The organism is Micromonospora sp. C97 (assembly GCF_018070385.1).
In the GTDB taxonomy this organism is placed as follows: Bacteria; Actinomycetota; Actinomycetes; order Mycobacteriales; family Micromonosporaceae; genus Micromonospora; species Micromonospora parva.
Window position 1 is genome coordinate 1 of the sequence record NZ_JAGPXU010000010.1, and the last position, 56,861, is coordinate 56,861.

55 protein-coding genes and 3 tRNA genes (1 of these 58 running past the window's edge) are annotated in these 56,861 nt (G+C 72.8%); 40 read left to right on the forward strand and 18 right to left on the reverse strand.

Annotated elements, in window-relative coordinates; all coding sequences use genetic code 11:
- Nucleotides 1-39: 39 nt before the first annotated feature.
- Nucleotides 40-1,041, reverse strand: a complete 1,002-nt coding sequence (locus KBX26_RS15605) for an endonuclease/exonuclease/phosphatase family protein (RefSeq protein WP_210865805.1) — start codon at nt 1,039-1,041, stop codon at nt 40-42.
- Between the two features lie 385 nt (nt 1,042-1,426).
- Here KBX26_RS15605 and KBX26_RS15610 point away from each other — a divergent pair, with 385 nt between their 5' ends.
- From KBX26_RS15610 to KBX26_RS15650, 9 genes are all read left to right on the forward strand, one after another.
- Nucleotides 1,427-1,936, forward strand: coding sequence for a hypothetical protein (locus KBX26_RS15610; RefSeq protein WP_030335359.1), 510 nt, complete (start codon nt 1,427-1,429; stop codon nt 1,934-1,936).
- A 454-nt stretch (nt 1,937-2,390) separates the two neighbouring features.
- Nucleotides 2,391-3,440 carry a MoxR family ATPase gene (locus KBX26_RS15615; RefSeq protein ID WP_030335357.1) on the forward strand — a complete coding sequence of 350 codons (1,050 nt, stop codon included), beginning with the start codon at nt 2,391-2,393 and terminating at the stop codon, nt 3,438-3,440.
- Nucleotides 3,437-4,450: a DUF58 domain-containing protein gene (locus KBX26_RS15620; protein WP_210865747.1), complete on the forward strand. Its 1,014-nt coding sequence runs from the start codon at nt 3,437-3,439 to the stop codon at nt 4,448-4,450. Before KBX26_RS15615 ends, KBX26_RS15620 begins: the two co-directional genes overlap by 4 nt.
- A complete protein-coding gene (locus tag KBX26_RS15625; RefSeq protein ID WP_030335353.1) occupies nt 4,447-5,406 on the forward strand; it encodes a VWA domain-containing protein in 960 nt (319 codons plus the stop codon). Before KBX26_RS15620 ends, KBX26_RS15625 begins: the two co-directional genes overlap by 4 nt.
- Before the next feature lie 38 nt (nt 5,407-5,444).
- Nucleotides 5,445-6,299, forward strand: a complete 855-nt coding sequence (locus KBX26_RS15630; protein ID WP_030335352.1) for a S1C family serine protease — start codon at nt 5,445-5,447, stop codon at nt 6,297-6,299.
- 99 nt (nt 6,300-6,398) lie between these two features.
- The gene (locus KBX26_RS15635) at nt 6,399-6,695 is read left to right on the forward strand and encodes a hypothetical protein (protein WP_030335350.1); all 297 of its coding nucleotides are present in this window, start codon (nt 6,399-6,401) and stop codon (nt 6,693-6,695) included.
- Nucleotides 6,696-6,729: 34 nt separating this feature from the next.
- Complete coding sequence (gene arfB / locus KBX26_RS15640) at nt 6,730-7,155, forward strand: alternative ribosome rescue aminoacyl-tRNA hydrolase ArfB (RefSeq protein ID WP_030335348.1); 426 nt, start codon at nt 6,730-6,732, stop codon at nt 7,153-7,155.
- Nucleotides 7,156-7,274: 119 nt separating this feature from the next.
- Complete coding sequence (locus tag KBX26_RS15645; RefSeq protein WP_210865748.1) at nt 7,275-8,273, forward strand: aldo/keto reductase; 999 nt, start codon at nt 7,275-7,277, stop codon at nt 8,271-8,273.
- Nucleotides 8,274-8,346: 73 nt separating this feature from the next.
- Nucleotides 8,347-8,943, forward strand: coding sequence for a TetR family transcriptional regulator (locus KBX26_RS15650; RefSeq protein ID WP_210865749.1), 597 nt, complete (start codon nt 8,347-8,349; stop codon nt 8,941-8,943).
- Nucleotides 8,944-8,959: 16 nt separating this feature from the next.
- On the opposite strand, the gene KBX26_RS15655 is transcribed toward KBX26_RS15650, so the two are convergent.
- Complete coding sequence (locus KBX26_RS15655) at nt 8,960-9,826, reverse strand: 3-methyladenine DNA glycosylase (RefSeq protein WP_210865750.1); 867 nt, start codon at nt 9,824-9,826, stop codon at nt 8,960-8,962.
- 34 nt (nt 9,827-9,860) lie between these two features.
- Entirely contained in the window at nt 9,861-11,345 is a 1,485-nt protein-coding gene (locus KBX26_RS15660; RefSeq protein WP_210865751.1) for a hypothetical protein, read from the reverse strand.
- A gap of 174 nt (nt 11,346-11,519) precedes the next feature.
- Between KBX26_RS15660 and KBX26_RS15665 the strand changes: the two genes are divergently transcribed.
- From KBX26_RS15665 to KBX26_RS15680, 4 genes are all read left to right on the forward strand, one after another.
- Nucleotides 11,520-12,323 carry a fumarylacetoacetate hydrolase family protein gene (locus tag KBX26_RS15665; protein WP_081883971.1) on the forward strand — a complete coding sequence of 268 codons (804 nt, stop codon included), beginning with the start codon at nt 11,520-11,522 and terminating at the stop codon, nt 12,321-12,323.
- A 108-nt stretch (nt 12,324-12,431) separates the two neighbouring features.
- A tRNA-Gln gene (locus tag KBX26_RS15670) sits at nt 12,432-12,503 on the forward strand.
- Between the two features lie 134 nt (nt 12,504-12,637).
- A tRNA-Glu gene (locus KBX26_RS15675) sits at nt 12,638-12,710 on the forward strand.
- A gap of 164 nt (nt 12,711-12,874) precedes the next feature.
- Nucleotides 12,875-12,947: transfer RNA gene (locus tag KBX26_RS15680), tRNA-Glu, on the forward strand.
- Nucleotides 12,948-13,162: 215 nt separating this feature from the next.
- On the opposite strand, the gene KBX26_RS15685 is transcribed toward KBX26_RS15680, so the two are convergent.
- Nucleotides 13,163-13,849, reverse strand: a complete 687-nt coding sequence (locus KBX26_RS15685) for an IclR family transcriptional regulator (RefSeq protein WP_007456408.1) — start codon at nt 13,847-13,849, stop codon at nt 13,163-13,165.
- 49 nt (nt 13,850-13,898) lie between these two features.
- Between KBX26_RS15685 and leuC the strand changes: the two genes are divergently transcribed.
- The 4 genes from leuC to KBX26_RS15705 all read left to right on the forward strand — a co-directional run bounded on the left by leuC (nt 13,899) and on the right by KBX26_RS15705 (nt 18,911).
- Entirely contained in the window at nt 13,899-15,344 is a 1,446-nt protein-coding gene (gene leuC / locus KBX26_RS15690; RefSeq protein WP_030335336.1) for a 3-isopropylmalate dehydratase large subunit, read from the forward strand.
- 14 nt (nt 15,345-15,358) lie between these two features.
- Nucleotides 15,359-15,946 carry a 3-isopropylmalate dehydratase small subunit gene (leuD, locus tag KBX26_RS15695; protein ID WP_030335334.1) on the forward strand — a complete coding sequence of 196 codons (588 nt, stop codon included), beginning with the start codon at nt 15,359-15,361 and terminating at the stop codon, nt 15,944-15,946.
- A 172-nt stretch (nt 15,947-16,118) separates the two neighbouring features.
- Nucleotides 16,119-16,787, forward strand: a complete 669-nt coding sequence (locus KBX26_RS15700) for an HU family DNA-binding protein (protein ID WP_210861677.1) — start codon at nt 16,119-16,121, stop codon at nt 16,785-16,787.
- A 180-nt stretch (nt 16,788-16,967) separates the two neighbouring features.
- Nucleotides 16,968-18,911, forward strand: coding sequence for an endonuclease/exonuclease/phosphatase family protein (locus KBX26_RS15705; RefSeq protein WP_210861679.1), 1,944 nt, complete (start codon nt 16,968-16,970; stop codon nt 18,909-18,911).
- 29 nt (nt 18,912-18,940) lie between these two features.
- On the opposite strand, the gene KBX26_RS15710 is transcribed toward KBX26_RS15705, so the two are convergent.
- The 5 genes from KBX26_RS15710 to cofC form a co-directional block, all read right to left on the reverse strand.
- Nucleotides 18,941-19,819 carry an NUDIX hydrolase gene (locus tag KBX26_RS15710; protein WP_210865752.1) on the reverse strand — a complete coding sequence of 293 codons (879 nt, stop codon included), beginning with the start codon at nt 19,817-19,819 and terminating at the stop codon, nt 18,941-18,943.
- Nucleotides 19,807-21,327: a CYTH and CHAD domain-containing protein gene (locus KBX26_RS15715; RefSeq protein ID WP_210865753.1), complete on the reverse strand. Its 1,521-nt coding sequence runs from the start codon at nt 21,325-21,327 to the stop codon at nt 19,807-19,809. The genes KBX26_RS15710 and KBX26_RS15715 overlap by 13 nt, the downstream gene beginning before the upstream one ends.
- A gap of 24 nt (nt 21,328-21,351) precedes the next feature.
- On the reverse strand, nt 21,352-23,700 hold the full coding sequence (locus KBX26_RS15720; protein WP_210865754.1) for an RNA degradosome polyphosphate kinase: 2,349 nt from the start codon (nt 23,698-23,700) through the stop codon (nt 21,352-21,354).
- A 54-nt stretch (nt 23,701-23,754) separates the two neighbouring features.
- Nucleotides 23,755-23,952 (reverse strand): cold-shock protein, encoded by a 198-nt coding sequence (locus KBX26_RS15725; RefSeq protein WP_030335323.1) that lies wholly within the window; start codon nt 23,950-23,952, stop codon nt 23,755-23,757.
- 131 nt (nt 23,953-24,083) lie between these two features.
- Nucleotides 24,084-24,728, reverse strand: coding sequence for a 2-phospho-L-lactate guanylyltransferase (cofC, locus tag KBX26_RS15730; RefSeq protein WP_210865755.1), 645 nt, complete (start codon nt 24,726-24,728; stop codon nt 24,084-24,086).
- Between the two features lie 128 nt (nt 24,729-24,856).
- Here cofC and KBX26_RS15735 point away from each other — a divergent pair, with 128 nt between their 5' ends.
- From KBX26_RS15735 to KBX26_RS15755, 5 genes are all read left to right on the forward strand, one after another.
- Complete coding sequence (locus tag KBX26_RS15735) at nt 24,857-25,594, forward strand: 1-acyl-sn-glycerol-3-phosphate acyltransferase (RefSeq protein ID WP_210865756.1); 738 nt, start codon at nt 24,857-24,859, stop codon at nt 25,592-25,594.
- On the forward strand, nt 25,591-26,598 hold the full coding sequence (locus tag KBX26_RS15740) for an NAD(P)H-dependent glycerol-3-phosphate dehydrogenase (protein WP_210860954.1): 1,008 nt from the start codon (nt 25,591-25,593) through the stop codon (nt 26,596-26,598). The genes KBX26_RS15735 and KBX26_RS15740 overlap by 4 nt, the downstream gene beginning before the upstream one ends.
- 8 nt (nt 26,599-26,606) lie before the next feature.
- Nucleotides 26,607-27,725: a cystathionine gamma-lyase gene (locus KBX26_RS15745; RefSeq protein ID WP_210865757.1), complete on the forward strand. Its 1,119-nt coding sequence runs from the start codon at nt 26,607-26,609 to the stop codon at nt 27,723-27,725.
- A gap of 144 nt (nt 27,726-27,869) precedes the next feature.
- Nucleotides 27,870-28,655, forward strand: coding sequence for a putative protein N(5)-glutamine methyltransferase (locus KBX26_RS15750; RefSeq protein WP_210865758.1), 786 nt, complete (start codon nt 27,870-27,872; stop codon nt 28,653-28,655).
- Between the two features lie 174 nt (nt 28,656-28,829).
- Entirely contained in the window at nt 28,830-29,879 is a 1,050-nt protein-coding gene (locus tag KBX26_RS15755; RefSeq protein ID WP_210865759.1) for an ROK family protein, read from the forward strand.
- Nucleotides 29,880-29,923: 44 nt separating this feature from the next.
- Here the strand turns inward: KBX26_RS15755 and KBX26_RS15760 are convergent, their stop codons facing one another.
- Together KBX26_RS15760 and KBX26_RS15765 are read right to left on the reverse strand one after the other, a co-directional pair.
- Nucleotides 29,924-30,124: a DUF397 domain-containing protein gene (locus KBX26_RS15760; RefSeq protein WP_030335312.1), complete on the reverse strand. Its 201-nt coding sequence runs from the start codon at nt 30,122-30,124 to the stop codon at nt 29,924-29,926.
- 5 nt (nt 30,125-30,129) lie between these two features.
- Nucleotides 30,130-30,975 carry a helix-turn-helix transcriptional regulator gene (locus tag KBX26_RS15765; RefSeq protein WP_030335311.1) on the reverse strand — a complete coding sequence of 282 codons (846 nt, stop codon included), beginning with the start codon at nt 30,973-30,975 and terminating at the stop codon, nt 30,130-30,132.
- A gap of 278 nt (nt 30,976-31,253) precedes the next feature.
- Here KBX26_RS15765 and KBX26_RS15770 point away from each other — a divergent pair, with 278 nt between their 5' ends.
- Nucleotides 31,254-31,472: a hypothetical protein gene (locus tag KBX26_RS15770; protein WP_030335309.1), complete on the forward strand. Its 219-nt coding sequence runs from the start codon at nt 31,254-31,256 to the stop codon at nt 31,470-31,472.
- A 197-nt stretch (nt 31,473-31,669) separates the two neighbouring features.
- Nucleotides 31,670-32,770 (forward strand): D-alanine--D-alanine ligase family protein, encoded by a 1,101-nt coding sequence (locus tag KBX26_RS15775; RefSeq protein WP_030335307.1) that lies wholly within the window; start codon nt 31,670-31,672, stop codon nt 32,768-32,770.
- Nucleotides 32,771-32,824: 54 nt separating this feature from the next.
- On the opposite strand, the gene KBX26_RS15780 is transcribed toward KBX26_RS15775, so the two are convergent.
- Nucleotides 32,825-33,487 carry a DUF3515 family protein gene (locus tag KBX26_RS15780; protein WP_307857823.1) on the reverse strand — a complete coding sequence of 221 codons (663 nt, stop codon included), beginning with the start codon at nt 33,485-33,487 and terminating at the stop codon, nt 32,825-32,827.
- 30 nt (nt 33,488-33,517) lie between these two features.
- Nucleotides 33,518-33,751 carry an Lrp/AsnC ligand binding domain-containing protein gene (locus tag KBX26_RS15785; RefSeq protein ID WP_030335303.1) on the reverse strand — a complete coding sequence of 78 codons (234 nt, stop codon included), beginning with the start codon at nt 33,749-33,751 and terminating at the stop codon, nt 33,518-33,520.
- Between the two features lie 96 nt (nt 33,752-33,847).
- On the opposite strand from KBX26_RS15785, the gene KBX26_RS15790 reads away from it, so the two are divergent.
- Complete coding sequence (locus KBX26_RS15790; RefSeq protein WP_210865760.1) at nt 33,848-34,837, forward strand: thiamine-phosphate kinase; 990 nt, start codon at nt 33,848-33,850, stop codon at nt 34,835-34,837.
- Between the two features lie 29 nt (nt 34,838-34,866).
- Complete coding sequence (locus tag KBX26_RS15795) at nt 34,867-35,328, forward strand: GNAT family N-acetyltransferase (protein ID WP_210862029.1); 462 nt, start codon at nt 34,867-34,869, stop codon at nt 35,326-35,328.
- A gap of 129 nt (nt 35,329-35,457) precedes the next feature.
- Here the strand turns inward: KBX26_RS15795 and rpmB are convergent, their stop codons facing one another.
- Complete coding sequence (rpmB, locus tag KBX26_RS15800) at nt 35,458-35,649, reverse strand: 50S ribosomal protein L28 (RefSeq protein ID WP_007456456.1); 192 nt, start codon at nt 35,647-35,649, stop codon at nt 35,458-35,460.
- A gap of 287 nt (nt 35,650-35,936) precedes the next feature.
- Between rpmB and KBX26_RS15805 the strand changes: the two genes are divergently transcribed.
- Together KBX26_RS15805 and recG are read left to right on the forward strand one after the other, a co-directional pair.
- The gene (locus KBX26_RS15805; RefSeq protein ID WP_210865761.1) at nt 35,937-37,550 is read left to right on the forward strand and encodes a DAK2 domain-containing protein; all 1,614 of its coding nucleotides are present in this window, start codon (nt 35,937-35,939) and stop codon (nt 37,548-37,550) included.
- Nucleotides 37,547-39,745, forward strand: coding sequence for an ATP-dependent DNA helicase RecG (gene recG, locus KBX26_RS15810; RefSeq protein WP_210865762.1), 2,199 nt, complete (start codon nt 37,547-37,549; stop codon nt 39,743-39,745). Before KBX26_RS15805 ends, recG begins: the two co-directional genes overlap by 4 nt.
- A gap of 163 nt (nt 39,746-39,908) precedes the next feature.
- On the opposite strand, the gene KBX26_RS15815 is transcribed toward recG, so the two are convergent.
- The gene (locus tag KBX26_RS15815; RefSeq protein ID WP_030335292.1) at nt 39,909-40,874 is read right to left on the reverse strand and encodes an LPXTG cell wall anchor domain-containing protein; all 966 of its coding nucleotides are present in this window, start codon (nt 40,872-40,874) and stop codon (nt 39,909-39,911) included.
- Between the two features lie 395 nt (nt 40,875-41,269).
- On the opposite strand from KBX26_RS15815, the gene rsmD reads away from it, so the two are divergent.
- From rsmD to KBX26_RS15860, 9 genes are all read left to right on the forward strand, one after another.
- A complete protein-coding gene (gene rsmD, locus KBX26_RS15820; RefSeq protein WP_030335291.1) occupies nt 41,270-41,833 on the forward strand; it encodes a 16S rRNA (guanine(966)-N(2))-methyltransferase RsmD in 564 nt (187 codons plus the stop codon).
- Nucleotides 41,830-42,312, forward strand: coding sequence for a pantetheine-phosphate adenylyltransferase (coaD, locus tag KBX26_RS15825; protein ID WP_030335289.1), 483 nt, complete (start codon nt 41,830-41,832; stop codon nt 42,310-42,312). The genes rsmD and coaD overlap by 4 nt, the downstream gene beginning before the upstream one ends.
- A 275-nt stretch (nt 42,313-42,587) precedes the next feature.
- Nucleotides 42,588-43,085 carry a hypothetical protein gene (locus KBX26_RS15830; protein WP_030335287.1) on the forward strand — a complete coding sequence of 166 codons (498 nt, stop codon included), beginning with the start codon at nt 42,588-42,590 and terminating at the stop codon, nt 43,083-43,085.
- A 109-nt stretch (nt 43,086-43,194) separates the two neighbouring features.
- Nucleotides 43,195-43,758 (forward strand): DUF177 domain-containing protein, encoded by a 564-nt coding sequence (locus KBX26_RS15835; RefSeq protein ID WP_030335285.1) that lies wholly within the window; start codon nt 43,195-43,197, stop codon nt 43,756-43,758.
- 5 nt (nt 43,759-43,763) lie between these two features.
- Nucleotides 43,764-43,937 (forward strand): 50S ribosomal protein L32, encoded by a 174-nt coding sequence (rpmF, locus tag KBX26_RS15840; protein ID WP_030335284.1) that lies wholly within the window; start codon nt 43,764-43,766, stop codon nt 43,935-43,937.
- Nucleotides 43,938-44,051: 114 nt separating this feature from the next.
- A complete protein-coding gene (locus tag KBX26_RS15845; RefSeq protein WP_210865763.1) occupies nt 44,052-45,035 on the forward strand; it encodes a phosphate acyltransferase PlsX in 984 nt (327 codons plus the stop codon).
- Nucleotides 45,032-45,952: a ribonuclease III gene (gene rnc, locus KBX26_RS15850; RefSeq protein ID WP_030335280.1), complete on the forward strand. Its 921-nt coding sequence runs from the start codon at nt 45,032-45,034 to the stop codon at nt 45,950-45,952. The genes KBX26_RS15845 and rnc overlap by 4 nt, the downstream gene beginning before the upstream one ends.
- Nucleotides 45,945-46,802, forward strand: coding sequence for a bifunctional DNA-formamidopyrimidine glycosylase/DNA-(apurinic or apyrimidinic site) lyase (mutM, locus tag KBX26_RS15855; RefSeq protein WP_030335278.1), 858 nt, complete (start codon nt 45,945-45,947; stop codon nt 46,800-46,802). The genes rnc and mutM overlap by 8 nt, the downstream gene beginning before the upstream one ends.
- 220 nt (nt 46,803-47,022) lie before the next feature.
- On the forward strand, nt 47,023-49,242 hold the full coding sequence (locus tag KBX26_RS15860; protein WP_210865764.1) for an MMPL family transporter: 2,220 nt from the start codon (nt 47,023-47,025) through the stop codon (nt 49,240-49,242).
- A gap of 177 nt (nt 49,243-49,419) precedes the next feature.
- Here the strand turns inward: KBX26_RS15860 and KBX26_RS15865 are convergent, their stop codons facing one another.
- Both KBX26_RS15865 and KBX26_RS15870 read right to left on the reverse strand, forming a co-directional pair.
- The gene (locus tag KBX26_RS15865) at nt 49,420-50,262 is read right to left on the reverse strand and encodes an endo alpha-1,4 polygalactosaminidase (protein ID WP_210865765.1); all 843 of its coding nucleotides are present in this window, start codon (nt 50,260-50,262) and stop codon (nt 49,420-49,422) included.
- A gap of 117 nt (nt 50,263-50,379) precedes the next feature.
- On the reverse strand, nt 50,380-51,540 hold the full coding sequence (locus KBX26_RS15870; protein WP_030335272.1) for a CAP domain-containing protein: 1,161 nt from the start codon (nt 51,538-51,540) through the stop codon (nt 50,380-50,382).
- A gap of 371 nt (nt 51,541-51,911) precedes the next feature.
- Between KBX26_RS15870 and KBX26_RS15875 the strand changes: the two genes are divergently transcribed.
- From KBX26_RS15875 to KBX26_RS15885, 3 genes are all read left to right on the forward strand, one after another.
- Entirely contained in the window at nt 51,912-52,106 is a 195-nt protein-coding gene (locus KBX26_RS15875) for a hypothetical protein (protein ID WP_007456482.1), read from the forward strand.
- Nucleotides 52,107-52,452: 346 nt separating this feature from the next.
- Nucleotides 52,453-56,067 carry a chromosome segregation protein SMC gene (smc, locus tag KBX26_RS15880; RefSeq protein ID WP_210865766.1) on the forward strand — a complete coding sequence of 1,205 codons (3,615 nt, stop codon included), beginning with the start codon at nt 52,453-52,455 and terminating at the stop codon, nt 56,065-56,067.
- Nucleotides 56,067-56,687 (forward strand): HAD family hydrolase, encoded by a 621-nt coding sequence (locus KBX26_RS15885; RefSeq protein WP_210865767.1) that lies wholly within the window; start codon nt 56,067-56,069, stop codon nt 56,685-56,687. The genes smc and KBX26_RS15885 overlap by 1 nt, the downstream gene beginning before the upstream one ends.
- A gap of 72 nt (nt 56,688-56,759) precedes the next feature.
- On the opposite strand, the gene KBX26_RS15890 is transcribed toward KBX26_RS15885, so the two are convergent.
- Nucleotides 56,760-56,861, reverse strand: partial view of an SMP-30/gluconolactonase/LRE family protein gene (locus tag KBX26_RS15890; protein ID WP_030335265.1) — the final stretch only. Its footprint extends 849 nt past the window's final position; only the last 102 of its 951 coding nucleotides appear in the window; its start codon lies off the right edge, out of view — the gene reads right to left on this strand; the stop codon is at nt 56,760-56,762.

Genomic DNA, 56,861 nt, shown 5'->3' on the forward strand with positions numbered 1-56,861 from the left:
ATCTTGCACTTTGTGTCGTCGATACAAGGCTTTTGCTCGTTATGACGGGACAGAAAGCGCAAGATCGCGGGCGGGCGGGCGGGGGAGGGGCAGGCGCGGGGGGTAGGGGGTGGGGAGGGTGAGGGTGGCTTGGACGGGGCGGTGGTCGCTGCCGGGTAGGGCGAGCACCCGCACCGAGCGGACCGCTATCCGGTGGTCGACCAGGATGTGGTCGATGGCGACGGGTGGGATGAGGTCGCCGTCGTACGGGCCCCAGGTGCCGGTCAGGCCCTGTCCGGTGGCGTCGGCGGCGTCGACGTAACCGGTGCGCAGCAGGGCCCGCAGTGGGCTGTGGTCGAGGGTGGCGTTGAAATCCCCGGCGAGGATCCGCAGGCCGCCGTCCGGAGTGGCCGGTGGTTGGGCGGTCAGGTCGGCCCGCCAGGCGCCCACCTGGTCCAGGGCGTACGGCGCCGAGGGGTGGGCGGACTCGACGCGGACCGGGGGCCCACCGGGGACGGACACCGTCGCGTACGCCTGGCTGAAGCCCCAACCTTCGAGGTTGCGCCGGACGCCGACGTCGCTGATCGGCCACCGCGAGTAGAGCCCCGACCCGGCGGTGCCGATCTCCGGGTTGAGCTGCCGGTGCGGCAGCAGCGTGTCGAGGCCGAGCTGGTCCAGGGCGGCCTGCGCGTCCGGGGTGAACTCCTGCACGGTGAGCACGTCGACCTGGTGTCGCCGGACCAGCTCCACGAGCGTCCGCGCGTCACCGGTGCCGGCGAGCAGGTTGGCGGTGAGCAGCCGCACGGTCGGCCCGGCCGCCGCCGGCTGCGGGCTGGCCAGCGCCCGCGGTGCGACGGTGCCGAGCAGCGCCACCGCCGTCACTGCCGCGAGCGCCGCCGGCCACCAGCGCCGTAGGGCGAGCGCGAGGGCCAGGACCAGCACGCTGACGCCCGCGACGTACGGGGTGAAGGCGAGCGCCTGCACCAACGGCCCCCGGTCCAGGCCGAGCAGCCGGGCGGCCGCCCAGAGCGCTGTGGGTGCGACGGCAAGCCACCAGAGCACCGTGCGAAGCCGGGTGAACCGGTGCGCGGGTGCAGCCTCGACGGTCACGCCGATGATCGTAGCCGAGCGTCAGAAACCATTTCATGAATGATGACGCTCTCACATTTCACAATTATCTGACGGCTGGTTGACACCTCGGAAAAGCGAGATCAACTATTGACTGTCTGCTTTTTCCGGTGCTACGTTCCATCTGGCTCAAACGACGCAACTCTGAGTAGTATCCGCAGCTCAGATGGGATGTAGATTGCCGAGAAATCAATCTACCAGGGTGCCAGTGAGTTGGCTTTCCCTCGCCCAGCAGTCGTCGTACTCCTATTTATGGGCAGTCATCCGTCCCGCCCCGCGGGTCGGCCGAATTCGCACGGTCACACAAGGGGGACCTGTCATGAGTACATCCTTCCGACGTAAGTTGGCGGCGGTCACGTTCGCCGTCCTGGGCCTCAGCCTGGCCGGCGGGGGCATCGCCATCGCCCAGCCGTCGGCGAAGGCGCCGCAGGAGGCCGTCCAGCCGGCGGCGCGCGGCAGCAACGCCCAACCGCCGGTCACCGCCGAGTCGGCCCGCAAGGCCAAGGCCGCGCTGAAGGCGGGTGCGGCCAGCACGCTGGTGGCCACCAACGTCTTCACCGTCGTCAACTCCAACGGCACCAAGGCGCGCGGCACCGGCACCGTCATCAAGTACGGCCCCGGCCAGTACGAGGTGCAGTTCGGCTACACCGTCACGGCCGGTGCCTTCCTGGCCACCATCTCGCGGTCCGACGCCTGCTGCATTCCGCCGGCTGGCGAGATCTCGGTGGCTCCGCGGCTGAGCACGCCCAACGCGGTCTTCGTGCAGACCCGCAACTCGGCCGGGACCCCGGCTGACCTGGGCTTCACCCTGCTCACCCACACACCCTGACCGAACCGGCACCCGGCCCCCGTCGCCTGTGGCGTCGGGGGCCGGACCCTGTCCGCTCAGCGGATTCGCCGGATGCGCCTCGGCCAGCCGGTCCGGGCATTGATCGACTCGGGTTTCCTGAAGTCGGCGTGTCCGCCGATCCGGGATACCCCGATTTTCGTGAACGCGAGTGGATCACGCAGGCGTCCTTCACCGGCTCGCCGGTCGGACTCTCCGTGGCCGGGCGCTGGAGGCTCTGCGTCCTTTGGCCTCGCTCGCGCCGATCGGCGCTCCCTGGCCGGTCGCCTGCCGACTTCGGTGCCTCCGCCGCCGATCGGGCCGGTTGAGGCCGTCCTCGACGGGCTCGCGATGGTCGTCACCCTTCCGCGCGGCTCATCCCGATTCCGGCCACTGCGGGCCGGTCCGGCCCGCACAATCCGACGTTTGCCGGCCGTGTGCCCGGGAAGCAAGCACCGTGACGGACATCTCGGACACCCTGGCCAGCATGCCCAGCCCGGTCGATCCGGAGCCGACCGGCATCGAGCTGGAACAGACCCTCTTCGAGGTCAAACGCGTGATCGTGGGGCAGGATCGCCTCGTCGAACGCCTGCTCACCGCCCTGGTCGCCAACGGACACTGCCTCCTGGAGGGGGTGCCCGGCGTGGCCAAGACACTGGCCGCGCAGACCCTCGCGACAGTGGTCGGCGGCACCTTCTCCCGGATCCAGTTCACCCCGGACCTGGTGCCCTCCGACATCGTGGGCACCCGGATCTACCGGGCGTCCAAGGAAACCTTCGACATCGAGCTGGGCCCGATCATGGCCAACCTGGTGCTGGCCGACGAGATCAACCGGGCCCCCGCCAAGGTCCAGTCGGCGCTGCTGGAGGCGATGGCCGAACGGCAGGTCTCGATCGGCGGGCGCAGCTGGCCGGTCCCGGAGCCGTTCCTGGTGCTGGCCACCCAGAACCCGATCGAGTCCGAGGGGGTCTACCAGCTTCCCGAGGCGCAGCGCGACCGGTTCCTGATGAAGGTGGTGGTCGACTACCCCAGCGACGCCGACGAGCTGGCCATCCTCTACCGGATGAGCACCGACCGGCCGAGCCCGCGCCAGGTGCTCGACGCGCAACGGCTGCGGGACCTGCAGGCCCACGCCGAGCGGGTCTTCGTCCACCACGCGTTGGCCGAGTACGTGGTGCGGCTGATCCTCGCCACCCGCGACCCGGGCCGGTTCGGGCTGCCGGAGATCGCCCCGCTGCTGGCGTACGGGGCCAGTCCGCGAGCCACCCTGGGCCTCGTCGCGGCCGCCCGTGCGCAGGCCCTGCTGCGGGGGCGGGAGTACGTGCTGCCCGAGGACATCCGTGAGCTGGCCGTCGACGTCCTCGCCCACCGGCTGGTGCTCTCCTTCGACGCGGTGGCCGACGGGGTGTCGGCCGAAAGCGTGGTGCGACGGCTCGTCGAGGCGGTGCCACCGCCCCGGCTGGCCAGCGGGCACCCGCAGCAGGCACCGGACCTGGCGGCGGCATGAGACGCGCCGCCGCCGCGCCCGCCGACCCCGGCCTGGCCGAGCTGGCCCCCGACCAGCGCCTGCGCCGGCTGGAACTGACCGTCACGCGTCGGCTGAACGGCCTGCTGCACGGTCAGTACCGCGGTCTGCTGCCCGGTCCGGGCAGTGAGCCCGCCGGCAGTCGCGAGTACCGGCCGGGCGAGGACGAGGTCCGCCGGATGGACTGGGCGGTGACGGCCCGCACGGCTGTGCCGCACGTCCGGCAGGTCGACGCCGACCGGGAACTGACCACCTGGCTGCTCGTCGACGGCAGCGCCAGCATGGAGTTCGGCACCGCCGAGCTGGACAAACGGGAACTGGCGGTGGCCGCCGTCGCGGCGGTCGGCTTCCTGACCGCGGGTGTCGGCAACCGCCTTGGCGCCCAGGTGCTGCGCGCCGACGGGGTACGCCGGTTTCCGGCCCGCAGCGGTCGTACCCATCTGCTCGCGCTGCTCCGCGCGCTGCTCGCCGCCCCCCGCGTCACCGCGCCCCCCGACCGGCCGGGGCGTGGCCCCACGGCCCGACCGCCCGACCTGGCGGACGGCCTCGACGCGCTGCACCGGATCGCCAACCGGCGCGGGCTGGTGGTGGTGGTCTCCGACTTCCTCGACGGTCTGCCCGACGATCCCGGCGAGGCGGCACCCTGGGAGCGGACCATGCGCCGGCTGGCCGTCCGGCACCAGGTGCTGGCGATCGAGGTGACCGACCCGCGGGAGCTGGAACTGCCGGACGTCGGCCTGATCACGCTCGTCGACCCGGAGACCGGCCGGCACCGCGAGGTGTCCACGTCGGACCGCCGGCTGCGCGAGCGGTACGCCGAAGCCGCCGCCGCCCAGCGCGAACAGGTCCGTCAGGCGGTGCGTCGCAGCGGTGCCACCCACCTGCCGCTGCGCACCGACGGGGACTGGAGCGCCGACATCGTCCGGCACGTGCACGCCCAGCGTCGGCTGGCCGCCGCGCCGTCCGGCCAGCCGCGGGGAGGTGCCGCGTGATCTGGCAGTCGCCGCTGCGACTCTGGCTGCTGCTCGGCGTGCTCGCCCTGGTCGTCGCGTACCTGGTGATGCAGCGCCGACGCAGCCGGTACGCGGTCCGCTTCACCAACCTGCGGCTGCTGGACCGGGTGGCGCCGCAGCGGCCCGCGTGGCGTCGGCACGTACCGGCCGGGCTCTTCCTGGCCATGCTGGCGCTGCTCGTGGTCGGCTTCGCCCGCCCGACCGCCGAGGTCCGGGTGCCCCGGGAACGGGCCACGGTGATGGTGGCGGTGGACGTCTCGACGTCGATGCTCGCCACCGACGTCGAGCCGGACCGGCTGGCCGCGGCGAAGGAGGCCGCCCGGCGCTTCGTCAAGGGCCTGCCCGACGAGTTCAACGTGGGGCTCGTCGCGTTCGCCGGGAGCGCCGCCGTGCTGGTGCCACCTGGCACCGACCGGGACGCCCTCGAAGAGGGGATCGACCGGCTCGCCGAGGGGATCACCGGCGTGCAGGGCACCGCGATCGGCGAGGCCATCAACACCTCCCTCGGCGCGGTCAAGAGCCTGGACAACGAAGCCGCGAAGGAGCCGCCACCGGCCCGGATCATCCTGCTCTCCGACGGCGCCAACACCTCCGGGATGGACCCGATGGAGGCGGCGGCGGAGGCGGTGACGGCGGAGGTGCCGGTGCACTCGATCTCGTTCGGCACACCGTCCGGGTTCGTCGACCGGGGTGGCCGACCCATCCAGGTGCCGGTGGACGGGCAGACCCTCAAGGCGGTCGCCGAGGAGACCGGCGGGATGTTCCACGAGGCCAGCACCTCCGACGAGCTGCGAGCCGTCTACGACGACATCGGCAGTTCGGTCGGCTACCGCACCGAGCGGCAGGACGTCTCGGCCCGGTTCATCGGCCTCGGACTGGTGTTCGCGATGGGTGCCGCCGCCGGCTCGATGCGCTGGTTCTCCCGGCTGCCCTGACCGCTGTGCACAACCGACGTCGTCAGTGAGGAGTACGCATGGCAGTGCAGACCGGACTGGGCGAACCGCGTGGTCCCTGGTTCATCTCGCCGGAACTCGACCCGGACGGGCGCGGGTGGTGGGACGCGCCCGAGCGCGACCCGGGCGGACGGCGGCCCGGGCGGCTGCTCGCCGTGCTGGGCGTGGTGGCGGTCTCGGCCGTCTCCGGTGCTCTCGCCGGTGGCGTGGTGGCCAGCCGGGACGGGGCTGGTGGGCCGGCGGCCGCGTCCGCCGCCCCGGTGCCGGCCGAGCTGGTCACCGCGGCCGAGCGGACCGTGCCGGGGGTGGTGTCGGTGCTGGCCGGCGGCGCGAGCAGCGGGTCCGCGACCGGCTCCGGCTTCGCCGTGGACGACCAGCAGCACCTGATCACCAACGACCACATCCTGGCCAAGGGTGGTGGCGGTCCGGTGACAGTGGAGCTGCCCGACGGGCGTCGGTTCGCCGCCGAGGTGGTCGGGCGGGAGCCGCGCAGTGACCTGGCGGTGCTGAAGGTGCCGGCGTCGGCCGGTCTCACCCCGTTGCCCCTGGCCAAGCCGGGCGCGACCCGGGTCGGTGAGCCGGTGCTCGCGGTGGGTTCGCCGCTCGGGCTGGCGGGGACGGTCACCGCTGGCATCGTCAGCGCCCTGGACCGCGAGGTACGCCTCGGCAACAACCGGCACAGCGCGGTGCAGACCGACGCGTCCATCAACCCGGGCAACTCCGGTGGGCCACTGGTCAACGCCCGTGGTGAGGTGGTCGGGGTGAACACCGCCATCGCCACCATCGACGGGAACGGCTCGATCGGCATCGGTTTCGCCATCCCGATCGACCAGGTGCAGCAGACCGCGGACACGATCATCGGCAAGGGTGGCTGAGCTGCCCGAACGCCCCTGCCGGGGGCTGCCACTGTCAGATATCCGGCCCGACGGCATCGGACCATGGAAATATTACGGTCGGTATGGATACTGGCGGAGGTGGAGCGTCCTCTTCTCACGGTCCTCCTGCTGGTGGGGCTGGTCATCGGATGTGCAGTGGGGTCGGCGTACGCCCGGGCACGACGCGGGTGGAACGACTACCAGACCGTCAAGAAATCGGTGCCGGGCGCCCGCAGGGGCGCCTGGGCGCTGATCCGTGGGGTCGCCGTGAAGGCGGCGGTGATCGGGCTGCTGCTCTTCGGCGCGGTGGCGTACGCGGCGGTCGGTTCCGACGAGGAGACCGCCGGGACGGCGCCCAGCCAGTCCCCGACCCAGAGCGAGCCTCCGCACCGATAGCCCCCGGCAGGCCGTGGCGGGTTAGCCTCGGGGCGTGGACGACGGACTGCGGGTGACCGACCGGTGGGTCGTCCCCGCCGCAGAGCTGCGGGAGCGGTTCTCCCGCTCGTCTGGGCCGGGCGGGCAGGGCGTGAACACCGCTGACTCCCGCGTCGAGCTCAGCTACGACCTGGCCAACTCGCCCACCGTGCCCGACTGGCTGCGGTCGCGGGCGCTGGCCCGGCTGGCCAACCGCCTCGTCGACGGGGTGCTGACGATCGCCGCCAGCGAGCACCGGGCCCAGCTGGCCAACCGGGAGGCGGCCCGGGCACGGATGACCGCCCTGCTGCGGGAGGCCGCCGCACCCCCACCACCGGCCCGTCGAGCGACCCGCCCGTCCCGTGGGGCGAAGGAGCGCCGGCTGGCCGAGAAGAAGCGCCAGTCCCAGCGCAAGCGTGACCGCCGAACAGACGGCGAGTAGTAAACCATCAGAAAAGTCCTCCGTCGTCGGGGTTCCTGCGAATCTCTAGTGACAGAATCTGAAATCTGTCATCCGAAAGGTGTACGCTCAACGCGTCACCCAGGTGAGAGGAACACCCCATGAACACCCGCACCCTCGGCACCACCGGCCCCACCGTCTCCGCGCTCGGGCTCGGCCTGATGGGCATGTCGGACCTCTACGGCGCCACCGACGAGGCCGAGAGCATCGCCACCATCCACGCCGCACTGGACGCCGGCATCACCCTGCTGGACACCGGCGACTTCTACGGCATGGGGCACAACGAGCTGCTGCTGCGCGACGCGTTGCGCGGCCGCAACCGCGACAACGCCCTGATCAGCGTGAAGTTCGGCGCTCTGCGCGACATCGAGGGCGGTTGGAACGGCGTCGACGTCCGCCCCGCCGCGATCAAGAACTTCCTGGCGTACACCCTGCGCCGTCTCGGCACCGACCACGTGGACATCTACCGCCCGGCCCGGCTTTCCCCGGACGTCCCGGTGGAGGACGTGGTCGGCACCCTCGCCGAGCTGGTCAAGGCCGGCCACATCCGCCACATCGGTCTGTCCGAGGTGAGCGCGGAAACCCTGCGCCGGGCGCACGCCGTGCACCCGATCACCGACCTGCAGATCGAATACTCGCTGATCTCCCGCAACCCGGAGACCGACATCCTGCCGACGGCCCGCGAGCTCGGCGTCGGGATCACCGCCTACGGGGTGCTGTCCCGCGGGCTCATCAGCGGCCACTGGACGGCCCAGCGGGAGACCGCCGGCACCGACTTCCGCAGCCACCTGCCCCGGTTCTCCGGCGACAACCTCGGCCGCAACCTGGCCCTGGTGGAGGCGCTGCGCGCCATCGCCGAGACCCGGGGCGTCACCGTGGCGCAGATCGCCATCGCCTGGGTGCTCGCCCGGGGCGAGAACATCGTGCCCCTGATCGGCGCCCGCCGCCGCGACCGCCTCACCGAGGCACTGGGAGCCGCGGCGATCACGCTCACCGAGGCGGACCTGGCCGCCATCGAGGCCGCCGTCCCGGCCGACGCGGTCGCCGGCGCCCGCTACGACGAGGCGCAGATGGCCCACCTGGACAGCGAGCGGGCGTGACCACCCGGCCGTGGCGCGTCCGCCGACCGGGGGTCGCGCCACGGCCGGTCGCGCCGTCAGGAAGGCTTGAGCGATGAGCGACGCCACCGCCCTGACGGCCGACCGCATCCTCGACACCGCCGAGGAGGTGCTGCGCCGCTACGGGCCGGCCAAGGCCACTGTGCTGGACGTCGCCCGCGCGCTGGGCGTGAGCCACGGCAGCGTCTACCGGCACTTCGCCAGCAAGGCGGCGCTGCGCGACGCGGTCGCCGAACGGTGGCTGGCCCGGGTGTCCACCCCGCTGATCGAGGTGGCCACCGGGCCCGGCCCGGCCCCACGACGGCTGCGCCGCTGGCTGGCGGAGCTGAGCGGCACCAAACGCCGGATGGCGCGGGAGGACCCCGAGCTGTTCGACAACTTCCACCAGCTCGCCACCCTCTCCGAGGGCGCGGTCGCCACCCACCTGGAGGTCCTCGCCGGTCAACTCAGCCTGATCGTCGCGGACGGGGTCACCGCCGGTGAATTCGCCGTGCCCGACCCGGCGGTGGCCGGCCGGGCCCTGTTGCAGGCCACCGCCCGGTTCCACCACCCAGCCCACCGGGCCGACTGGAACGATCCCGGCCTCGACGACGACATGGAAGCCGTCGTGGCGCTGCTCATCGACGGCCTGCGTATCCGCCCGGCAACCTGAGCGGGCCGACGCCGGGTCAGGCCGGGACGGCGGTGAGCAGCCGGTCGCGTAGCACCGCGGCCCGCTCGGCGAACGCGCGCTGCGCCGCCGCGTACTCCGCCCGACCGTCCGCGGTCTCCACCCGCACCGGCGGGTAGCCGAGCGCCGCCAGGTCGTACGGGCTGGCCCGCATGTCCAGCGTGCGGATGTCCCGAGCCAGGTCGAACGCGTCGGCCACCAACTCCGAGGGCACCAACGGCGACAACTTGTACGCCCACTTGTACAGATCCATGTTGGCGTGCAGGCAGCCCGGCTGCTCGTGCGCGTGCTGCGTCTCCCGGGTCGGGGAGAGCACATTCAACGGGCGGGCCGGCGGTGTGAAGAACCGGAACGCGTCGAAGTGGCTGCACCGCACCCCGCGCTCCTCGACGACCGCGGCGGTGCGCTCCGCGCTCAACCGCAGCGGCCAGGCGTTGTGCCGCAACTCCTCCCGGGTCTGCCGGTAGACCATCGCCCACTCGTGCATCCCGAAGCAGCCGAAGTGCGGCGCCCGCCCACGCGTCGCCGTCAACAGGGAACGGATCCAGGCGATCGACTCGGCGCGCCGCGCGCGTACCCCGTCGGTGTCGAGGGTGACCCCCGCGGTGCTGGCGCGGTAGTCGCGGCCGAACTCCGCCGGGTCGGCGTCGCGCAACTCGACCCCGGGCCCCGGATGCCAGCGCCGCAGCTGGGCCGGGCGGTGCGAGTAGTAGGTGAACAGGAAGTCGGCCACCGGATGCCGCTCACCGCGTCGTCGCCGGGCCAGGTGCGGGGTCAGCCAGACGTCCACCCGCTGCTCGTGGGCCCGCCGGCGGGCCTGCCACTGCGCCGCGTCGAGCACGGTGCGGGCGAGGGCGGCGGTCACGCACCCAGGGTACGACCGCCGCCCGGAACACCGGTCAGGGCATGTGCACCCGGACCCCGGCGGAGAACACCCCGCTGCGCAGCTCCAGCTGCTCCGGCGGGTCCCGCCCGTCGACGGTGAAGACCAGCGGCAGCACCATCCGGGTACCCGCCGCCATCGGGTTGGCGAAGACGTCCCGACCCAGGTTCGCCATCCGGGTGGCCGACTCGTCGGTGCTCACCCAACGCCCGCTCGGCAGGTACGCCCGTTGCAGCTCGCTGTGCCACAGCTGGTGGTCGGCGGTGACGTTGCGCACACCCACTGTCGCCTCGCAGCGTCGGCCGTTCACCGGCGCGGGAGGGCCACCGTCGGCCTTCCCGGCGGTGCCGGGAGCGCCGCAGGTCATCCGGTACACGGTGAACTCGAACGCCGACTCGCGCAGCGGCACACCCAGCGACCCGGTGACCCCGGTGCCCATCCACGCGCCGCTGGTCGGCTGCTTCTGGGTGTCGATCGCCGCGACCTGCCGGGTCGCCGTCCAACCCGCGGTGCCGACGACGCCGGCCAGCACCACGACCGCTGCGCCCACCAACATCCAGACCGGCGGGGTACGCCGACGCCGCACCGGACTCGGGGCTGCCGGTCGCGGGTAGATCGTCCCGCGACCATCCCCGGCTCCACCGCCGGTGGCGAGCGCGGCAGCCGTCACCCGCCGCCCGCGCCGCCGCCGTCGCCACACCCAGAACACCGCGGCGCTGACCAGCAGCAGAACCGCCAGGCCGGCGAGGAGTACCGGGTAGCGGCGCCAGGCCGGTGCCTCGGTCACCTCGGCCGCCGGTGCCGCCGCGGCCTGCCAGGTGGCAGTGGCGCAGTCGTACGGTCGGCTGCCGTCACTGGTGAACGCGCAGGTCGGCGCGGTCAGCGGCTGACCCGGTGCGGTCGCCGCGAGCGCGGTGCCCAACGTGGTGGTGCTGTGCGCGGGCAGCCGCAGCCGCCACGTCACCTCGGTGGCCGACCCGTTGGCCGGGGTGGACCGGCCGCCGCCGCTGATCGCAGTCGTCGTCGAGCCGGGCGGCAACTCCTGACGCACAGTGGTGTCCAGCGTCGAGCCGCTCACGTTGCGCACCTGGATCCGGTACCTCGGTGCCGGGCTGCTCTCCGTCGCGACCGCCACCGTGACCGGTTGCGGGGGCGCGGACGCCGGCGCCCGGGTGGGTGGTGCCATCGCCGGTGGCGCCGAGGGCGGCGTGGGTTCGGTCACCCGGGCGGCCATCGCCACCGGCGGCCGAGTGACCGCTGGGCCGACCGTCGCCGGTGGTGGTGGCGGGACGTCCGTGGGACGTGGCGCGCCAGCCGGTGGTCCTGGCGTGGCCGCCGGCGGTCGTGGCGCGCTGGCCGTCGGTTGTGGCGTGGCCGCCGGTGGTCGTGGCGCGGCCGCCGCCTCCGGAGCCGCCGCCGGCAGGGCCGGCACGGCGGCGAGGATGCCGAGGCAGTGCACGAACACTGCGAGGGCTCTGTGGTGTCGTGTCGATGCAGGCATACGAACGAACCTCCGGAGCCGACGGTAGGGGCGCGTCGCTTCCGTGCGGGTACGAATTCGGGAAGCCCGCCCCGGTCACCTCCTGCTCCGATAGGCTGCCGCGCGCTGACGGGTTGCGCACACCCGAGCGCCGGTCGTGGCCGGTTGGGGTGCCGACGGGGCTAGATTGGCGGGGTGCGTATCGCTCGTTTCGCCCATGCCAAGGGAATGTCGTTCGGTGCCGTCGAAGGCGAACCGGGGGCCGGGCCGCAGGGCCTGACCATCGCCGAGATCGAGGGCCACCCGTTCGGCAAACTCTCCTTCAGTGGGGCCCGGTGGGCCCTTTCCGACGTTCGGCTGCTGTCGCCGATCCTGCCCAGCAAGGTCGTGTGCGTCGGTCGTAACTACGCCGACCACGCCGCCGAGCTCGGCAACGACGTGCCCAAGGAGCCACTGCTCTTCCTCAAGCCGTCCACCTCGGTGATCGGCCCCCGGGACGCCATCCGACTGCCGATCTTCTCCAAGCAGGTCGAGCACGAGGCGGAGCTCGCGGTCGTGATCGGGGCCCCCGGGGCGCGCCGCGCCGACCGGGCCGCCGCCGAACGCGCCATCTTCGGCTACACCTGTGCCAACGACGTCACCGCCCGGGACCTTCAGCGCTCCGACGGGCAGTGGACCCGGGCCAAGGGCTTCGACTCGTTCTGCCCGATCGGCCCGTGGATCACCACCGGGCTGGACGTCTCCGATCTGGAGATCCGGTGTGAGGTGGGTCGCAACCCGGAGGAGATGGAGGTACGCCAGCTCGGCCGGACGAAGGACATGGTCTTCGACGTTCCCGGCCTGGTGTCGTACATCTCGCACGTGATGACTCTGCTGCCCGGCGACGTGGTTCTCACCGGCACTCCGGCCGGGGTTAGCCCGCTTGTCGAGGGGGATACGGTCACCGTGCGGATCGAGGGCATCGGCGAGCTCACCAACCCGGTGGTTCCCGTCGCCTGATCCGTCTGATGCCCCTGTTTCCGCAGCTCACGGGTGGTTCGGGGGGATCGGATTTGGCCTGTCGGCACCGGGAGGGTAAAGTTCACTCCCGGCGCCGCAAGGGGCCAATGGGGTATGGGGTAATTGGCAGCCCGACTGATTCTGGTTCAGTTAGTCTAGGTTCGAGTCCTGGTACCCCAGCGCTGCTGGAATTCGCGAGAATTTCCAGACGCTGGATTCTGGCGGAGTTCGACTCCGCCCCTTCGGGGGCGGAGGGTGGTCTTCGGTAGAGTGCAGCTCCTCCACCGCCGAGGTGGGGGAGCGAAAGTTGTTCTGGCCCCGTCGTCTAGCGGCCCAGGACGCCGCCCTCTCAAGGCGGTAGCGCCGGTTCGAATCCGGTCGGGGCTACATCGTGCACAGCCCGTCTCACCTGGTGAGGCGGGCTGTTTCGTTGTCCGGGGGCGGCTGTTTCGCCGACCCGGGCAGGCTCGGACCCCGCGCTCGAACCCTCGGACGGTGCCGCTAGACTACAGTCGCACCGCCCGCGAGGGTGGTGAACGGAAGAAAGTTCTGGCCCCGTCGTCTAGTGGCCCAGGACGCCGCCCTCTCAAGGCGGTAGCGCCGGTTCGAATCCGGTCGGGGCTACAACCAAAGGCTCATCTCGCTCCGCGAGATGAGCCTTTCCCGTACCCCTCCGGCCCCTTCCAGCCCCGCTCTCGGTGATCAAGAGGTTTGCGTCAGCGCTCTCGGCGTGTCGTGACGCAAACCTCTTGATCACCGGAGGAGGCAGGGGCCTCCGGTGGAGGCAGCAACATTGGGGATGTTGCGCGGGGTGCGGGTGTGGGGGGCTCGGGGTGGGGTTAGAGGCCGGATAGGCGTTGGCCGGCTCTCACCACGGCCATGGCGTGGCGTTCGCCGGGGCGGCGGCCGAGGCGTTCGATCGGGCCGGAGATGCTCACCGAGGCGATCACTCTCCCGGTGCGGTCGCGGATCGGGGCCGAGACGCTCGCCACACCCGCCTCCCGCTCGGCGACGCTCTGCGCCCAGCCGCGACGGCGTACCTCGGCGAGGGTGCGGCCGGTGAACTTGCTGCGCGGCAGCAGTGGCATCACCGCCTCCGGCGGCTCCCAGGCGAGCAGGATCTGGGCCGCTGAGCCGGCCGTCATCGGCAGCACCGAGCCGACCGGGACAGTGTCCCGTAGGCCGCTGGCGCGCTCGGCCGCCGCCACGCAGATCCGCTCGTCGGCGCGGCGCAGGTAGAGCTGCGCGCTCTCACCGGTGGCGTCGCGCAGCGCGGCCAGCAACGGCTCGGCGGCGGTCAGCAGAACGTCCGGTGCGGCGTTGGCCAGCTCGCCCAGCCGGGGGCCGGGCCGCCATCTGCCCTGGGTGTCGCGCACCAGCATCCGGTGGATCTCCAAGGCCTGGGCCAGCCGATGTGCGGTGGCTCGGGGCAGCTTGGTGCGTTCAACGAGTTCGGCCAGGCTGGCGCCGTCCACGCAGGCGGCCAGGATGACCACCGCCTTGTCGAGAACGCCGACACCGCTCATACTGTGTCCCACAAGCCGAAACTTACCTCCCAGAATTTAGGATGTCCAGATGGTGGGAGTCACTCCTGAGCCGAGGACCCTGGCCGAGAAGGTCTGGGACGCGCACGTCGTACGGTCCGCCGCCGGTGAGCCGGACCTGCTCTTCATCGACCTGCACCTGCTGCACGAGGTGACCAGCCCGCAGGCGTTCGACGGGCTGCGGCTCGCCGGGCGCCGGGTGCGTCGTACCGACCTGACCCTCGCGACCGAGGACCACAACACCCCGACCGGGTACGCCGACCCGGCCTTCCGCCTCCGCCGTGGTGACCTGCTCACCATCGCGGACCCGACGTCGCGTACGCAGATCGAGACGTTGCGCCGCAACTGCGCCGAGTTCGGGGTGCGGCTGCACCCGCTCGGCGACGACAACCAGGGCATCGTGCACGTGATCGGCCCGCAGCTCGGTCTCACCCAGCCGGGTCTGACGATCGTCTGTGGCGACTCACACACCGCCACCCACGGCGCCTTCGGCGCGCTCGCCTTCGGCATCGGCACCAGCGAGGTGGAGCACGTCCTGGCCACCCAGACGCTGCCGCAGAGCCGGCCGAAGACGATGGCCGTGAACGTCACCGGTCGCCTCGCGCCCGGCGTGACCGCCAAGGACCTGGTGCTCGCGCTGATCACGCAGGTGGGCACGGGTGGGGGTCGCGGGCACATCGTCGAGTACCGCGGCGAGGCGATCCGCGCCCTCTCCATGGAGGGGCGGATGACCATCGCCAACATGTCCATCGAGTGGGGCGCCAAGGCCGGCATGATCGCGCCCGACGAGACCACCTTCGCGTACCTCAAGGGTCGCCCGAACGCGCCGCAGGGCGCGGACTGGGACGCGGCGGTGGCGTGGTGGCGGACGCTGCCCACCGACGAGGGGGCGCGCTTCGACGCCGAGGTGACCCTGGACGCCAGCCAGATCACCCCGTTCGTCACCTGGGGCACCAACCCCGGGCAGGGCGCGCCGCTGAGCGCCCCGGTGCCGGACCCGGAGGAGTTCACCACCGACTCGGAGCGCGCCGCCGCCCGCCGGGCCCTGGAGTACATGGACCTGCGCCCCGGCACCCCGCTGCGGGAACTGCCCATCGACGTGGTCTTCGTGGGGTCCTGCACCAACGGTCGCCTGGAGGACCTGCGGGCCGCCGCCGACGTGCTGCGGGGTCACCGGGTCGCCGACGGCGTCCGGATGCTCGTGGTGCCGGGCTCCGCCGCCGTACGCGAGGCAGCCGAGGCCGAGGGGCTGGACAAGGTCTTCGCCGACGCCGGAGCCGAGTGGCGGTTCGCCGGCTGCTCCATGTGTCTCGGCATGAACCCCGACACGCTGAAGCCGGGCGAGCGTTCCGCCTCCACCTCGAACCGCAACTTCGAGGGCCGTCAGGGCCGGGGTGGGCGTACCCACCTGGTCTCCCCGCCGGTGGCCGCCGCCACCGCCGTGGTCGGCCGGCTGGCCGCCCCCGCCGACCTGTAGAAGGGACCGACGAGATGGACAAGTTCACCACCCACACCGGCACCGCCGTGCCGCTGCGCCGGTCCAACGTGGACACCGATCAGATCATCCCCGCCGTGTACCTCAAGCGGGTGACCCGGACCGGATTCGCCGACGGGCTGTTCAGTGCCTGGCGGGAAGATCCGACATTCGTGCTCAACGATGAAAACTATTCCGGGGCGTCGATCCTCATCGCCGGCCCGGAGTTCGGCACCGGGTCCTCCCGGGAGCACGCCGTCTGGGCGCTACGGGACTGGGGCTTCCGCGCCGTGGTGGCCCCGCGCTTCGGTGACATCTTCCGCGGCAACGCCCTCAAGGAAGGTCTGTTGCCGGTCGAGTTGGAATTGAAAGCCGTCGAAGAGTTGTGGGACCTGGTCGAGGAGGATCCGAGCACCCCGGTGACCGTCGACCTGACCGCCCGCCAGCTCCGGGCGGGGGATGCGAGCTGGTCCTTCCCGCTGGACGACTTCAGCCGTTGGCGCCTGCTGGAAGGCCTCGACGACATTGGACTCACCCTCCGGCACGCCGCCGACATCGACTCCTACGAGGCGCGCCGACTGCCGTTCCTGCCCTCCGTGGCATAGCCGTTAGGCCGCTCGCACAGCGGATTTCACCCCCATCGGTCCAACCGGTGGGGGTGAATCCGTTACGACACAAGGGCTTTTTTCTACCGAATGTTTGTGTCCCGGCAGCACAGGGCATACCGTGCGCGCAGAATGGCTCGCGACGAGTCAGTTGCACAATCGGGAGGAAGTCGTGAACAAGGCCGAGCTCATCGAGGCGCTCGCCGTTCGCCTGGGGGACCGGAAGATGGCGACGGCCGCGCTCGACGCGGTCCTCACCGAGGTCCAGGCGGCGGTCACCAAGGGCGAGAAGGTGGCGATCACCGGATTCGGAGCATTTGAAAAGCGTGTGCGTGGCGCACGAACAGCGCGCAACCCGCGTACCGGCGAGGCGGTGAAGGTCAAGAAGACCTCAGTCCCGACCTTCCGCCCCGGCGCCGGGTTCAAGGAGATGGTGGCCAGCGGCAAGGTGCCGAAGGCCACGGTGGCGACGAAGAAGGCCGCCACCAGCACCACCACGGCCAAGGCGGCCGGCGCGAAGGCGACCGGCGCGAAGGCCACGGGCACCAAGGCCACCACGGCCAAGGCGGCCAGCAAGAAGACCGCCGCGGCCAAGGCGACCAAGACCGCCACGGCGACCAAGACGGCCGCCAGCAAGAAGACCGCCCCGGCCAAGGCGAGCAAGAGCACCACGGCGACCAAGACGGCCGCCAGCAAGAAGACCACCGCGGCGAAGAAGACCACCGCGGCGACCCGGTCGACCGCGGCGAAGAAGACCACCGCGGCGGCGAGCAAGAGCACGGCGGCCAAGAAGGCCCCCGCGAAGAAGGCCCCGGCCAAGAAGGCGGCCAGCAAGCGCTGACCGACCCGCTCCGAAAGGGCGTCCACCAGTGGGTGGGCGCCCTTTCGGCGTGCCGGGGCCGGCTTCACGCGTACGGGGCCGGCTTCGCGCGTACGGGGACCGTTGACCCGGTTGGCCCGCTCGCGCAGAATCGCCGTGCCGGCCCCCTCCGCCGGCCCGTCGACGGGAAGTGGGGCGCCGGTGCGCTACCGCCAGCTCACCACCGGAACGCTCGCGCTGGGCGTGCTCCTCCTCATCGACGTGCTGCGGGTCTGGCTGCCCGGCATCATCACCATCTTCGGTCAGGCGGCGTCCACCCCCGCCGAGCTGATGGGGGCGTTCGCCCTCGGCTGGTTCGTGCTCGCGCTGGGCGCACCCGCGATGGTCCGCCGAGTCGGCGCCCGCCCGGTCACTGTCGTCGCCGCCGTCGCGCTCGCCGTCGCCCGGCTCACCCTCACCGCCGCCCCCGGTGGGCGTACCCAGCTCTGGGTGGCCACCGCCGGGTTGCTCGCCGGCCTGGTCTGGCTGGTCGCCGTCGCCGCCGACACCGTTCGACCGGTCCCGGGCCTGGCGTTGGGGTTCGCTGTCAACGCGGCGGTGCACGCGGTGCTCGACACCGTCGACCTGGTCTGGCGGGGCGACTGGGTGGCCTGGCTGCTCAGCGTCGTCGCGGTGACGGTGTTCCTGGTCGGCACGGCGCAACCGGGCCAGCGCGGCGGCACCGATGCCGCCCGTACCGGCACCGTTGACGGCCCTGACGGTCCCGCTGACGCCCGTGGGGGCCCCGGTGGTGGCCGGGCCTGGCTGGTGGCCGGGCCCGCGCTGCTACTGGCCGCGATGGTGGCGCTCTCCCCGGCGCTGGCCCGGACCGGGATGTCGTACCTGGTCGGGGACGGGGTGGCCCGTTCGCCGTTGTTCGGCCTGGCGCCGGTGCCGGTGGCGGTCGCCGGGTTCCTGGGCGCCGCGTTGACCCGCCCGCCACGAGGGTGGGGCCGGGCGTACGGTCCGGCGACGCTGCTCACCGGCGCGGTGCTGTTCGCCCTCGACCGGGGTGACCTGCTCCTGCCGGCCATCCTCCTCGCCGCGGTCGGTCTCGGTGCGTGCCTCGCCCTGACCGACGACAGCACCGACGACACCACCGACGCCGCGGACGCCAGCGCCTCCCGCCGGGGGTACGCGGTAGCCGCCGGCATGCTCGTCTTCGCGCTCGGGGCGGTCGGCTACTACTCGGCCTACGACCTGGGCTACCCCAACGCCGCGGTGCCAGTGGTGGTGGCCGTGCTGATCGCCGCCGTGGCGTTCACCGCCCGTCCCGTCGCCCACCGGCTTCCCGGCCCGTTCCCGCCGTTGCGGACCACCGCCGCTGTCACCTCGCTGGCACTGCTGGCACCCGTGCTCGCCGACGAGGTGCCGGTGGCCAGCAACCGGGACGGCCCGCCGCAACGGTTGACGGTGGTGGCGTACAACATCCGGATGGGTTTCGGGCTCGACGGCCGGTTCGACCTGACCGGCCTCGCCGAGGTCGTCGACCGGCAACGGCCCGATGTGGTGCTGCTCAGCGAGGTGGACCGGGCGTGGCTGCTCAACGGCGGGCACGACACCCTGGACCTGCTGGCCGACCGGCTCGGGATGCCGTACGTCTTCGGGCCGGCCGCCGACCCGGTCTGGGGTGACGCGGTACTCAGCCGTTGGCCGGTGCGCGATCCGCGCAGCCTGCCGCTGGCCGCCGTCGGCGCGCCCACCGGAGCGCAGGCCCTCGCGGTCACGTTGGACCTCGGCGACGGTGTCCGTACCGCGGTGGTCAGCACCCACCTGCAACCGCCGCCGGACACCGGACCGGTGGTCCAGGCCCGCGCGGTCGCCGACTTCGCCATCCGGTACGCGGCCGGTCGGCCCTTGGTGGTGGGAGGCGACCTGAACACCGAGCCGGGCGACGAGGCGTTCACGGAGTTCACCAGGGCGGGCCTGGTCGACGCGTTGGCCACCGCCCGACCGTTGGCGACCAGCCCGGCGGACGACCCGCGCCAGCAGATCGACCACATCTTCGTCTCGCCCCAGCTGACCCCCGCTGATCCGGTCGCGCCGCGCAGCACGGCCAGCGACCACCTGCCGGTCGCGGTGACGGTGACCCTGCCGCCCCGCTGACCGGGGCCAAGCCCGGGCGAACGCAGGCCCTACAGGCGGTCGGTGGCCAGCAGCCGGTCGCCGGCGAAGGCGAGCAGCCAGCCGCCGCCCTTCGGCGTGGCGAAGTCCTCATCGGTACGGCCGGTCAGCCGCTCCAGGGCACCGGGCAGGACCTTGCCCTGACTGCACACCACCGCCTGCCCACCGGTGCCCGCCAACTCCAGCAGCCGGGCGGCGGTGGCCAGGATCTGCTCGTCGCTCTGCTGGCCGGGTTGCGGCTCGTCCAGGTCGCCGCAGACCTCGATCGGCAGGTCGAGCAACGCGGCGGCCGGGTCGAGGGTCTGCACGCACCGTCGCGGCGACGCCGACACCAGCCGGGCCGGTCGGATCAGGGCGATCAGCTCGGCCAGTGCGGCCGCCTGGGCCCACCCCTCGGCGTCCAGGGGGCGTCCGACGTCCGGGCCGGACCAGGTGGCCCGCTTACCGGCGTGCGCGTGCCGGACCACAGCGATCGTCGCCGTCACCGACGGCAGCGCGGCGAACGCCGCCAACACCTCGGCGTCGTGCGGGTAGCTGACCAACCGGATCGCGTCGTCGACAGCGAGCCAGCGGATGTCGTCCACCTCGGTGTCCGGTTGGAAACCGCCGCTGGCCACCGCGAGCATCGACCAGTAGTCGACCAGCTTGGGCTGCCCCTCGCTGCGGTAGCGCACCGAGGGCAGCCGCACCTGCGGCACACCCCGCACGTCGGACTCCTCGGCCACCTCACGGACCGCCGCGGCCAGCGCGTGCTCGCCGGGTTCGAGTTTGCCCTTCGGCAGTGTCCAGTCGCCGTAGCGGGGGCGGTGCACCACGCAGACGCGTACGCCGTCGTCGGTCGGCCGCCAGGCCACCCCGCCGGCGGCCCGGATGCCGGTCACGGCAGCCAACTGGTCCGCCGTCGCCGGGTGGCCCGGTGCCAGGCAGCCGGCAGGCGATCCCGCGCCCGGCGCACCGAGGCGCGTTCCCGTTCGGCCAGCCGCCCGGCGGTGACCGCCAGCTCGTGGTCGTCCGGCCGCGCGGCGGCGATCTCCAGCCAGGTGTCCGCCGCCACCGCCGCGTCCTGGTGCTCGCCGAGCACGTCCTGAACCCGGGCGAGGGCGCGGGACAACCGGCGCGCGCCCTTGCCGACCGTCGGGGCCACCGCGTTGACCGCGTACCGGGCCTGCTTGCCCTCCTTGCGGACGGCGTGCCAGCGGTCGTCCGGCGACTGCGCGTCCAGCCCGTCGACGCCGTCCGGCCCGGTCAACCGCCGCCACTGGCGCGCCACCAGCGCGGGCAGCGCCTCGGTGGCGGGCGCGGCCGCCCGGCGGGTGAGTCGGGGCGCGCGGGCGGCCAGCACCAGGGAGTCCACCAGGGCCAGGTAACGCGCGGAGCGCAGCATCTCGTCGATGGCGGTGAACGCCCGCCGCTGCCGTTCGGCGAGCACCTCGTCGAGCCGGTCCACAGCACCCGGGTCGAGCGGGCTCAGCGGATCGGCGTCGGCGGTACGACGCAGCCGCGCGCGAAGCACCTCGGCGTCGCGGGCCGCCCCGAGCACCCCGGCCAACCAGCGCAGCTCGGCGCGCAGCGGGCGCGACCAGGTCTTGCGCAGCAACGGTTTGAAGGTGCGCAGATCACTGCGCAGGCGTCGACAGGCCACCCGCATCTGGTGCACGGCGGTGTCGTCACCGGCGGCCGAGGCGCGCAGCCGGACCAGCGGGTCGTGCGCCAACAGCCGGCGGACCTCCTTGCGGACCGACTCGGTCACCACCTCACCGGCTCTCGGCTCGGCGGTCAGCCCGGCCGGCGCGACCAGGTCCGGCTCGGCCCGCGCTGCCGCGCCCAGCGCCCGTACGTGCTTCGGTGTGAACGACCCGCCCCGGGCGCCAGCCTGGCGCAGCACCTCACCGACCCGGTCGAGCAGCTCCCGGTCGCCGGCCTTGCGCTCCACCTCCACCTCGCGGAACGTGTCGGTGGTGGTGCCGGCGTCGTCGAGCACCGTCACCCGGTCGTCCACCACCTCGGCGAGCACCGTGCCGGCCCGGTCGCACACCTCGTACGCGTGCCGCACCGTGCGGACCACCGCCACCGGTGCCAGTGGCGCCCCCCGGTGCAGGACGGTGACCAACTCCACCAGCTCCGGTGGCGGCTGCCGCTTCGGCCCGGGCCGGGAGATCTCGTGCCGGACGCCCGGCGTCCCGGTCGGTAGTTTCACCGTCCAGGGCAGCTCGTCGCCCCGCCGGTGGCGCAGCGACGCACCGGCCCGGGCCAGCCGCAGGTCGACGGTGTCGAGGTAGCGGGCGACAAGCGTCACCGGTGGCAGTGCCCGGACCCGACCTCCGGCCGGGGCGGCACCGGCCAGGTCCGGCAGCACGTAGGCGTCGTCCACCTCGTACTTCTGCTCCTCCTCGACCATCAGCTCAGCCTATGCGCTGCGCGGTCAGCTGGCCGTGCCACCGACGCGGCGCAGCAACAGTTCCTGCAGATGCTCCCGGGCGGTGTCGTCACCGCCGGTACGCCGGGTCCAGGTGCCGTCCCCGGCCAGCTCGAACGCGTCCACTTCGGGGCTCATCGCGGCGGTGAGCACCTGGTCCAGTTCGGCGCGGGCGATCGGGTCGCTCACCTGCACCAGCGCCTCCACCCGACGGTCCAGGTTGCGGTGCATGAGGTCGGCCGAGCCCATCCAGAACTCGGCCTCACCGTTGTTGCCGAACCGGAAGACCCGGGAGTGTTCCAGGAACCGGCCGAGGATCGAGCGGACCCGGATGTTCTCCGACAACCCCGGCACCCCGGGGCGCAGCGTGCACATGCCCCGGATGAGCAGGTCGACGTGGACGCCGGCCTGGGAGGCGCGGTACAGCGCGTCGGTCACCCCCTCGTCGACCAGCGAGTTGACCTTGAACTGGACCAGGCCGGGCATGCCCAGGCGGACGTGCGAGATCTCCCGTTCGATCCGCTCGATCAGCCCGCTGCGGATGCCCTGCGGCGCGACCAGCAGCCGCCGGTACGCGGTCTGCCGGCTGTACCCGGTCAGCACGTTGAACAGGTCGGTGAGGTCGGCACCGATCTCCGGGTCGGCGGTGAGCATGCCGAAGTCCTCGTACAGTCGGGCCGTCTTCGGGTGGTAGTTGCCGGTGCCGATGTGGCAGTAGCGGCGGATCTGGTTGCCCTCCTGCCGGACCACCAACGCGGTCTTGCAGTGCGTCTTCAGGCCGACCAGGCCGTACACCACGTGGCAGCCGGCGCGTTCCAGCGTGCGGGCCCAGCCGATGTTGGCCACCTCGTCGAAGCGGGCCTTCACCTCCACCAGCACCACCACCTGCTTGCCGGCGGCGGCCGCGTCGACGAGCGCGTCGACGATCGGGGAGTCGCCGCTGGTGCGGTAGAGGGTCTGCTTGATGGCCAGCACGTTCGGGTCGGCGGCGGCCTGCTCGATGAAGCGCTGCACGCTGGTGGCGAACGAGTGGTACGGGTGGTGCACCAGGATGTCGCCGTCGCGCAGGGTGGAGAAGACGCTGCGCGGCACCTCGCCCTCGGCGAGGCGGGGATGGGTGGCCGGCACGAACGGCGGGTCCTTCAGGTCCGGCCGGTCCGCCTCGCCGTAGACCTGCCACAGCGCGGAGAGGTCCAGCAGGCCGGGCACCCGCAGCACGTCCTGGTCGTCCATGTCCAGCTCGCGGACGAGCAGCTCCAACATGTGGTCGGAGATGGACGCGGCGACCTCCAGCCGGACCGGCGGGCCGAACCGCCGCCGGGCCAGCTCCCGCTCCAGGGCCTGGAGCAGATCCTCGTCGCGGTCCTCGTCGACCTCCACCTCGGCGTTGCGGGTGACCCGGAACAGGTGGCACTCGACCACCTGCATGCCGCTGAACAGCTGCCCCAGGTGCACCGAGATCAGGTCCTCCACGGGCAGCATCCGGACGCCCGGCTGGTCCCGGTCCACCCGGACGAAACGGGGCACGTTGTTCGGCACCTTGACCCGGGCGAACAGCTCCGAACCGCCGTCCGGGTCACGAACCGCCACCGCCAGGTTCAGCGACCGCCCCGAGATGTACGGGAACGGGTGCGCCGGGTCCACCGCGAGCGGGGTCAGCACCGGGAAGATGTGCTCCCGGAAGTAGGTGCGCAGCCGTTCCCGTTCGGGGTCGCCCAACTCGCCCCAGCGCAGTATCCGGATGCTCTCGTCGGCGAGTTTGGGCAGCACGTCGTCGACGAAACAGGCGGCGTGCCGGGCGACCAGGGCGGCGGTCCGCTCGGCGATCAGCTCCAACTGGGTACGCAGTGGCAGCCGGTCCCCGCCGCGTACCGGCAGGCCGGCGGAGAGCCGCCGCTTCAGCCCGGCGATGCGCACCATGTAGAACTCGTCGAGGTTGCTGGCGAAGATGGCCAGGAACTTGGCCCGCTCCAGCAGCGGGGTGCGCTGGTCCTCGGCCAGGGTGAGCACCCGGGCGTTGAAGTCGAGCCAGGACAGCTCCCGGTTGAGGAACCGGTCCTCCGGCAGCGGCGGGGCCGGGGGCTCGTCGTCGTCCGCCAGCCGGGCGGCTGTCGATCCGACCGGTTGGACCGCACCGGCGGCCGGACCGTCCGCCTCGGTCTGCGGCACCGGGTCGATGACCTCGTCCAGGCCGGAGGAGGCGGCGCCGGGGTCGTCGGCGAGGGTGTCGGCGCGGGCGGCGCCGGCGCGTTCGGCGCGGGACGGACGGAAACGCCCATCGGCGCCGCGCGCGGTGGAGCCGTTGCGGAGGTTGGTGGCGGGCGGGCGGGCCGGTTGCTCGCGAGGGGTGCTCACCCGCTCATAATCACCCGATTACGGTAAACGCAAAATGAACTTGGGCCCGCCGGGTCAGATCATCGTCGGCAATGTCACCCGGACAACCTCGCCGTCGGGATCGGTGTCGATGCGAACCCGCTGCCCGAGGCGGAGAAGCCGCAGCCCGGAGGCGTCGAAGGCCCGCGCGGGGAAGCGCATCTCGGTGCCGTCGTCGAGCAGCAGCACACCGCTGCGCGTCGCCGCGTCGTAGCTGGCCACAGTGCCCTGCATGCTGGCACCGTACACCGGGGGTCCGGCCGGTGGCGCGGCCCGGGCAGGGTCAGCCCACGGAGCGGGCGGGGCAGGGTCAGCCCACGGAGCGGGCGGGGCAGGGTCAGCCCGCGGAGCGGGGCGGGGCAGGCTCAGCCGGTGGCGCGGGCCGGGCGGCTGGCGGCCACCAGCGCGGCCGTGCGCGGCCCCAGCCCGAGCCGGTCGGCTTCGGCCAGGTCCGCGGCGGTGTCCACGTCCCGGCGCAGGCTGGGCCAGTCGCCGTCGAGCGGCAACGCCCCGCTCGCCGCGTGCGCGAGCGCCGAACCCACCCCGAAACGAGGGTCCAGCGGTTTCCCCGGCGGAGCGGTGAGCAGCACCGTTCCCTCGCCGGGTGTGTCCGGCAGGAACCGGCGGACCGTGGGTCGGCTGTTCCGCGCCGCGAGCAGCGCGCCGGTCAGTTCGGTCGGGCGCAGCGCCGGCACGTCCGCGGTGATCCCGGCCACCCAGCCGCGGGCCCCGGCCGCCCCGTGCCGCAACGCGGCGTTCAGGCCGGCGTTCGGCTCGTCCGGCAGCACCCGCGCGCCGGCCGCCCGTGCCGCCGCCGCCACCCGGGCGTCGTCGGTCACCACCAGGACCTCGGTGACCGCCGGGCAGGCCAGCACCGCGCGGAGCGTGTCGGCCGCGAGGGCCAGCGCCAACTCCTCGTGCGGTACGCCGGGCAGCGCGCCGCGCAGCCGACTCTTGGCCGCGGCCAGCGGCTTCACCGGCACCACCACTGCCCACCTCGGCTGACTCACGTCCGCAATCCTGCCAGCCGGACGACGGGACCCTCGCTGGCCGTACCGGGGGCGAGCAGGCATGATTTCCGCTGCGGGTGTCGCGGGCGGGATTTCGCGGCGGGGTTGCGGCGCGACGAGGAGGCACAGTGGCACGGCGGAGGCTGGGGTTCTGGCAACGGTTCGCCGTGGGGCTGGTGAAGCCGGTGATGATCGTCTGGACCCGGCGTACCTGGCGTGGTCAGGAGCATCTCCGCCGCGACGGCGGCATGATCATCGTGGCGAACCACATCTCCCACGCCGACCCGCTGGTCTCCGCGCACTTCATCTACGACTCCGGGCGCTGGCCGCAGTACCTGGGCAAGGCCAGCGTGTTCCGGGTGCCGGTGGTCGGCTGGATCCTGCACCGGTGCCGGCAGATCCCGGTCGAGCGGGGCACCGTGGACGCCGTCCGCTCGCTGGACGCCCTGGTCGCCGCGCTCAACGAGGGCGGCGCGGTGGTGATCTACCCTGAGGGCACCACCACACGACAGCCGGAGCTCTGGCCGATGAAGGCCAAGACCGGTGCGGCCCGGCTGGCCCTGGCCACCGGCGCCCCGGTCGTACCGGTGGTGATGTGGGGGCCGGAACGGATCTTCGACCCGAGGACGACCCGCGTCAGCCTGCGCCCCCGGATCCCGGTGACCGTTGCCGCCGGGGAACCGATCGACCTGAGCCGGTGGGCGGACGCCCAGCCGACCCGGGCCACCCTCGAGGAGATGACGGACACCATCATGTTGCGGCTGCGGGACATGCTCGCCGAGATCCGTGGCGGTACCCCGCCGCCACTGTGGGAGCGACCGGCCCGGTCCACCGTCGGCCGTGAGCAGCGGGACGACGCGGCATGAGCGGTCACGTCGCGGTGCTCGGTGCGGGTTCCTGGGGCACCGCCTTCGCCAAGATCCTCGCTGACGCGGGGCGGGACGTGACGGTGTGGGCCCGCCGCGCGCCGGTCGCCGAGAGCATCCGGGCCGAGCGCCGCAATCCGGAGTACCTGCCCGGCCTGCTGCTGCCCGCCCGCGTCACCGCCACCACCGACGCCGCCGAGGCGATCACCGGAGCCGAGGTGGTGGTGCTGGCGGTGCCGTCGCAGACGCTGCGCGGCAACCTCGCCGAATGGGCCGGGCACCTGCACCCGGACTCCACCCTGGTGTCGCTGATGAAGGGCATCGAGCTGGGCACCACCAAGCGGATGAGCGAGGTCATCGTGGAGACCGCCGGGGTCGCCGCGGACCGGGTGGTCGTCGTGTCCGGCCCGAACCTGGCCCCGGAGATCGCCGTCGAGCAGCCCGCCGCGACAGTGGTCGCCGGGACGAACAGCGCCCGTGCCACGCTCGTCCAGTCGTCGATCCGGACGCCGTACCTGCGCCCCTACACCAACGACGACGTGATCGGCTGTGAGCTGGGCGGGGCGGTCAAGAACGTGATCGCCCTGTCGTACGGCATCGCCACCGCGATGGGCTTCGGCGACAACACCCGGGCCATGCTGATGACCCGTGGGCTGGCCGAGACGGCCCGGCTGGGCGTGGCGCTCGGTGCGGACCCGATCACCTTCGCCGGTCTCGCCGGCATGGGCGACCTGGTCGCCTCCTGCTCGTCCCCGCTGGCCCGCAACCGCACCTTCGGTGAGCACCTGGGCCGGGGGGAGACGCTGGAACAGGCCCAGGCCGCCACCCGGCAGACCGCCGAGGGTGTGAAGAGCTGCCTGGCGATCCGCGACCTGGCCCGGGCGCACGGCGTGGAGATGCCGATCACCGAGCACGTCGAGCGGATCTGCCACGAGGGGATGGACCCGCGCCTCGCCGTGGAGACCCTGATGAGCCGCACCGCCAAACCCGAGTCGTACGAGTGAGGAACCCGATGAGCGAGTGGGGAGACGGCACGCGGTGCGTCCGCGCGGGACTGCCCGAGCCGGCACCGGGGGATTCGTTCCTGCCCGGACCGGTCTTCGCCGCGCCGTACCACCTCGACCCGTTCCAGGGTCAGGGCACGTCGCCGAACGGCTACGGCCGCCCCGACAACCCGACCCGGCGGCTGCTGGAGGCGGCGGTGGGCGAGTTGGAGGGTGGTGACTGCCGGGTCTTCGCGACCGGTCAGGCGGCCATCACCGGCCTGCTGCTCACCCTGCTGCGGCCGGGGGACACCGTGGTGCTGCCCAGCGACGGATATTTCCCGGTCCGGGCGTTCGCCACCGATGTGCTGGAGGCCATCGGCGTCCGGGTGCTGTTCGTGCCGACCGTCGGGCCGTACCCGTCGTTCGAGGGCGTCCGGCTGGTGCTGGTGGAGACGCCGGCCAACCCGGGCCTGGACGTGGTCGACGTGGCCGCCCTCGCCGAGCGGGCGCACGCCGCCGGCGCGCTGCTCGCGGTGGACAACACCACGGCCACCCCGCTCGGTCAGCGCCCGCTGGACCTCGGCGCCGACCTGGTGGTCGCCTCCGGTACGAAGGCGCTCACCGGCCACTCCGACCTGCTGCTGGGCTATCTGGCCAGCCGATCCGCCGAGCTGATCGACGCGGTGACGACCTGGCGGACCACCACCGGGGCGGTACCGGGCGCGTTCGACGCCTGGCTGGCCCACCGGTCACTGGCCACTCTCGACCTGCGGCTGGCGCGGCAGAGCGCGAACGCCGCAGCGGTCGCCGACCTGCTCGCCGGCCGCTCGGACGTCACCGGCCTGCGGTGGCCGGGGCGGCCGGACGACCCCGCGTACCCGGTGGCCTCGGCGCAGATGCACCGGATACCGGGGGTGCTCTCGTTCGACCTGGGCGACGCCGACCGGGTGGGCCGATTCATCGAGGCCGCCCGGCTGGTGGCGGCGGCGACCTCCTTCGGTGGCCTGCACACCACGGCGGACCGGCGGGCGCAGTGGGGCGACGACACCGCTCCCGGCTTCGTCCGGCTCTCCTGTGGCGCGGAGGACACCGCGGACCTGGTGGCCGACATCGCCGCCGCGTTGGACGTGGCCGGGCCGGTCTGAGCTAGGGTGTCGACGGCCGCACCGGCGGCCCCGACCGGAGGAGGTGAGTCCGATCCGCGCACAGACAGGACCGGCCCTTCCTCCCGTGTTCCTGCCGCGATAGCGGCCACGGGAGCGCCGGCGAGCGTTTCCCGGAGGATTCCCATGGCACCACCGTTCCCCACCGACCGTCCTGCCCTCGTGCACCGGCTGCGCACCGCCGGCTGCGTGTACGCCGAGGACGAGGCAGACCTGCTGCTGGCCGCGGCGGACACCCCGGCGGCGCTGGCCGACCTGACCGCCCGCCGGGTGGCCGGCGAACCGTTGGAGTATCTGCTCGGCTGGGCGGAGTTCTGCGGCCTGCGGATCGCCGTCGACGAGGGCGTCTTCGTCCCGCGTGCCCGCACCGCCCTGCTGGTCGAGGCGGCGGCCGAGGTGACCGGTCCGGCGCCGGCCGTGGTCGACCTCTGCTGCGGCTCCGGGGCCACCACTGTCGCGCTGGCGCACCGGCTCGCGCCGCGCTGGCTGGCCGCCGCCGACATCGACCCGACGGCCGTGGCCTGTGCCCGCCGCAACGTCGTCGGGCTGAACGCCGAGGTGTACGAGGGCGACCTGTTCGATCCGCTGCCCCGGCGGTGGCGGGGCCGGCTCGACCTGGTGGTCGCCAACGCCCCGTACGTGCCGACGGACGCGGTGGCGCTGATGCCGCCGGAGGCACGACTGCACGAGGCCCCGGTGGCGCTCGACGGTGGCCCGGACGGGCTCTCCGTGCTGCGTCGGGTGGGCAGCGACGCGGCCGACTGGCTGGCCCCCGGCGGCCACCTGGTGGTCGAGGTCGGTACGACCCAGGTGGACGCCCTCTGCGAGTCATTCCAGAAAGCCGGCCTGATCCCCACCGTCCACCAGGACGAGACCCGGGACGCCACCGCCCTAACGGCCCGCCGCCCCTGAGTCCCCACCCCCATACCCCGGCGATCTTGCAGTTTCGGTTGACGTTACGAGCCGAATGGACCTTATGTCGGGACAGTAAGTGCAAGATCGCGGGGAGGGCGGGGCGGGGCGTGGCGGGGGAGAGGGGTTGGCACTAGCCTCGGCTCACACTCATGACGGCGGGAGGCGGTTTCGGTGGGCAGCGCAGGGGTGCCGGTGGTCGTCGGGTTGGACAACGGCGGCACCAGCAACAACGCCACCGTGCTGACGGTGGACGGTCGCTTCCTGGTGGACGGGCTGTTGGAGATCCCCAGCGAGGTGGGGGCCGGGCCGGAGGCGGCGATCGAGGCGTTGGCCCGGGCGCTGGACGGCGCCCTGGCGCAGACCGGCGTGCCGCGTGACCTGGTCCGGGCGGTCGGGCTGGACACTCCGGGCCCGGCCAGCGCCGAGGGTGTCATCTCCTCGCGGGGCTCCACCAACTTCTCCCAACCGGCCTGGCGCGGCTTCGACGTGCGGGGTGCGTTGGAGCGACGGCTCGGCCTGCCGGTGATCTACCACAACGACGGCAACGCGGCAGCGCTCTACGCCCACCACGTCTACTTCGGTGCCGAGGCGATGAGCCGTTCGTCGGTGTCCGCGATCGTCGGCACCGGCCTGGGTGGCGGGGTGGTCGAGAGCGGTCGGGTGATCGCCGGTGCGGCAGGCATGGCGGGGGAGCTGGGCCATGTGCACATCCCGCTGACCGGGCTGCTCGGCCCGGGCCAGCCGGACCCCACCTGCGCCTGCGGCTTCACCGGTGACGTGGAGAGCGTCGCCTCGTTGACCGGCATCGAACGCAACCTGCTGCCGTACTGGCTGACCCGGTACCCCGACCATCCGCTCGTCGCCGAGCCGGTGGCCCGGGCGGCCAAGCTGGTGCGCGGTTACGGCGAACGGGGAGACGCCCTCGCGCGGGACCTGTTCACCCAGCAGGCGATGGCGTTGGGACGGCTGTTCACGGTGGCGGCGAACTTCACCGACCCGCACGCGTACTTCGTCGGCGGTGGCGTGGTCGAGGCGGCGCCGGAGTTCCGGGACTGGTTCCTGGCGACGGTCCGCGAGCACACGGTGCTCCGTGAGGAGCAGGCGGCGGTGGCCACTTTCGCGTTGGTGCCGGACCGGGACATGGCCGGCGCCCGGGGCGTCGCGATCGCCGCGCTGGAGGCGCTGCGCGCCGCTCCGGAGCCCCGCCCGCTGGTTGCCTGAAGCCGGCGCGGGCCCTCGACCCACGCCGGCTCAGGCACGTCTGGTCAGCGCTGGGGTGGCGCCTGGGCGAAGGCGGCCCAGGCCGCCGTGGGGAACAGCAGCGCCGGGCCGGCCGGGTCCTTGGAGTCGCGGACGGCCACCAGCCTCGGTATCGCGGCAACCTCCACGCAGGCGCCCTCGTCGCCGCTGCGGCTGCTCTTGCGCCAGGCCGCCGCGGCCAACGCCGCTGTGATCATCGGTGTCATCGGTCCTACCGTCCCTTCAGGACTGACAGGAGCATCTCGCGGCTGTCCGCCGGGCTGAGCGCCACGCTACGGAGATGCTCCATGATCTTGGTGCAGGTACGCGTCTCACCGGCGCGGTCGAGGATCATCTGACCTGCGACGGTTTCCACCGACGCGATGATCGGGTCCTCCGGGTCGGCGAACTCCAGGATGTGCAGGGAACCCCGGGTGCCCCGGTGGTAGCCGGCGGAGAGCGGGATCACCTGGACGGTGATGTTCGGCAACTCGGCCATCTTGACCAGGTGCCGTAGTTGCCCGTTCATCACCGACTGCTCACCGACCGGGCGCAGCAGCGCGCCCTCGTCGATGATCGCGTCGAGGATGGGCGGCTGGTCGGCGGTGAGCCGCTGTTGCCGGTCGAGCCGGATCTTGACCCGTTGCTCGACCAGGTCGTCGCCGAGGGTGTGCGGCCCGCCGCGCATCACGCCACGGATGTAGTCAGCGGTCTGCAACAGGCCGGGCACCACCGAGGGCTCGAAGTTGGCGATGGCTGTCGCCTCGGCCTCCAGCGCGATGAAGTCGATGGTGCGGGGGTCCAGCAGGTACGAGTACGACACCCACCAGCCCGGCTTGCGGGCGTCCTTGGCCAGCTGCACCGCCGCGGCCACCTCCTCGGCGCTCACCCCGTACGACGTGAGCAGGGCGCGCACGGTGGCCGGGCTGATCAGGGTCTGGGCGTTCTCGTACCGGGAGAGGGTGCTGCGGGTGCTGTTGATCTCATCCGCCGCGGTCTCCAGCGTCAGCCCGGCGGCTTCCCGGTGGTGGCGCAGGGCGATGCCGAGCCGGCGGGCGCGGGCGGTCTTCGGGGCCATGCATCGATGGTCGCACACATTTGCGGGAACGTCTGCATGAGACAACGTCGATGAGAGTTGCATTCACGGCTGTACACGTGTCAATCTGTTATGGCGTCCTCACCGCCGGTTGTCGTGGCGACGGTGGTGGTGAGCGACCGGAGGGGATGGGGCGCGCGGCGATCGGGTTTCTCCCCCGTACCCGATCGTCGCGTGCCGCCCCGCCATCCCGGCCTGCCGGAAGGAGACGACGTGCGAACCCGCCCGGAGCCCCCCGCCGTACCCTCGGTCGGCGCGCGATGACCCGTTTCCTCGTGGTGCTCACCGACGTGCGCCCGGTCGAGGGCGTCAACCGCAACGAGCGGGTCGCGCCGGAGCGGCGCCGGCAGGTCGTCGGGGCCAGCAGCCGGGAGGCCGCCGACCGCATCGCCGGCGCGTTCATGGCGCTGGGCATGGTGCGGGCCGGCCGGCAGCGGGTGAAGGTGATAGCGGTCGGTCGCCGGCACTCCCGGGACTGAGCGCAGACCCAGGTCAGCGGCCTGCGACAGCGCTACCTCCCGGTTACGCACCGTATATCCTCTGATGACCAGTTGCCGTGTCCTGCCGTGGCTCGCCGGGTATCGCCTCGCCCTTCCGCCACGCACAGTAAGGTCAACCGGGTGAGCGCCACCGGCGAGCACGACCAGCCGCAGTCGCGTACGAAGAGGTGACCGGAGTGACCACCCCAGGCAAGACCCGCGTGGCGATCGTCTTCGGCGGCCGCAGCCCGGAGCACGGCATCTCCTGTGTCAGCGCCGGCAGCGTGTTCGGCGCACTCGACCCGGACGAGTTCGAGGTGGTGCCGGTGGGCATCACCCGGGCCGGCCAGTGGGTGCTGACCAACGGCGATCCCGCCCAGCTCGCGATCAACGCCCGTCAGCTCCCCGAGATCACCGCCGACTCCGGCGACGACATCGTGCTGCGCGCCGACCCCACCGGCAACGGCCTGATGGTGCTCGACCCGACCGAGGGCCCCCGGGCGCTCGCCGACGTGGACGTGGTCTTCCCGGTGCTGCACGGCACGTACGGCGAGGACGGCACCATCCAGGGAATGCTGGAGATGGCCGGCATCCCCTACGTCGGGGCGAACGTGTTCGCCTCCGCCGCCGCCATGGACAAGGAGTTCACCAAGAAGCTCTGCGCCGTCGAGGGCATCCCGGTCGGCTCGTACGCCGTGCTGCGCAACGGGATGACCCTCAGCGAGCAGGACAAGGAGCGGCTCGGCCTGCCGGTCTTCGTCAAGCCGTCCCGGGCCGGGTCGTCGTTCGGCGTCAACAAGGTCACCGACTGGGCGCAGCTGGACGCGGCGGTCGCCGCCGCCCGGCAGTTCGACCCGAAGGTCATCATCGAGGCCGCGATCGTCGGCCGCGAGATCGAGTGCGGGGTGCTGGAGGGCGAGGCCGGTGGTGCGCCCGAGGCGTCAGTGCTGGCCGAGGTGCGGGTCGTCGCCGACCACGACTTCTACGACTTCGAGGCGAAGTACCTCGACGACTCCTGCGAGTACGACATTCCGGCCAACCTGCCGGACAAGGTGACCCGTCAGGTGCAGGAGTACGCGGTCCGCGCGTTCACCGCACTGGACTGCGCCGGTCTGGCCCGCGCCGACTTCTTCGTCACTCCCGAGCTGGACGTCTACCTCAACGAGATCAACACGATGCCCGGTTTCACCCCGACGTCGATGTTCCCGCGGATGTGGGCTGCCTCCGGCCTGGAGTACCCGAAGCTGGTCAACCGCCTGATCCGTACCGCCCAGCGGCGCGGCGTCGGCCTGCACTGAGCCGTCCGACCCCGCCCGCGCGGCTCAGCCGGTGCGGGCGGGGTCGGTTCGTGCTCAGCGCTGGCAGCCGGACGGGATGGCCCCGCCGGAGGGCACACTCGCCACGATCGTGCTGGAGATCGCCGGCAACCACTGCAACGGCTGCTCGTACGCGCCCGGGACGCGCACCGTGATCAGCGTCTCCCGGTCGACAGTGGAGAGCACCGCGTCGTCGGCCTGTTCGGCAAGGTGCCAGCAGACCCCGTTGACCGTCCAGACCTCGTCGGTGCTGGGGAAGGTCGGCTCGGTGCCGCCGCAGGCCACGGTGAGCGCGGGGTCGCCGTACGCGGCGTTCTGCTCCGGGCCGGCGGTGACCGGCCGCTGGGCCAGGTCGCGGATGCTCGCCGGGAGCTGGGACAGCAGCGCCCGGCAGACCGTGGCCGGGCGGGCGGCCAGCGCCGGGGCGGCCATCTCCACCGGGGCGGTGGACTGCACCCGGGCGGTGGTCGCCGAGGGGCTCGGCGCGGCGGCCGGAGTGTCCGGGCTGAGCTTGTTGAAGGCCAACACGGCCACCAGCAGCGTGATCGGCAGGGCTATCACCGTGGCCAGCAGGGCAGCGCCCCGCATGGTCCGATCGCGGCCGGCCGGCGCGGCGGCGGCGGGATCGGTCGGCTCACCGTTACCGTCAGCCGGCCCGGACGTGCCGTCGGTCGCGTCGCGCGCACCGTCGTCGTCCACCGCGGAGGAGGATGATGTCAACTCGTCCACTTACAGCCGCACCACCGAACACGTGAGGGTGCGGGTGATGCCGGGCACCATCTGCACCTTGCTGACGATGAGTTTGCCGAGCTCGTCGACGGTGTTCGCCTCGGTGAGGACGACCACGTCGTACGGCCCGGTGACGGCGTCGACGCGAACCACGCCGGAGATGTCCGCGATGAGACCCGCCACGTCACGTGCGCGGCCGACCTCGGTCTGGATGAGGATGTACGCCTGTACCACGACTCGACCTCCGTCCGTCGCCGCCCGGGAGCGGCCCGAAGGGTGAAACTACCTTACGGACCAGGTCTGATCCCTATCGGTGGTCAAGGAGCAGCGGTGAGCGAGCACGGCGGAGCCGGGCAGCACGGGCGCGACGCCCGCGGTGGCGTCGGCGTGTCCGGGATCGGGGAGTTCGGGCTGATCGGGAAGGTCACCGCCCGGCTGTCGTACGGGCCGACGACCCTGCTCGGCCCGGGCGACGACGCGGCGGTGGTGGCCGCGCCGGACGGCCGGGTGGCGGCGTCCACGGACGTGCTGGTCGACGGGCGGCACTTCCGGCGGGACTGGTCCTCGGCCCGCGACGTCGGGCACCGGGCGGCGGCGGCCAACCTGGCCGACATCGCGGCGATGGGTGCCACGCCGACCGCCCTGCTGGTCGCGCTCTGCATGCCGGCGGACCTGGACACCGGCTGGGCGGAGGAGCTGGCCGACGGGCTGTCCGCGGAGGCGGCGACGGTCGGCGCGAGCGTGGTCGGCGGCGACATGTCGGCCAGCCCCACCCTGACCGTCGCGGTCACCGCGCTGGGCGACCTGGCGGGCCACCCACCCGTGCTGCGCTCCGGCGCCCGACCCGGGGACGTGCTCGCCCTGGCCGGGCGCACCGGGTACGCGGCAGCCGGGTTGACAGTGCTGACCCGGGGGTTCCGCACCCCGAGGCTGCTGGTCGAGGCGTACCGGCGGCCACAGGTGCCCTACCAGGCCGGCCCGCAGGCCGCTCGGTCCGGCGCCACCTCCATGATCGACATCTCGGACGGGCTCCTCGCCGACCTCGGGCACATCGCGGCGGCCAGCGGGGTGGCCATCGACGTACGCCGGGACGGGTTCGAGGTGCCCCGGCAGATGGCCGACGCGGCGCAGGCACTCGGCGTCGACCCGTACACCTGGATCCTCGCCGGTGGCGACGACCACGCGCTGGCCGCTACCTTCCCCCCGGCGGTGCCGCTGCCGCCGGGCTGGCGGCCGATCGGCCTGGTCACGGACGGTGCCGGCGTGACCGTCGACGGGGTCGGCTACGACGGCCCGGCCGGCTGGGACCACTTCCGCTGAGACCCGGGCGCCGCCGTACGCTGGACACCGTGAGTGAGATCGAGATCCGGGTGGTGCGGTTCGACGCACCGGTGGCACAGCACCTGATCCAGGCCGCCCTGGCCGACCTCGGTGCCCGCTACGGCGGCACCGGCGACGACACCCCGGTGGACGCGGCCGAGTTCGAGCCGCCCGATGGCGCGTTCCTCGTCGCCTACCTGGCCGGTGAGCCGGTCGGCTGCGGTGGCTGGCGTAGCCACGGCGAGGACACCGCGGAGCTGAAGCGGATGTACACGGTGCCGGCGGCGCGGGGGCGGGGGGTGGCCCGCGCGGTGTTGGCGGCCGTCGAGCGCTCCGCCCGCGAGCACTGCCGCAAGCGGGTGGTCCTGGAGTGCGGCGACAAGCAGCCCGAGGCGATCGCCATGTACGGCTCCGCCGGGTACGAGCGGATCCCGAACTTCGGCTTCTACAAGGACGCGGAGGGCTGCATCTCCTTCGGCCGCACCCTCTGACCCGCGGGCCGGGCCTCGGCGTGCCTGGCCGGGCCGGCGCGGTGCGCGGTGGCTGCCGCGCACACGACTCAGCCGGCGGACCCTCGGGGTCCGCCGGCTGAGCCGAACGAGAAGGTGGGTGCTACCGCGTCAGGCGCGGGTGACCTTGCCGGCCTTGATGCACGAGGTGCAGACCTGCAACTTCTTGGTGTTGCCGCCACCGGCCGGGGTACGCACCGACTGGATGTTCGGGTTCCAGCGGCGGTTGGTCCGCCGGTGCGAGTGGGACACGTTGTGGCCGAAGCCCGGTCCCTTGCCACAGACGTCGCACACGCTAGCCACGGGATACTCCTGGGATTGATACGTTCATGAGGTCGCCGGCAGGTGCTGCCCGGGCAACCTGGTCAGGTTACCCGATGACTCGCCGACCCGGCCAACCGGCCCGGTCCGGCGCTCGCCCGTGCCCCGGCTCACGCCTGGTCGTGGGCCCGTCCGCCCGACGGTGGGCCGGCCCGGCGGCAAGGCTACCGGAGCGGTCCGTCCCCGCCGTGGCCAGTGCCGACCCGGGGCACGGCGGACACGCCGGACGAGTCCGACGGGTGTCGGTGTGCGCCAGTAGGCTTCTGCCCGTGCTGGACACCCTCGACGCCGCCGCGGTCCGCCGCTGGTGTGCGGGCGGGTTGGCCGCACTGAAGCGTCACCAGGGCGAGATCGACCAGCTCAACGTCTATCCGGTGCCCGACGGCGACACCGGCACCAACCTGGTGCTCACCCTCACCTCGGCACAGCAGGCCCTCGCCATGGATCTGGACACCCTGCCCGACAGCGGGCCGACCGCGCACGGGCACGCGCTGCGGCTGATGGCCCAGGGCGCGCTGCTGGGCGCGCGGGGCAACTCCGGGGTGATCCTCTCGCAGATCCTGCGGGGTTTCGCCGACCAGGTCGCCGGGATGCCGGCGGTGCGCGGCCGGGAGTTGGCCGCCGCGTTGCGCTCCGGCACCGCCGCCGCGTACACGGCGGTCTCCCGGCCGGTCGAGGGCACACTGCTCACCGTTGTCGCGGCCGCCGCCGCGGCGGCCGAGGGCGCGGACAGCGACGACCTGCCGGCGGTGGCCGGCGTCGCGGCCCGGGCGGCGGCCGAGGCGCTCGCCCGGACCCCGGAGCAGCTGCCGGCGCTGGCCCGCGCGGGCGTTGTCGACGCCGGTGGCCGAGGGCTCTGCGTGCTGCTCGACGCCCTGGTCGAGGTGCTGACCGGGGAGAGCACGGCCCGGCCCGCGCCGCCGCCGCGCGCCGCCCGCCCGGCGGCCACCGTCGCCCGCGAGACCGGTTCCGACGAGTACGCGTACGAGGTGCAGTTCCTGCTCGATGCCCGAGCCGAGGCGGTCGCCGGGTTGCGCCGGGCCCTGGACGCGTTGGGGGATTCGCTCGTCGTCGTCGGCGACGGGCGTGAGCCGGAGGGCACCTGGAACGTCCACGTGCACGTCAACGACGTGGGCGCGGCGGTCGAGGCCGGGGTCGCTGCCGGCCGCCCGTACCGGATCTCGGTGACCCGTTTCGCCGACCAGCCGGAGCCGCCCGCCGGCCCGGCGGTGACCGGCCGGGCCGCGGTGGTGGTGGCCACCGGTGGCGGCATCGCCGAGCTGTTCGCCGCTGAGGGGGCCACAGTGGTGCCGGGCAACCCGTCCACCGGTGAGCTGCTCGACGCCGTGCGCAGCACCGGCGCGGCCCGGGTGGTGGTGCTGCCCAACGACGCCAACACCGAGGCGGTGGCGAGCGCGGCGGCCCGCGAGGCCCACCGCTTCGGCATCAAGGTGAGCGTGGTGCCGACCCGCTCGCCCGTGCAGGCGTTGGCCGCCCTCGCGGTCCGCGACGGCGACCGCCGCTTCGAGGACGACGTGATCGCGATGGCCGAGGCGGCGGGCGCCTGCCGCTACGCCGAGGTCTGCCACGCCAGCCGGGAGGCGCTGACAGTGGCCGGCCCGTGCCGTCCCGGTGACGTGCTGGCGCTGGTGGAGGGGGAGGTGCACCTGATCGGCACCGACCTCACCGACACCTGCGCGGCGGTGGTCGACCGGATGCTCGGCGGTGGTGGCGAGATGGTCACCCTGCTGGCCGGGGCGGACGCCCCGGCCGGGCTCACCGATGCCGTCCGCGCGCACGTCGCGCGACGCTGGCCGTTCGTCGAGGTGCACACGTACCCGGGCGGCCAGCCGTTTTATCCGCTCCTGGTAGGGATCGAATGAGCGAACCAGCCACTGTGGACACTCCGCTGAAGAAGCTGGTCGGGGAGAAGACAGCCAAGGCGCTGGCCGCACACCTCGACCTGCACACCGCGGGTGACCTGGTCTACCACTTCCCGCGTCGCTACGACGAGCGTGGTGAGCACACCGACATCCGCTCGCTGGACGTCGGTGAGCAGGTCACCGTGCTGGCTCAGGTGCAGCGCACCGCGGTGCGCCCGATGCGTCAGCGGCGGGGCAACCTGCTGGAGGTGACCGTCGGCGACGGCTCCGGCGGGGTGCTGACGTTGACCTTCTTCGGCAACCAGGCGTGGCGCGAGCGGGAGCTGCGCCCCGGCCGGTGGGGGCTGTTCGCCGGCAAGGTCACCGAGTTCCGGGGCAAACGGCAGCTCAACGGCCCGGAGTACGTCCTGCTCGGCGAGGGTGGCGACGGCGAGGCGGCGGCCAACGACGACATCGAGGAGTTCGCCGGGGCGCTCATCCCCGTCTACCCGGCCGCCGCTGCCGTGCCGACCTGGGTGATCGCGCGCTGCGTGCGCGTCGTGCTGGACACGTTCACCCCGCCGGACGACCCACTGCCGAACGCTGTGCGGGCCGGTCGCAAGCTGGTCGGGTTGGGCGCCGCGTTGAGCGAGATCCACCGGCCGTCCAGCAAGGAGGCGCTGCACCAGGCGCGGCGGCGACTCAAGTGGGACGAGGCCTTCGCCGTCCAGGTGACCCTGGTGCAGCGCAAGCACCGGGCGGCCGACTGGCCGGCCCGGCCCCGCCCGGCACGCCCGGGCGGGCTGCTGGAAGCCTTCGACGCCCGACTCCCGTACGAGCTGACGGCCGGTCAGCGCGAGGTGGGCGTGGAGATCGCGGCGGACCTGGCCGCCGGGCACCCCATGCACCGCCTGTTGCAGGGCGAGGTGGGCTCGGGCAAGACGGTGGTGGCGCTGCGGGCGATGCTCCAGGTGGTCGACGCGGGCGGGCAGGCCGCGCTGCTGGCGCCCACCGAGGTGCTGGCCGCCCAGCACCACCGCGGCATGCTCGACCTGCTCGGGCCGCTCGGTCGGGCCGGCGAGTTGGGCTCCGCCGAGCACGCCACCCGGGTCGAGCTGGTCACCGGCTCGCTGGGCGCGGCGGCCCGCCGCCGGGCGCTCGGCGAGGTTGCCAGCGGCGCGGCCGGCATCGTGCTCGGCACCCACGCCCTGCTCTACGAGGGGGTCGACTTCGCCGACCTGGGCCTGGTGGTCGTCGACGAGCAGCACCGCTTCGGCGTGGAGCAGCGCGACGCGCTGCGGGCCAAGGCCGACCAGCCGCCGCACGTGCTGGTGATGACGGCGACCCCGATCCCGCGCACCGTGGCGATGACGGTCTACGGCGACCTGGAGGTCTCCACGCTCTCCCAGCTGCCCCGGGGGCGGTCGCCGATCGCCTCGCACGTGGTGCCGGCCGCCGAGAAACCGGCCTATCTGGACCGGGCCTGGCGGCGGCTGCGCGAGGAGGTGACCGCCGGGCACCAGGCGTACGTGGTGTGTCCGCGCATCGGGGACGGCCCTGGCGCCGAGGAGGAACCGCCACCCGAGGACGACAACGGCCGGCGGGCGCCGCTGGCGGTGACCGAGGTGGCCCCGCTGCTGGCCGAGGGTCCACTGCACGGCCTGCGGATCGGGGTGCTGCACGGTCGGCTGCCGGCCGACGAGAAGGACGCGGTGATGCGGTCCTTCGCGGCCGGCGACCTGGACGTGCTGGTGGCGACCACAGTGATCGAGGTCGGCGTGGACGTGCCGAACGCGACGGTGATGATCGTGCTGGACGCCGACCGGTTCGGTGTCTCCCAGTTGCACCAGTTGCGGGGCCGGGTCGGCCGGGGTGCCGCTGCCGGGCTCTGCCTGCTGGTCAGCGAGGCGCCGGAGGGCTCGTCGGCGCGGGAGCGGCTGGACGCGGTGGCGTCCACGAGCGACGGTTTCAAGCTCGCCGAGCTTGATCTGGAGCAGCGCCGCGAGGGCGACGTGTTGGGTGCCACCCAGTCCGGGCACCGCTCGCACCTGCGGTTGCTGTCGCTGCGACGCGACGCCGACCTGATCCGCGAGGCCCGCGCCGAGGCGATCACCCTGATCGAGGACGACCCGGAGCTGACCCGCAATCCGGCGCTGGCCGCCTCGGTGGCCGCACTTGTCGACGAGGACCGCGCGGAGTACCTGGAAAAGGGCTGATCACGCGCCGCCGTGATCCACTCCAGTTTCATGAAGCCGGGGTATCCCGTCGACAGGGATACCCCGGTTTCCATGATGTCGCGTCGATCAGGCAGGCCACTACACGGCTGAGGGCGCGCCGACCGGGTGGTCGACGCGCCCTCAGGTGTCAGAGCGGGTTGTCTCAGGCGGTGAAGCGAACCCGACGACGGCGGGCCACCACGAACAGGGCGGCACCGGCGGCGAGCAGCACCACGGCGCCGGCGATGATGCCGCCGGTCGCGGCACCGGTCAGCGGCAGAGCCGGCTCGTCCTTGTCGCCGCCACCCTGACCCGGGGTGCAGTCGGCCGGCTTCTCCCACGCGATCGGCGCGGTGTCGTCCAGGCCCTCGGCGGCCGGCGTCACGACGAGACCCTCGGTCGCGTCGAAGGAGACGGAACCGGTCTCGCCCGGCTTCACGACGAGCGTCTTCACCTCGCCCTTGTTCGGGGTCAGGGTGAGCGTGACGGTCTCACCGTCGGCGGGGTTCTCGATCGTGAAGGTGAGCTTGTCGCAGGTCGACTCGACCGAGCCGACCGGCTCCGCCGGAGCCGGGGTGGCCGGCGGGGTCGGGGTCGGGCTCTGGGCCGGCGGCTGGCTCGGCGACGGAGAGGCGGTGGTGGGGGTCGGCGTGGGGGTCGCCGGTGCGCTGGGGGTCGGGGTGCTCGCCGGCGGCGTGGTCTCTGCCGCGCAGGTGCCCTTCGGCTCGGCGGCGACGGTCCGCGACTCGGTCACGATCCGGTCGGTACGCACCCATCGCGCCTCGACGGTCAGCTCGACCGTCGGCCGCTTCGTGTCGAAGGTGTGCGCCTGGGTGCCGGTGAGGAAACCTTGGCCCTTCGCCGGCAGGGTGGCGTCCTTCGCCAGGTCGCCGGTGAAGTCACCCGGGACGGTCGACTCGAGCTTGGTGATGGTCGCGTCGATGTTCTCGCTGTTGCCGACCGTCCAGGTCACCTTGACCTGGCCGTCGGAGGTCAGGCAGTAGGTGCCGGAGGGCTCGGGGTGGTGGGCGCTCGCGGGGCTCGCGAGGGTGCCGACGCCGGCGAGGCCGATCAGCGCACCTGCGGCGATGGCCGCGACGCGCCGGAACGGAGACTTGGGAGGGTTCACGCCTGCTCCTGGTGAGGGGGGTACGGATCGCGTGGCGGGAGGCCGGGAGACGTGGTGACCGGGGAGTCACCTGCTCACCGGGGCGTCGCGACGCGGTGGTGTTCCCGCGGCGAAAGCGGGGACAGGGGGAGACTGTACTGATGGGTGGTTAATGAGGGGAGTTCAGATCATTGCCATCCGGCAATGTAGTCGATTCGTGATCTTTGATGAACCGAAGGTGTCCGTCCGATCACTGGGGACCGTCCTCGCGCCGCTGCTGCACTGTGGATTCCGGGCTTGCGTGGCTGCTCAGTCGCGCCGCGTCGTCGCCGGCTGGCCGGCTCCCCGGATCCGCGCCGTGCTGACCGGGCCCGCGTCGCATCGCGTAGCGTCGCGGGCATGAGCAGGAGGAAACGGTGACCCGGATCGTGGCCGGGACGCTCGGTGGCCGGCGGATCGCCGCGCCCCCCGGCGCCGGCACCCGACCCACCTCGGACCGGGTCCGGGAGGCGCTGTTCAGCGCCGTCCAGGCCGACGTCGATCTCGACGGCGCCCGCTTCGCCGACCTGTACGCCGGCTCCGGCGCGGTCGGGCTGGAGGCGCTCTCCCGGGGCGCCCGGCACGTGCTGCTCGTCGAGTCCGACCCGCGGGCGGCCCGGGTGATCCGGGAGAACGTCGCGGCCCTGCGCGCCGGCCCGGCGGCCCGTCTGGTCACCGGCAAGGTGGCGACGGTGCTGGCCGCCGGGCCGGACGGGGAGCCGTACGACGTGGTCTTCGCCGACCCGCCGTACGCGGTGCCGGACGAGGAGATCACCGCGATGTTGGCCGCGCTCGTCGACGGCGGCTGGCTGGCGCCCGACGCGTTGGTGGTGGTCGAGCGGTCCCGCCGCACCAGGGAGTTCGACTGGGTGGAGGGGATCACCGCCGAGCGCAGCCGCCGTTACGGCGAGACCACCCTTTGGTACGGTCGCCGATCATGAGACGTGCGGTGTGTCCCGGTTCGTTCGACCCGGTCACCAACGGACACCTCGACATCATCGGGCGGGCCAGTCGGCTCTTCGATGAGGTCATCGTCGGTGTGCTGGTGAATCAGTCGAAGAGTGGCCTGTTCACCGTCGAGGAGCGCATCGAGATGCTCCGCGAGGTGACCTCGTCGTACGGCAACGTGCGGGTCGAGTCGTTCCGCGGGCTGCTGGTGGACTTCTGCCGGGCCCAGCAGGCGAGCGTGCTGATCAAGGGTCTGCGGGCGGTCAGCGACTTCGACTACGAGTTGCAGATGGCCCAGATGAACATCGGTCTGGCTGGCGTGGAGACGCTCTTCATGCCGACCAATCCGCTCTACTCGTTCCTGTCGTCGAGCCTGGTCAAGGACGTGGCCAAGTGGGGTGGCGACATCTCCGCCCACGTCCCCGACCCGGTCCGCGAAGCGCTCCAGGCCCGTCTGGGCCCCCGCCGCTGAGCCGATCCCGCACCACGCGGCCCTGTCCGACCCCCTCACTTCCCGCGATCTTGCACTTATGGTTCCCGGATCGCTCCTTCTGAGGCGATTTGACGCAACAGGAAGTGCAAGATCGACGCCGATGATGGGGACGCGGGGGGTGACTATGTCGCGACTCGCCGGGATGGGGTGAGTGGGGCGGCGGTGGGGCGGGCACGACATGATTGGTGGCGCGGGGAACGGCCGTAGCCCGCATCATGGAGGTCGGCCGACGAACGACAGGAGTGAGGTAGCCGGTGGACCCGCTCGATCGCATCGACGAACTGATCGCCATCCTGGAGCAGGCCCGCTCCGTCCCGATGTCGCGCAACAACTGCATGGTCGACCGGGGTGAGATGATCGCTGCCCTCGACGAGATGCGCGCCGATCTCCCCGCCGACCTGCGTCGTGCCGCCGCCCTCCTGGAGGAGCGCGACAAGATCATGGAAGCCGGCAAGCGCGAGGCGGACCGGATCATCAGCGAGGGTGAGGCAGAACACGCCCGCCTGGTCTCGGTGAACGAGATCACCGTGTCCGCCGAGCACGAGGGTGCCCGGATCATCGGTGAGGCCCGCGCCGAGGCGCAGCGCCTGCGGGAGGAGGTCGACGACTACGTCGACACCGCGTTGGCCAACTTCGAGCAGTTCCTCACCCGGGCGCTGGCCTCGATAGAGCGCGGCCGGGACAAGATGCACGCGCTGCGGGAGATCGGCACCTTCGCTGGGGATGAGGCGGAACGCCCGCTACCCTTCTGAGCGGCACCTCACCAGCCGACTTCTCAGGCGGGCGTCGCCCCCGGTTCGACGGTCCGGCGGTCGTCCAGGTAACCTTTTTTGTCGGCCTCTCACCGGCCGGAGTCTAACTATGCCCAAGCACTCGCCATCGACACTCAACCCCAGGTCGCCGCTGGTCCTCGACACGAGGGACCTGCCGCGTCGCCCTGGCGCGTTGCGTGAGGTCCAGCGGGTCGTGCCGGCACCGGCGGACCTCGGTGTGGAGTTGATCGGCGTGCCGGAGGGCGCGGACCTCGACCTCGATCTGAGGTTGCAGTCGGTGTCCGAGGGCGTGCTCGTCTCCGGGACCATCACCGGTCCCGTCCGGGGCGAGTGCGGCCGTTGCCTGCGCGAGATCAACGACTCGATGGCCGTGACGATCCAGGAGCTGTACGCGTACGAGGACAGCACCACGGACGCCACGACCGACGAGGACGAGGTGGGCCGGATGCAGGGCGATCTGATCGACCTGGAGCCGGCGCTGCGGGACGCGTTGGTGCTCACGCTGCCGACCAACCCGCTCTGCCGGGAGGACTGCCCAGGACTGTGCCCCGAATGTGGGGCGCACTGGGACGATCTGCCGGCCGACCACAGTCACCAGCAGATCGACCCGCGTTGGGCGGGCCTGTCGCAACTGACCGTTACAGAGGAGTAAGAACCGTGGCCGTCCCGAAGCGCAAGATGTCGCGCAGCAACACCCGGTCCCGCCGGGCGAACTGGAAGGCGACCGTGGTCGCGACCGTTGCGTGCCCGCAGTGCAAGTCCCCGAAGCTGCCGCACGCCGCCTGCTCCGTCTGCGGCACCTACAACGGCCGCCAGGTTCTCGAGGTCTGACCTGGACGCCGAGTGACGCCCCCGACCCCAGGTCGGGCGGCGCGCGCATCCTGGCATTCGCCCGGTGCTCCGGCTCCCTCCGACGCCGGCCGGCCTAACCCGGCCGGCGTTCCGGTGGAGCCGGGCGCCGCGCGGATCGCCGTTGACCTCCTCGGCGGGGACGACGCTCCCGCCGTCGTGGTTGACGGCGCTCTGCGGGCCATGCGCGCCGACCCTGACCTGCATCTGCTTCTCGTCGGTCCGACCGAGGTCGCCGACGAGCTGATTGCCGCCCTCGATCCGGCGCAACGCGCCCGGATCACCGTGCGGCCCGTCCGCGATGTCGTCGGCATGGCCGACCATCCCAGCGCCGCCCGCGCCGAGAGCACCGTCCGGGCCGCGGTCACCGCCGTCCGGGACGGGACCGCCGACGCCCTGGTCTCCGCCGGCGCCACCGGTGCCACCGTCACCGCGGCCGTGCTCGGCCTCGGCCGGTCACCGGAGATCCGCCAACCTGCGCTGGCCGCCACCCTGCCCGCCGTGGCGGGGCCGGTCGTGTTGCTCGATGTCGGCGGCTCCCTGGAACCCCGCCCGGCCACCCTCGCCCGGCACGCCGTGCTCGGCGCCGCCTACGCGGCGGTGGCCCACTCGATCGCCGCGCCCCGGGTCGGGCTGCTCTCGGTCGGCACCGAGGCCGGCAAGGGCGACCGGGTTCGCCGCGCCACCGACCCGCTGCTCGCCGTCGAACCGCTGCCCGGTGGGGCGCACTACGTCGGTCTGGTCGAGGGGTTCGACGTGGCCCTCGGCGCGCGCGCCGATGTCGTCGTCACCGACGGGTTCACCGGTAACGTGCTGCTGAAGGCCATTGAGGGCGCGTACGCGATGGCCGGCGGCCCACCCGCGCAGGGCGGCGCCCCCCGCGCGGCGGCCCTGTTGGGTGTCGTCGGGACGGTGGTCGTCTGCCACGGGTCCGCCCGCGCCGACGACGTCGCCTCCGGCATAGCTCTCGCCGCCCACCTGTGGCGGCGGCGCGCCACCGATCTGGTCTCCGCGTTGCTCGACGGCAACGCCGCGACGAATCGCACCGATCGCTCCACCGACACCGAGGTACGCACATGAGCAACGACAAGCGGCGGCGGGCGTCCGTCGGTCACCTGGAAGCCGCCTTCGGCGTGAGCCTGGAACCCGAGCTGCTCCAGCGCGCGTTGACCCACCGGTCGTACGCGTACGAGAACGGCGGGCTGCCCACCAACGAGCGGCTGGAGTTCCTCGGCGACTCGGTGCTCGGCGTGGTGATCACCACGGCGCTCTTCCACAACCACCCGGATCTGCCCGAGGGGCAACTCGCCAAGCTGCGGGCCAGCGTGGTCAACATGCGGGCGCTCGCCGACGTGGCCCGCGGTCTGGGCCCGGAGGGGCTCGGCGCGTACCTGCTGCTCGGCAAGGGTGAGGAGACGACCGGTGGCCGGGACAAGGCGAGCATCCTCGCCGACACGCTGGAGGCGCTGCTCGGCGCGATCTACCTGCAGTACGGCCTGGACACCACGGGGATCGTCATCCACCGGCTCTTCGACCCGCTGATGGCCGAGTCGGCCGGTCGCGGCGCCGCCCTGGACTGGAAGACCAGTCTCCAGGAGTTGACGGCGGCGCTCGGGCTGGGCGTGCCGGAGTACCGCATCGAGGGCACCGGCCCGGATCACCTCAAGACGTTCACCGCCTGGGTGGTGGTGGCCGGCAACCGGTACGGCGGCGCGGAGGGGCGCAGCAAGAAGGAGGCCGAGCAGCGGGCCGCCGAGGCCGCCTGGCGCACGCTCGCCGAGCAGAACGACCAGAACGGCGACGATGGCCAGGATGGTCGGGCCGGCGACCGCCAGAACCAGCCGACCGACCGGGACGACGCGGCCGACCGGGGTGAGCCGTTCGGGCCGCTGGAGCGTGCCGAGCGGGCCGCTTCGGCCGAGCAGGCCGACCACCTGGCGCAGGCGCTGCCGGCCGGGGGCGCCGACGGCCACGAGACGGGGCCGGCGCGTGCCTGAGCTGCCCGAGGTGGAGACCGTCCGGCAGGGGGTGGCCCAGTGGGTCGTCGGCCGGCGGATCGCCTCGGTCGAGGTCCGTCATCCGCGTGCGGTCCGCCGGCACGCTCCCGGCGACGTGCACTTCGCCGACGTGCTCGCCGGCCGGACGGTGCTGGACGCCCGCCGTCGCGGTAAGTACCTGTGGCTGCCACTGGACAGCGGTGACGCGATCGTCGGGCACCTCGGCATGTCGGGTCAGCTGCTGCTCCAGCCACCCGGCACAGTGGACGAGACCCACCTGCGGGTCCGGTTCCGGTTCAGCGACGACGGCCCGGAGCTGCGCTTCGTCGACCAGCGCACGTTCGGTGGGCTCTCGGTGAGCGAGGGCGGCGCCGAGCTGCCCGACGAGATCGCACACATCGCCCGCGACCCGATGGACCCGGAGTTCTCCGACGCGGCGTTCGTCGCGGCGCTGCGCCGCCGGCACACCGAGGTGAAGCGGGCCCTGCTCGACCAGACCCTGATCTCCGGGGTGGGCAACATCTACGCCGACGAGGCGCTCTGGCGCGCCCGGCTGCACGGCACCCGACCCACCGACGCGCTGACCGCTCCGGCCGCGCAGCGCCTGCTCGGTCACGTCCGCGACGTGCTGGCCGAGGCGATCAAGGAGGGCGGCACCAGCTTCGATGCCCTCTACGTCAACGTCAACGGCGAGAGCGGCTACTTCGACAGGGCGCTCAACGCCTACGGCCGCGAGGGCGAGCCGTGCCGCCGGTGCGGCGCGCCGATCCGCCGGGAAGCGTTCATGAACCGGTCGTCGTACAGCTGCCCGCGCTGTCAGCCACGGCCCCGGGGGTCCCTTCGGGGATGACCCGGAGCCCGCTCGGGGCGCCGCCGGCGGGTCGCGGCGGGTCGCTCCGGGCTGGACCCCGGGGTACGCCCGGATCGCGGGCTGACGCCCGCGGAACGCACCCCCGCTCCCGGTCCGATGGTTCCAGGGTGGGCCGGGGTCGATCCCCGATGTGACCGCCTCGTCGCGCACCTAGCGTCAGCACAGTTGACCGGGGGCTGACGTGACAGGGGGATCCGAGATGGGCAGAAGACCGGTGACGGTGCGGCTGGCGCGGTGGAGCGCCGAGCACCCGTGGCGGGCGATCGCACTGTGGGCCGTGTTCGTGGCGGTGTGCTTCGTCGGCGGCAACGCCGCCGGACTCAACGAGGCCACCAACAGCGACCAGGCGATCGGCGAGGCGGGACGGGCCAGCCTGATCGTGGACGCCGGTGACTTCGCCGACCCGGCCGTGGACAACGTCCTGATCACCTCCACCGGTGGTGCACTGGACCAGGCGGCGGCGAAGGCGGCGGCCGACGACGCGGCGGCCCGGCTGCGTACCGTCGCCGGGGTTGCCGGGGTGGGCCAGCCGGTCACCGCGCGGGACGGCTCGGCGCTGTTGCTGCCGATCACCATGTCGGGCGACCCGGAGACCGCCTCGGAGCGGGTGCAGCCGCTGCGGGACGCCACCGCAGCCGTGCAGGCGGCGCACCCCGAACTGCGCGTCGAGCAGGTCGGCGGGCCGTCGATCGGTCAGGCCCTCGACGACACCCTGGGCAAGGACTTCAAGCGCGCCGAGCTGCTCAGTCTGCCGGTCACCCTGGCGATCCTGATCATCGCGTTCGGCGCGCTGATCGCGGCGAGCGTGCCGGTGCTGCTGGCGCTCTCCTCGGTGGCCGCCGCGATGGGTCTGTCCACCCTCGCCTCGCACCTGGTGCCGGCCACCGACACCACGGCACCGGTGATCCTGCTGATCGGCATGGCGGTCGGTGTCGACTACTCGCTGTTCTACATCCGTCGGGAGCGGGAGGAACGCGCCAAGGGCCGGTCCGGGCTGGACGCGGTGGAGATCGCCGCGGAGACCTCCGGGCACGCCGTGGTGGTCTCCGGCTTCGCGGTGATCATCTCGATGGCCGGGCTGCTGCTCGCCGGCGATGTGGTCTTCTCGTCCCTCGCCATCGGCTCGATCCTCGTGGTGGCCGTCGCGGTGACCGGTTCGCTGACCGTCCTGCCCGCGCTGCTGGCCCGACTCGGCCGCTGGGTGGACCGGCCCCGGGTGCCGCTGCTCTGGCGACTCACCGCGCCGCGCACCGGCCGGCACGGTGGACCCCGCGCGCCCCGGCTGTGGCCCGCGGTGCTCCGGCCCGCGCTGCGCGCGCCGGTCGCGACGCTTGTCATCTCGGTCGGGCTGCTGCTCGCGCTGGCCGCGCCGGCGCTCGGAATGAAACTGAAGTTCCCCGGCATGGAGGACCTGCCCCGCACGACCCCGGCCATGCAGGCGTACGACCGGCTCACCGCGGCCTTCCCGAGCGCCGGGACCAATCACGTGGTGGCCGTCCGGGCGCCCGCCGACCAGGCCGACCGGGTACACGCCGCCCTCACCGACCTGTCCGCCCGGGCGGCCGGCGATCCGCTGTTCGCCCCGGCCGAGGCGGACGGCCCGAAGATCGAGGTGTCGGCCGACCGACGGGTCACGGTGCTGGACGTGCCGACCCCGTACGCCAGTCGCGACGACCGGTCCGTGCAGTCGCTGGAGAAGCTGCGCGGCGACCTGGTCCCGGCCGAGCTGCGGGGCATCCCCGGCATCGAGTACGCGGTGGGCGGGGGCGTGGCCGACAGCGAGGACTACGCACAGCACGTGCGGGACAAGTTGCCGCTGGTCATGGGCTTCGTGCTGGTGCTGACCTTCCTGGTCATGGCGTTCACCTTCCGGTCGGTGGTCATCGCGGCCAGCTCGATCGCGCTGAACCTGCTCTCCGCCGGTGCCGCGTACGGCCTGCTGGTGCTGGTCTTCCAGGGCGAGTGGGCGCAGGGGCTGCTGGGCTTCACGTCGATGGGCGCGATCGTGTCCTGGCTGCCGCTGTTCCTCTTCGTGGTGCTGTTCGGCCTCTCGATGGACTACCACGTCTTCGTGGTCAGTCGGATCCGCGAGGGCGTCCGTTCCGGCCTGGCCAACCGTGACGCCGTGTCGTACGGGATCACCTCGTCGGCCGGGGTGGTGACCAGCGCGGCGATCGTGATGGTCGGAGTGTTCTCGATCTTCGCCACGCTGAGCACCATCGACATGAAGCAGCTCGGCATCGGTCTGGCGGCGGCGATCCTGCTGGACGCCACCATCATCCGGGGCGTGGTGCTGCCGGCATTGATGACCATGCTCGGCGACGCCAACTGGTGGGCCCCGCGCTTCCTGCGCCCGCGCCCGCCGGCCGCCCCGGCCGACCCGCCGGCCCCCGCGCCGGAGTTGGTGCCGGTGCCGTAACCCCAGCCGGGTACCGCCCCCGCGGCCCCCGCCCGCTGCTTGATCAACTCCGTTTCATTGATGTCGCGGTGTCCAAGGTCGCCGGATACCGCGACATCATGAAACCCGAGTCGATCAAGCGGCGGCCGCGCAGCGGCGGGGGCTGGGCGAGGGCGGGGCTGGGCGGCGGGGCCGGGATCAGGGCAGGGGGCAGGCTTCCCGGGAGGCGTCCAGGGTGCGGTCCTTGCGGATCGACGCGAAGCCGTAGCCGACAGTGGTGACACAGAAGTCGTCGGTGGAGCCGGTGTACTCCACGTGGAAGACCGGCTTGCCGGCGTCGCTGAACGGCAGCAGTTTGGCGCACTGGGCCAGCCGGACGCACTCCTCGTTGACCGCGAAGTCGAAGTCCGGGGCGAGCGCGGCGAGCTGCGGCACATCGTTGGCCAGCCCGGGGGAGAGGCTCAGCGAGCGGGCCAGCTCGGCCAGCCGGCGGTTGAACAGCAGTTGGTCGTCGAAGTCGAGCGGAAAGCCGGTGCGGGCCGCGTACCCGTCGGCGTCGAAGAGCGCCACCGCGCCGAAGCCCTTGCCCCGGCAGAGTCGGAAACGGTCGGCCAGCACCGGCCGGAGCGCGTCCCAACTCCGGACGTCCAGCCACCGGCTGTCGGGTCGACGCCCGGCCGCGCCCCGGACGATCTCCGGGAACCGGTTGGCGTCCGGGTCGTCGGAGCCGACCGACCCCACGTTCACCTGGCAGATCAACCGGCGGTCCCGAGAGCGCAGCTCGGCGGTCTGCGCGGCGGTGGTGGTCACCGGGTCGAGCAGGAAGACGTCGGCGTCCACCGCCGGATCGAGCGGGCCGCTGAGCTGCCACTGCCACTGCCACTGCCGGGCCTGTTCCGTCGGCCAGGCGGTGGGCGCGCCGGGTGGGGTCAGCGCGGGACGGCACCCGTACGCCGGCAGCACCAGCACGAGCACGACGCTGGCCGACAGGGCGCGGCGCAGTGGGCGTACGGCGACGCGTCGCCGTGGCCGGATCCGCATCGGCAGCTCCCGGGTCCCGGACGGCCGGTCGCCGCCCGCACCGGTACGCGGCCCCCACGCTCCGGCCCGACGTACCTCACCGGGTCAAACGAGCGCGGGGGCGGGAACGACGCGCGATCAGCGCGGCGCCGCGAAGACCTGCGTCCAGTACGGTCCGTTGCTGCTGGCGATGCCGACGCCGATCTCGGTGAACGCGCAGTTCAGGATGTTTGCCCGGTGGCCGGAGCTGTTCATCCAGGCGTCCATGACCGCGGCCGGGGTCTTCTGGTTCCAGGCCACGTTCTCGCCGTACGTGCGCCAGGTGTAGCCGACCCGGTCCAGCCGGGTGCCGGCGTTGCTGCCGTCGCTGCCGGTGTGCGACATGTTCTGGTGGTCGGCCTGATCCTGGCTGTGCCGCTGGGCGGCAGTCATCAGCTTGTCGTCGATGCTGAGCGCCTTGCAGCCGGCCTTGGCTCGTTCGGCGTTGACCAGGTCCACCACCTCGCGGGCCTGGGCGCTGACCGAGCCGCTGGAGCCGCCGGTGTTGGTGGAGCCGCCGGTGCTGCTCGGCGCGCTGGTGCGCGCGACGCTGCGCCGTGACGCCGCGGTGCTCCGCGGCGATGTCGGCGTGGGCTTGACGACCTTGCTCGGCGTCGGGCTCGGCGACGTCGGGCTGGGTGTGGCGGACGGGGAGGGCGCGGCGAGGGTGTCCAGCACCGGCTCCTCGGTCGGTACGGCCGACGCGGCGTAGGAGTCGTCGACGGCCGTCGGTTGCGCGGCCCCGTCGTCACCGCCGGGAAGCGCGAGCGCGCCGACGCCGAAGCTCACCACGAGGGTGGCGGCCGCGGCGGCGCCCCCGATCATCAGCGGCTTGCGCCAGCGGCGTGGGGAGCGGTGCCGTCCCTCTGCGGTCCGCCCGGTCTCGGCGGCGGCGCGCCAGCCGTTGCTGGTCTCCGGGTCGCTGTCGGGCTGCCAGCCGCCGGGCGCCTCATTCTCGGCGTGCCAACCGCCGGTGTCCTGCGGCCCCGGGCGGTTGTCGCCCCAGCGGCTGTTCGCACCGTCCGGCTGGTGGGCCGGCCATGGCGCCGTGTGCGCCTCCGCGGGCGTCGCCGGCTCCGGCTGTCGGCCGCTGGTGGGCTGCTCCCGGTGCCACTCGTCGCCCGGCTGACCGGGCTCGTCACCGAACAGATAGGCCGAGCGGGGCTCCGGGCGGTCGTGCAGCCAGGCCGGCTCGTCGGTCGGCCCTCCGGTGCGCCGGGGGGCGCCGTTCGGGTCCATCGGATCGGTCCAGCCGTACACGCCTATGCCTCCAGGGGTCGGTTGCGGGCCGGGGTGACGCTACGGCGCGCCTACGACCTGCGGCAACGTGGCTAAGAAAGAGTTAAGGCGAAGTCGGACGCCAGGGTGCGGACTTCGGCGGATCCGGGCGTACAGTAAAGGCGTCCGGACAGAGAGTGTCCGTGCCTTGCGGCAGCCCCCCGACAAGTGGACAGGTCGACGTGGAGATGATCTACGGCCTGCGAGAACTTGACGAAGGAGGGGTTTGCGGCTCAATATATAGGTGTCGCCAGTCGCGCCCGGTCATGCCCAGATACAGCCTGGAATGACAGCCGCGTACAAATGGGCGCGCGTTGGCCGGCCTTTCCGGCAGCGCATATCAAGGAGTCAGCATGGCGAAGGCCCTCTACGGCCACGTAGGTGCAGCGCCCGACCGGCGTCTGCTCGACGAGGTCACCCGACTGCGTGCCAGGGTCCAGGCACTGGAGTTCGAGATCACGCGTCTGCGTGCCGACAATGATCGGCTCGCGGCGGCTGCGGCGGAGGCGGACGATCTGCTCCGTCTGGCCGAGCCGGCGCTGACCTGATCTTCAGGTCCTCAAAACTGAATCGCACCACCGCAAAAATGCGCGCCGACACCTCTGTGCCGGCGCGCAACACTGTCCGGCACCTTTTCGACACCGACCATTCATGATCTTGCGATGGGTCGGGGAAGCGCACCTCGCAGTTACCGAAAAGCGCGTCGATGGATAAGCGATCATGAAAGGTGCTTGCCTTTCTTTGCGGGCGACAGAACGGCAGCGCCCCCCACGGTCGACGCGACGCGGGGCGGGTCGCGTGCCGGCCCGCTCCCACCGCCGGGTTAGTCTGCGAGTTCACCCAGGTCCCCACAGCCGGCGACGGTACGGCGGCCACCGGACGAGGATCGAGTAGGTGTATCTCAAGAGCCTGACGGTGAAGGGGTTCAAGTCCTTCGCCTCCGCCACGACGTTGAAGCTGGAACCCGGGATCACCTGTGTGGTGGGCCCGAACGGCTCGGGCAAGTCCAACGTCGTCGACGCCATCGCCTGGGTGCTCGGCGAGCAGGGCGCCAAGGCGCTGCGTGGCGGCAAGATGGAGGACGTCATCTTCGCCGGCACCGCCGGTCGGGCGCCGCTGGGCCGCGCCGAGGTCACCCTGACCATCGACAACACCGACGGCGCGCTGCCGATCGAATACACCGAGGTCTCCATCACCCGCCGGATGTTCCGCTCCGGCGAGAGCGAGTACGAGATCAACGGCAACTCCTGCCGGCTGCTCGACATCCAGGAACTGCTCTCCGACTCCGGCATCGGCCGGGAGATGCACATCATCGTCGGGCAGGGCCGCCTCGACGGCATGCTGCACGCCAAGCCGGAGGACCGCCGCGCGTTCATCGAGGAGGCGGCCGGCGTCCTCAAGCACCGCAAGCGCAAGGAAAAGGCGCTGCGCAAGCTCGACGCGATGCAGACCAACCTCAACCGCCTCACCGACCTCACCGCCGAGCTGCGTCGTCAGCTCAAGCCGCTGGGCCGGCAGGCCGAGGTGGCCCGACGCGCCGCCGCCATCCAGGCCAACCTGCGCGACGCCCGGTTGCGCCTGCTCGCCGACGACCTGGCCACCCTGCGGACCACCCTGGATCGGGAGATCGCCGACGAGACCGCGCTGCGCGAGCGGCGTGAGCAGATCGAGGGCGAGCACGCCGAGGTGCAGGGCCGGCTCGGTGAGCTGGAGGCCGCCCTCGCGGAGGACGCTCCGCTGCTCGCCGCCGCCCAGGACACCTGGTACAAGCTGTCCGCCCTGCAGGAACGCTTCCGCTCGATCGAGCAGTTGGCCCGGGAACGGCTGCGGCACCTGAGCGCCACCGGCGACGACGAGCGACCCGGCCGCGACCCGGACCAGCTGGAGGCCGAGGCCGAGCGGGTCCGCGAGCAGGAGGAGGAGCTGCGCGGCGCGCTCACCGACGACCAGATCCGACTGGCCGAGGCGGTCGAGCACCGCCAGGAGCTGGAACGGCAGCTCGCCGCCGCCGAACGGGAGCTGGTCGCCGCCGCCAAGGCCATCGCCGACCGGCGGGAGGGAATGGCGAGGCTCACCGGCCAGGTCAACTCCGCCCGGGCTCGGACCACCAGCGCCGGCGAGGAGATCGAACGCCTCGCCATCGCGCACGCCGACGCGCTGGGCCGCGCCGAGCAGGCGCAGGCCGACCTGGACGCGGTCGCCGCCCAGTCCACCGAGGCCGACCGGGACAACGCGGACCTGGATGCCCGGCACGCCGAGGCGGTCGCCGTGCAGGAGCGGGCACAGGCCAGCGTCCGATCACTGACCGACGCCGAGCGGGCGGCGGAGAAGGACGCCGCCACCTGGAAGGCCAGGGAGGAGGCGCTCGCCCTGGGGCTGCGGCGCAAGGACGGTGCGGGGGCCCTGCTCGCCCGCGCCGGGGACGTGCCCGGCCTGCTCGGCAGCCTCGCCGGGCTGCTCACCGTCGCCCCGGGCCACGAGGCCGCGCTGGCCGCCGCGCTCGGCGGCCTCGCCGACGCGGTCGCCGTCAGTGGGGTGGACGAGGCCGTCGAGGCGATGCGGCTGCTGAAGATCTCCGACGCCGGCCGGGCCGGCCTGCTGGTCGGCAGCCCGGCGGGGCCCGGCATGACCGGCTCCGCGGACGCGCTGCGCCCGAAGCTGCCGGACGGTGCCCGGTGGGCGCCCGACCTGGTGGAGTGCGGCGACGAGCTGCGGCCGGCGGTGCACCGGGCCCTACGCGACGTGGCGCTCGTCGATGATCTCGCCGCCGCGGCGGAGCTGGTCGCCACCAACCCCGAGCTGCGGGCGGTCACCCCGGACGGTGACGTGGTCGGGGCGTACGCGGCCGCGGGTGGGTCGGCCAAGGCCCCCAGCTACATCGAGGTGCAGGCCGCCGTGGAGGAGGCTCGCGCCAATCGGCTCACCGCCGAACGCGCCGCCTTGGAGCTGCGTGACCAGTTGGTCGAGGCGCGCGCCGAGGTGGCCGCCGCCAAGGAGGCAGTGCAGCACGCCGCCGCCGAGAAGCGCGAGGCGGAGAGCCACCGCAACGCCGCCGCCCGCCGCCTGGCCGAGCTGGGCGCGGCAGCCCGGTCCGCGAAAGCCGAGACGGACCGGCTCGGGGACTCCCGCTCCCGCGCCGAGGCCGCCCGGCAACGGGACCTCACCGCCCTCGCCGAACTGGAGGAGCGGCTGCGGCTGGCCGAGGAGACCCCGGTCGACGCCGAGCCCTCCACCGAGGAACGCGACCAACTGGCGGCCATGGTGCCGCAGGCCCGGCAGAACGAGATGGAGGTCCGGCTCGCCGTCCGTACCGCCGAGGAGCGGGTCTCCTCGATCGCCGGCCGGGCCGACTCCCTCGCCCGGCAGGCCACCGCGGAACGGGCCGCCAGGGAACGCGCGGCGGCCCGGCGGGCCGCCCGCGCCCGGGGCGCGAGCATCGCCGGGTCCGTCGCCGGTGGCGCCCGGGAGGCGCTGACCCGGCTGACCACCTCGATCGCGACGGCCGAGGAGCACCGCGACGCGGTCGCCCTGGAACGGGCCGCGCGCGAGGCGGAGCTTCAGGAGGTACGCGGCGCCGCCAAGCGGCTCGGCGCGGAGCTGGAGCGGCTGACCAGCCAGGTGCACCGCGACGAGGTGGCCCGGGCGGAGCAGCGGCTGCGAATCGAGCAGTTGGAGGCGAAGGCCGCCGAGGACTTCGGGCTGGACGTGGAGACGCTCGTCGCCGAGTACGGCCCCACCCAGCCCGTGCCGCCGACCCAGGTCGACGTCGCGGCGGCCGAACGGGACGGTCTGCCGGTGCCCGAGCCGGTGCGCTACGAGCGGCCGGTGCAGGAGAAGCGGGCCGCGAAGGCGGAACGCGAACTCGCCCTGCTGGGCAAGGTCAACCCGCTCGCGCTGGAGGAGTTCGCCGCGCTGGAGGAGCGTTTCAAGTTCCTCTCCGAGCAGTTGGAGGACCTCAAGGCCACCCGCCGGGACCTGCTCACCGTGGTCAAGGACGTGGACGAGCGGATCCTGGAGGTGTTCGCCAGCGCCTTCGAGGACACCGCCCGCGAGTTCGAGCAGGTGTTCACAGTGCTCTTCCCCGGCGGCGAGGGACGGCTGATCCTCACCGAACCGGACGACCTGCTCACCACCGGCGTCGAGGTGGAGGCCCGCCCGCCGGGCAAGAAGATCAAGCGGTTGTCGCTGCTCTCCGGTGGCGAGCGGTCGCTGACCGCGGTGGCCATGCTGGTGGCGATCTTCCGCGCCCGACCCAGCCCGTTCTACATCATGGACGAGGTGGAGGCGGCCCTGGACGACGTCAACCTGGGCCGGCTGATCACACTGCTGGCACAGTTGCGGGAGAAGAGTCAGCTGATCGTCATCACGCACCAGAAGCGGACGATGGAGATCGCCGACGCGCTCTACGGCGTGACCATGCGCAGCGGGGTCACCCAGGTGATCAGCCAACGGCTCAACCGGGCCGACGAGGACGACCAGCGGCACGGCCGCGGCGAGGAGAACGGGTAGTGGCTCGGGAACGCGCGACGGCGCTCCTGCTGGACTTCGACGGCGTACTGCGTCGGTGGGACCCGGCGGTGGCCGCCGTTGTGGAGCGGGAGTACGGCCTCTCCGAGGGGGTGCTCGGCGAGATCGCCATGCAGTGGGGGCGGCTCCAGCCGGTGCTCACCGGCCAGGTCAATCACGCCGAGTGGATGAGCAGTGTGGCGGACGCCCTGACCGAATCGGTGGGCAGCCCGGAACGGGCCCGCGCTGCGGTGGAGCAGTGGCAGAGCTACCGGGGAGAGGTCGACCAGGAGGTGCTGGCGTTCGTCCGGGAGGTCCGCGCGGCGGGCGTCCGGGTCGGGCTGGGCACCAACGCCACCGACCTGCTCGACGCCGACCTGGCCGCGCTCGGCCTGGTCGGCGAGTTGGACGTGGTGGTCAACTCCTCGGTGGTCGGCGTGCACAAGCCCGCCCCGGAATACTTCCAGGCCGCCTGCGTGGCCCTGGCCACCCCGCCGGCCCGGGTCCTGTTCGTCGACGACGAGGACTGGGCCGTGCGAGGTGCCCGGGCCGCCGGGCTGTCGGCGCACCGCTGGGGCGGCCACGCCGACCTCCGTTACCTGCGCGCCGCCCTGGCGTACTGAGCGAGGCGACAGCGGCGCGTTCGTCGGCATCGCGGTGACCCGGCCCGCCAACGCTCGGGGCGTCGGGCCGGGTCAGCGCAGCCCGGGGACCTGGGTGACGGTGAAGGGCGGCGCCGGGGCGGACGCGTTGAGCTGGCTGTTCACCCAGAGCAGCCGGCCGGCGTCGCGGACGAT

Bases quoted from the DNA above. Each gene is read 5' to 3' on its own strand.
- KBX26_RS15645 (WP_210865748.1), top strand. From the start codon at position 7,275: ATGAACACCCGCACCCTCGGCACCACCGGCCCCACCGTCTCCGCGCTC.
- KBX26_RS15660 (WP_210865751.1), bottom strand. From the start codon at position 11,345: ATGCCTGCATCGACACGACACCACAGAGCCCTCGCAGTGTTCGTGCAC.
- KBX26_RS15715 (WP_210865753.1), bottom strand. From the start codon at position 21,327: ATGGTCGAGGAGGAGCAGAAGTACGAGGTGGACGACGCCTACGTGCTG.
- KBX26_RS15750 (WP_210865758.1), top strand. From the start codon at position 27,870: ATGGCACCACCGTTCCCCACCGACCGTCCTGCCCTCGTGCACCGGCTG.
- KBX26_RS15630 (WP_030335352.1), top strand. From the start codon at position 5,445: ATGGCAGTGCAGACCGGACTGGGCGAACCGCGTGGTCCCTGGTTCATC.
- KBX26_RS15725 (WP_030335323.1), bottom strand. From the start codon at position 23,952: ATGCAGGGCACTGTGGCCAGCTACGACGCGGCGACGCGCAGCGGTGTG.
- KBX26_RS15610 (WP_030335359.1), top strand. From the start codon at position 1,427: ATGAGTACATCCTTCCGACGTAAGTTGGCGGCGGTCACGTTCGCCGTC.
- KBX26_RS15770 (WP_030335309.1), top strand. From the start codon at position 31,254: ATGACCCGTTTCCTCGTGGTGCTCACCGACGTGCGCCCGGTCGAGGGC.
- KBX26_RS15860 (WP_210865764.1), top strand. From the start codon at position 47,023: ATGGGCAGAAGACCGGTGACGGTGCGGCTGGCGCGGTGGAGCGCCGAG.
- rnc (WP_030335280.1), top strand. From the start codon at position 45,032: ATGAGCAACGACAAGCGGCGGCGGGCGTCCGTCGGTCACCTGGAAGCC.
- KBX26_RS15620 (WP_210865747.1), top strand. From the start codon at position 3,437: ATGAGACGCGCCGCCGCCGCGCCCGCCGACCCCGGCCTGGCCGAGCTG.
- KBX26_RS15685 (WP_007456408.1), bottom strand. From the start codon at position 13,849: ATGAGCGGTGTCGGCGTTCTCGACAAGGCGGTGGTCATCCTGGCCGCC.
- KBX26_RS15650 (WP_210865749.1), top strand. From the start codon at position 8,347: ATGAGCGACGCCACCGCCCTGACGGCCGACCGCATCCTCGACACCGCC.
- recG (WP_210865762.1), top strand. From the start codon at position 37,547: ATGAGCGAACCAGCCACTGTGGACACTCCGCTGAAGAAGCTGGTCGGG.
- KBX26_RS15865 (WP_210865765.1), bottom strand. From the start codon at position 50,262: ATGCGGATCCGGCCACGGCGACGCGTCGCCGTACGCCCACTGCGCCGC.
- leuC (WP_030335336.1), top strand. From the start codon at position 13,899: ATGGTGGGAGTCACTCCTGAGCCGAGGACCCTGGCCGAGAAGGTCTGG.
- KBX26_RS15765 (WP_030335311.1), bottom strand. From the start codon at position 30,975: ATGGCCCCGAAGACCGCCCGCGCCCGCCGGCTCGGCATCGCCCTGCGC.
- KBX26_RS15875 (WP_007456482.1), top strand. From the start codon at position 51,912: ATGGCGAAGGCCCTCTACGGCCACGTAGGTGCAGCGCCCGACCGGCGT.
- KBX26_RS15745 (WP_210865757.1), top strand. From the start codon at position 26,607: ATGAGCGAGTGGGGAGACGGCACGCGGTGCGTCCGCGCGGGACTGCCC.
- KBX26_RS15740 (WP_210860954.1), top strand. From the start codon at position 25,591: ATGAGCGGTCACGTCGCGGTGCTCGGTGCGGGTTCCTGGGGCACCGCC.
- leuD (WP_030335334.1), top strand. From the start codon at position 15,359: ATGGACAAGTTCACCACCCACACCGGCACCGCCGTGCCGCTGCGCCGG.
- KBX26_RS15835 (WP_030335285.1), top strand. From the start codon at position 43,195: ATGCCCAAGCACTCGCCATCGACACTCAACCCCAGGTCGCCGCTGGTC.
- KBX26_RS15760 (WP_030335312.1), bottom strand. From the start codon at position 30,124: ATGACACCGATGATCACAGCGGCGTTGGCCGCGGCGGCCTGGCGCAAG.
- coaD (WP_030335289.1), top strand. From the start codon at position 41,830: ATGAGACGTGCGGTGTGTCCCGGTTCGTTCGACCCGGTCACCAACGGA.